This is a genomic window from Micromonospora sp. NPDC049645, assembly GCF_040675155.1.
Taxonomy (GTDB): domain Bacteria; phylum Actinomycetota; class Actinomycetes; order Mycobacteriales; family Micromonosporaceae; genus Micromonospora.
In genome coordinates, this window is record NZ_JBFAOI010000007.1 from 227,441 (window position 1) to 284,725 (window position 57,285).

The following is a 57,285-nucleotide window of genomic DNA, read 5'->3' on the forward strand; positions in this document are numbered from 1 at the left end:
ACGCCCGCGGGGTGATCGCCGGCCTGACCGGCTACATCACCAAGGGGCACCTGGCGCGGGCGGTGCTGGAGGCGTCGGCGTGGCAGACCCGCGAGGTGGTCGACGCGATGAACGCCGACTCCGATGTGGCGCTGCGCCGACTCCGGGTCGACGGCGGGATGACCGCGAACGGCCTGCTCATGCAGTTCCTCGCCGACGTGCTCGACGTGCCGGTGGTCCGCTCCCGGATCGCCGAGACCACCTGCCTGGGCGCCGCGTACGCGGCCGGGCTGGCGGTCGGGTTCTGGCCGGATCTGGCCACCCTGCGGGCCCAGTGGCGCTCCGACGCGCAGTGGGAGCCGAGCATGGCACCGGGCCTGCGCGACCGGGAGCTGCACAACTGGCGCAAGGCCGTGCAGCGGACCCTCGACTGGGTGGAGTGACGCCGCCTGGGCGTCACTCCCAGCGGTTGCCGGTGAGCTTCTCGTAGACGTCGACGTAGCGTGCCCGGGTCGCCTCGACCACCTCGGCCGGCATGTCCGGGACCGGGCCCCGCTTGTCCCAACCGCTGCCGGTGGCCCAGTCCCGCACGTACTGCTTGTCGTAGGAGAACTGCACGCGCCCCGGCTGGTACGACTCGGCCGGCCAGAACCGTGACGAGTCGGAGGTGAGCAGCTCGTCGGCGAGGACCAGGGTGCCGTCCGGCGCCCAACCCAGCTCGATCTTGGTGTCGGCGACCAGGATGCCCCGGTCGGCGGCCAGTTCGGCGCCGCGCCGGTACACGTCGAGGGTGATCTGCCGGAGCCGCTCGGCGGTGGCCTGGCCCACCTTGTCCACCACGTCGTCGTACGTGATGGGCTCGTCGTGCTCGCCCATCGGGGCCTTGCTCGACGGCGTGAAGATCGGTTCGGGCAGGATCGACGCCTCGCCGAGCCCCCGGGGCAGTGGTACGCCGGAGACCGCGCCGGTCTGCTCGTACTCCCGCAGGCCGCCGCCGGTCAGGTAACCGCGAGCGACGCACTCGACCGGGACCATGTCCAGCCGCTGGCAGCGGATGGCCCGCCCGGCGAACTCGGCGGGCACGTCGGTGGACGAGATGACGTGGTTCGGCACCAGGTCGGAGAGCTGCTCGAACCACCAGAGCGAGAGCGCGGTGAGCAGGCGACCCTTGTCCGGGATCGGCGTCGGCAGGGCCACGTCGTAGATCGAGATCCGGTCCGAGGCCACCAGGATCAGGTCGCCGCCGTCGGCGTAGACGTCCCGAACCTTGCCCGAGTGCAGAAGTTCCACGCGCCCTAGTACACCACGCGACATCGGAGGGGCCGGATTCGACCACCGCGCCGAGGGTGACCGGACGGACGTTGACACCTTCGTGCGCTGCCTGCGTGAATGGTCCGACCGCCACTCCCGCAGGTCCAGGAGACCCCCGTGCCCGTTGTTCCACCCCCGATCGACCGCCTCGGCGCCGACCCGGGCCGGCGCCGACTGCTCACCGCGCTGCTCGGCGCGCCTCTGCTCGCGTCCAGCGGGCTGGCGGGGTGCAGCGACGGCGCCGCCAGCTCGCCCGAGGACGGGCCGGTCGAGCTGTCGGTCTTCTGGTGGGGCGGCACCAGGCGGGCCGAGCTGACCGAGAAGGTGCTGCGGCTCTACTCGGATCGCAACCCCCGGGTCACCTTCCGGGTCACCTGGCAGGGCGCCGACGGCTACTACGACCGGCTGGCCACCCAGGCGGCCGGTGGAAACGTACCGGACCTGATCCAGATCGACGACGCCATGCTGACCGAGTACACCCAGCGCCAGGTCATCCTCGACCTCACCGACCGGGTCGCCGACCACCAGGTGGATCTGCGGGGCCTGTCGGAGGGTCTGATCCGCTACGGCACGGTGGAGGGGCGGACGATGGCGGTGGCCGCCGGGCAGACCCACGCCGGCGTGGTCTTCAACCGGGACCTGCTGCGGGAGCTGAAGATGCCCGAGCCGCGCGCCGGGATGAGCTGGGCCGATTACCTCTCCTGGGCCGAGCAGGTCACCGAGGCCAGCGATGGCAGGGTGGCCGGCACGATGGACGGGTCCGGCGACTACCGGGCGCTCTGGCTCTGGCTGCGGTCGCAGGGCGGTGAGTTCTACCGGGGCAACCAGCTCGGTTTCGGCGCGGACGAACTGATCGCGTGGTTCGAGCTGTGGCAGCGGGCCCGCCGGGGGCGGGCCACCCCGGGCGCGGCGCTGGTCGAGCAGGCCGACAGCGGCGAGCCGGCCCGGCAACTTGTGGTGACCGGGCTGGCCGCCGCGTCCTTCGCCTGGTCGCACCAACTACCGGAGCTGCAACGACTCACCGGGTCCGAGTTGGGCATCGTCGGCCTTCCCGGCCCGCCCGGCGCCCAGTGGGCGCGGGCGTCGATGTACTGGGCGGCGTTCCGGGGCACCCGTCACCCGGACGCCGTCGCCGACGTGATCAACTTCTTGACCACAAACGGTGAGGCCGGCACGGTCCTGGGCCACGAGCGTGGGCTGAACGCCAGCTCCGCGGTCCGCCGCTACGCGGAGGGCAGCATCACCGACCCGGCCCAGAAGCGTGCCGCCGCGTTCGGCGCCAGCATCGCCGACCTGCTGGGGCCGGCGCCGGCGCCGCCACCCAGGGGGCACGCCAAGGTGCGTACCCTGCTGGTCACCGCCGCCGAACGCATCCGCGTCAAGCGGGACGGCACCCGAGAGGCCACCGCGCGCTTCCTGTCCCAGGCCATCGCGGCGCTGGCGGTGTGAGCACCGGCGGCCGGCCCGGGGCCGGCCGCTGGTGACCCCGCGATCGGCCTCGGCCGTCAGCGCGGCGGGCCACCCCGACGGTTGCGCATCAGACGCAGCACCAGGAACACCACGATCGCGACCACCACCAGGCAGCAGAGCAGCGGCAGCACCCCGAAGCCACCCCGGCTCCGCCGCCGGGCAGCCTCCACCACGAGTTCGCCGGTACCCGTGGACGCCCAGGCCGCGACGGGCACGAAGACCGCCAGTACGACCGCACCGAAGACCGCGCTCAGGCGGCCCCACCACTTACCGAATGAAGACATGCGTCCATCCTCGCCGAAGGGCGCAACCTCGGCACCTCGGTCCACGCCGAATCACGGAACCGAGATCGTTGCGGAGCACTCCGGCCGCCACGCAACGACCTCGCAACGTCCCCGCAAAGATGATGATCTTTACATGAATCTGCGGAGGTGATCGGATTCGCCTCATGGGCAACTCTGTAGACAGTGGGCGGATCTCTCGCATCCGAAGATCTGCGGCGGCAGCGGTCGGCATCACCCTCGTCGCCGCTCTCCTCACCCCCACGGCGGCGCACGGCGCACCACCACCGACACCACCGCCGACGACACCCGTCCCGACCGGCACCGCGGACCGCACGCCCGTCACGGTCACGCTGATCACCGGAGACCGGGTGACGGTGACCCCGGGCGTCCACGGCGCGACCCCCACCGTGGACGTCAAGCGCGCACCCGGCGCGACCGGCTCGGTACGCATCTCCACCGAGGGCGGGGATACCTACGTGTATCCCGCCGAGGCGGTGCCCTACCTCGCGACCGGCCGCCTCGACAAGCAACTGTTCGACGTCACCCGACTGGTCGCCGAGGGCTACGGCGACGCGCAGACCAGCGAACTCCCCCTGATCGTCACCCGCACGACGGGTTCGGCGAAGCTCCGGACCGGTACCACGCTGCCGGGCGCGCGGACCACGCTGGAGCTTCCCTCCGTCCGGGGTGAGGCGGTCCGCACCCGCCGGTCGCAGTCCGCCGACTTCTGGTCGGCGCTCACCGGCGGCGGCCGGTCCGCGAAGGCCCGCACCGGCGTCACGTCGGCGCCCTCCTTCGCGGCCGGCGTCGACAAGGTGTGGCTCGACGGCAAGGCCAGGGCCGCCCTCGCCGACACCACCGCCCAGATCGGCGCGCCCGCCGCCTGGGCGGCGGGCGGCACCGGCAGCGGCGTCCGGGTCGCCGTCCTGGACAGCGGGGTGGACACCACCCACCCGGACCTCGCGGACCGGGTGGTGGCGTCCCGGAGTTTCATCCCCGGCCAGGACGTGATCGACCGGAACGGGCACGGCACCCACACCGCCTCCACCGTCGCCGGGACCGGCGCCGCCTCCGGCGGCAGGGAACGGGGCGTCGCCCCCGACGCCGACCTGGTGGTGGGCAAGGTCCTCGACGAGAACGGCAGTGGGTCGATCTCGGGGATCATCGCCGGCATGGAGTGGGCGGCGCGGGCCGAGCACGCCAAGGTGATCAACATGAGCCTTGGCGTGAGCGCGTGGCACACCCAGGACGACCCGCTGAGCCAGGCCGTCAACCAGCTGACCGCCGAGACCGGTGCGCTCTTCGTCGTGGCCGCCGGCAACAGCGGACCCGATCCGTACACCCTTGGTGCGCCGGGCACCGCGGACGCCGCGCTGACCATCGGCGCGGTGGACACCTCCGACCACCTGGCGGACTTCTCCAGCGTCGGCCCTCGGATGAACGACGAGGCGCTCAAGCCCGACATGACCGCCCCCGGCGTCGACGTGCTGGCGGCACGCTCGCAGCACATCCCCTGGGGCGAGGGCTTCTACTACGTCGACAGCGGCACCTCGATGGCGGCGCCGCACGTCGCCGGGGCCGCCGCCCTGCTGGTGCAGAAGCACCCGACCTGGAGCGCGCGGCAGATCAAGGACGCGCTGATGAGCACCAGCGTCCGCACCCCCGGCTACAACGCCTACCAGGCCGGCAGCGGTCGGCTGAACGTCGCCGCCGCCTACCACCAGGACCAGGTCGTCGCCACCGGGTCGGTGGACGCCGGACTCGTCAAGTGGTCACCGGGCAGCACACCGCAGCCGACCAGGCGGACCATCACCTACACCAACACCACGGCCGACCCGATCACCGTGGAGTTGTCCGTCGACCGTGGCACCTCCCCCGCACAGACGTTCACGGCAACCACCGACCGCGTCACCGTGCCCGCTCGGGGGACCGCGACGGCCGACGTCGTGGTGGCCCCGGCGGGCCTCGCCCCCGGCCGGTACTCCGCCCAGATCACGGCCCGTTTCCCGACCGGCGAGGTGCACACGGCCGTCGGAGTCGCCGTCGAGTCCAAGAAGTACGAACTCACCGTCCACCTGAAGGACCGCGCCGGCCGGCCGATGAGCGGCGAGGTCGAGGTCGTCAGCGCCGAGACGGGTTCCGCCTTCATGTGGGTCCCGGACGGAAAGCTCACCAGCCGCCTGGCCCCCGGCTCCTACACGGTCGTCACCGCGGCGGACGTCGAGGGTCTGCACGGGCCCCGCTCCCTCGGGCTCGCGATGCTGACCGCTCCTGAGGTCGACCTGACGACCGACCGGGTCGTGGAACTCGACGCCGCGCGGGCCCGCCAGGTGAAGGTGGCGACGCCCCAACCGACCGCCGTCGTCAACAGCAGAATCGACGTCTACCGCTCCTTCACCTCGCCCGAGCCGACACCCACCGACTGGAGCGCCCTACGCGAGACCTTCTGGCCCGGCGCCGCCTACGACAGCCTGTGGGCCCTCCCGACCAGGGACAAGGTGCGGAAGGGCAGCTTCGTCTTCACCACCCGGATCCGGGCCGAGCAGACCCCACTGGCGATCAGCTACGGCGGACGGCACCTCAGCGAACCCCTCGCGCAACCCGGTTCCCCGCCGCTGCCCGACGGCGCCTCCCGCCTGGACGCCGTGTTCGCGGGCGCTGGCACGACAGGTGACTACAGCGGCCTGTCCGCCCGCGGCAAGGCCGTGGTCGTACGCGCCGACGACTCGGTGCCCCCCACCGACCAGGCAGCGGCGGCACACACCGCCGGTGCGGCGATGCTCGTCGTGGTCAACGACCGGGCGGGTCGCAAGAGCGACTGGTACGGCAACCCCGACGCGGTGACGACCGGGCCGATTCCGGTCGCCTCGGTGAGCATTGACGAGGGCGAAGCGTTGATCCAGAAGATCGCCGCTGCGGGACGCAACGGGGTACGGCTGCTCGTCGTGGCCCACCCCCGGGCGAAGTACCTGTACGACCTGGTGGACTACCACCGTGGCGGGGTGCCCGACGACCCGTCCGCCAAGACCGACCCGCGCCACCTCGCCCGGATCGATCTCACCTTCTCCCCGCCCCCGGGGAAGCAGTCGAGCGAGACCCGGATGGACTTCCCGCCGTACGAGTACGCGGCGGCCCGCCCGTTCCCGTTCGAGCCGGTCGCGCCGGGGCCGCGTACCGACTGGGTCTCCGCAGGCGGTGGCGTCGAGTGGATGCAGTACGCCGACGTCGTCGACTGGGCGCGGTCCAACACCGAGGCCATCGCCTACCGGCCGGGCAGTGTCCAGAAGGACCGCTGGTTCGGGCCGATCACCCGGCCCCGCCTGCTCAGCACCGAGATCCCGTTCCGCGGCGAGTTCGGCATGAGCGCCTACATCCAGGGGTTCGGTGACGCGGGAGCCGCACACAGCGGTGGCGCGAGCATGCCGCAGGTCGTCACGTTCTACCAGGGCGACAAGCAGCTGACCCAGTTCGACGGTTGGCCGGAGGTCGGCGCCGGTGACCTGTCGCCGGAGAAACTGCCGTACCGGCTGGTGGTCGAGACCACGGGCAAGCCCGAGTTCAGCCCGTACTCGACCGCCACGCACACCGAGTGGAGCTTCGTCTCCGGTGGCGGCCCGGAGGTGCAGGCCATCCCGCTGGTCCAGCTGGACTACGGCACCGACGTGGACCTCGCGGGTCGGGCGAAGCGCCGGACCGACTTCTCGATCACGCCCGTGGTGGTGGGCAGCACCGCGGCTCGGGACGCCGTCTCCGCGCTCGGCCTGGAGGTCTCCTACGACGACGGGGCGACCTGGCAACGGCAGGACCTGAAGGAGAAGCAGGGCACCTGGCAGGCGTCGCTGAACGCGCCGCACCGGGCCGACTTCGTGTCGATCCGGGTCACCGCCACGCAGCGCAACGGTGCCGCCGTCACGCAGACCGTCACCCGGGCCTTCGGCTTCCGGTAGGACCCACCAGGGGCCGGCGCCTCGTCGGCGTCGGCCCCTCGCTGCAAGCAGGCGGACCAAAACAAGTCCGGCCCCCACACTGTGGGGGCCGGACTCATATCACTTTCCGTGGTAGCGGGGACAGGATTTGAACCTGCGACCTCTGGGTTATGAGCCCAGCGAGCTACCGAGCTGCTCCACCCCGCGTCGACTGGTTAAGACTAACCCACCCGATCGGACGATGATCAGCGGGGTCACCTCACCGACGCGGACGCCCGGACCCGGCAACGCGGAGCAGGCCAAAAAAGTCGAAAGCCCGCCCCGGTGCTCCCGGGACGGGCTTCGAGCTGGTGTCTCTCTCGTAGCGGGGACAGGATTTGAACCTGCGACCTCTGGGTTATGAGCCCAGCGAGCTACCGAGCTGCTCCACCCCGCGTCGGTTCGCTAACCGTAGCGCACCGACCCGGGGCACCGCAAAGTGACTCCGATACCGCCCCCGCCGACACCTCTGACCTGGCACGCGCTCAGTTCAGCCAGTCTTCGATCGCCGCCACCGCCCGTCGACTGTCGGCATCGACCTGGGACCGTTCGGCCGCCGTGTGCTCCCAACCCTGCTCCCAGAGCACCGTCACCACGTCGCCGAGGCGGATCGCCCGGACCAGCCGCACCTCCTCGGTACCCGGTTCGCCCATCCCGTCCGGCATCGGTGCCCGCATCTCGAACAGCACCGACTCGTCCCCGTACGTGCCCGAGGTCAGCAGCCGCTGCCGCCACGTCCTGCCGTCGTCCGGGAGCCTCTGGTCGGGGCAGTCGCGCACGGCCCGCCGCAACTCCCGCACCGCGTCGTTGGCGCGGCCGGCCCGGTAGATGGTGATGGTGTGCCGGTAGCTGCCGTCCGGCACGTTCCCCGTCGGCGTCTGCGCCAACTTGTAGGCCAGATACCGGCCCCGACGCTGCACCATCGCCGAGTCGCTGGCGAGCCGCGTCCCGCAGAGCACCGGCAGCGCCGGGCCGTCCCCCCGGGACTCCATGCCGGTCCGGTTCGCCGCCGCCAGCACGAAGAAGGCGCGATCCGGAATGGCCGTCGGCGACCGGGGCGCCGCCGTGCCGGTGGCCGGCTGCGACGACGTACCGGGAGTGGTCCGCGACGGCGGCGGGGACGGTGGTGTGGACGCCGGCGGTGTCGACGGGGCCGGCGGCGTCGACGGCCGGGGGGTCGCCGCGGTCGGCACCGGGCCGGCCGTGTCGGCGGGTGGCGGCAGCGGCGCGGCGCCGTCCGCCGGGTACGCCAGCCGAGCACCGACGGCCACCCCGCCCACGAGCAGCGCCACCGCGAGCGTCGAGCCGGCGATCCGGGCTCGTGCCCGCCGGTCGGCGAACCGCCGGAGCGACTCGGGCCGCGTCAGCTCGTGGCCGTCCGCGACGGTGCTGAGCGACCGGTACAGGTCGGAGAGTTCAACTGACATCGTTCGCCTCCAACTCCACGGTGCAGAGGTCGGGCAGCAGGGCGGCCAGCCGGGACCGGCCTCGGGACAGCCAGGACTTCACGGTGCCGACCGGGACGTCGGTCTCCCGGGCGATCTCGTCGACCGACATGTCGAAGAGGTAGTGCAGCGCGAGCGCCTGCCGGTGCACGGCAGGCAACTGCCGGAGCGCGCCGACCAGCAGCACCCCGTCCTCACTCGGCGGGGGCGCGACCGCCGGTGGCCCGGTCTGACTCAGCACCGCCCGCCAGCGGTGCAGACGCCGCCAGCGGTCGGTCGCCAGCCGGGCCACCACGAGCCGCAGCCACGCCTCGGGCGCGGGGTGCGACGACAGTCGCCCCCACTGCCGCCAGGCCCGGGTGTACGCCTCCTGCACCAGGTCCTGCGCCTCGCTGTGGTCGCCAGCGACCGCATAGCCGTACCGCACCATCCGCCTTGCGGTGCTGCGGTAGAAGTCATCGAAGCTTTGCGCGTCCCGCACGACTGACCCCCTCGTTCCCACCCCGTTGCATTGAGGACGGCGGACCGGCGTCGCAGGTTGCGGGCTGGACGGTGCTGTCGGTGACGTGACAGACACGCACAGATCAGGACAACGCCGAGCCCCCGCCGTTCGGACCTGATGCGGTCCGCGCGACGGGGGCTCGGGGAGGAACTACGTGCGGTGGCGGTCAGCCTCCCGCACTCGGGCTGGCACCCGGCCCACCGGCGGCCTGCTGCGCCTGCTGGAACGCGGTCAGCGCCTCGTCGAGGGCCTTCAGCGCACGCCCGTACCGCTCGAAGTCGCCGGACGTCTGCGCGGCCCGGACCTCGGTGATCGCGGTCTGCACCCGGTCCGCGGCGGCGGCCAGGTCACCGGCCGGCGGTGGGGTGCCGGCGCTCGGGGTCGGCGTCGGCGTCGGCGCCGCCGTGCCCGAAGGCGTCGGCGTCGGGGTCGTCGGGTTGCCCCCGGTCGTCGGCGGCGGCGACGTGCCCTGCCCGGCCTTCTTACCCTGCTCGACCAACTGCTTGATGCCGTCGTTGATGTTGTCGGCGAGCGCCACGAAGGAGCCACCGTCACCGTACGAGAGCAGCACCTTCTGCAACAGCGGGTAGGCGTCCTGCTGGTTGCTCTTCACGTAGACCGGCTCGACGTAGAGCATCCCGTCGGCGAAGGGCAACGAGAGCAGGTTGCCGTACTGCACCTGCGCCTGGTTGCTGGAGAGCAGGTTGAGCTGCTGACGGATGTTCGCGTTGTTGGTCATCTGCTGGTGCACCTGCACCGGGCCGGAGATCCGGGTCTGGTCCGGCAACTCCAGCACCTCCAGCCGGGGCTTTCCGTCGACGTACGACCCGGAGATCAGCGCGGCGAGGTTCTGCCGGCCGTTCGGGGTGACCGCCGAGGTGAGCTGGAACCGGGGGGTCTCCTGCCCCGGGAACTGGGTGAACAGGTAGTACGGGGGCTGCTTCTGGCCGCTGTCCGGAGCGTCCGGGACGTTGGGCACCTGCCAGAAGTCCTGCGCGGAGTAGAAGTCGCCCGGGTTGGTCACGTGGAACTTGGTGAGCAGGTTGCGCTGCACCTTGAACATGTCCGCCGGGTAGCGCAGGTGCTCGTTCAGCTCGACCGGGATCTCCGCCTTCGGCAGGATCAGGTCACCGCCGAACGCCTTGTTCCACGCCTTGAGCACCGGGTCGGTGTCGTCGTACTCGTAGAGCTTCACCGTGCCGTCGTACGCGTCGACGGTGGCCTTCACCGAGTTGCGCATGTAGTTGACGTCTTCCCGGGCCAGCTGGAAGGTGCCCCGGTTGGTCAACTCGTCGGTGGTCTCGGTCTGGAGGTTGACCTTCTCGGCGTACGGGTAGGTGGCCGCCGTGGTGTAGCCGTCGACGATCCACTGCACCCGACCGTCGACCACCGCCGGGTACGGGTCGCCGTCGAGCGTGAGGAACGGCGCGACCTTCTCCACCCGGTCCCGCGGGTTACGCACGTAGAGCAGCTTGGAGTCCTTGTTGACCGCCTCGGAGAGCAGGAAGTTCGACTCCTGCTCCTTGATGGCGTACAGCAGCCGCCGGGTGAAGGAACCGATCTCCACGCCGCCCTCACCGGTGTAGGTGTAGGACTCGCCGCCGCCCTCGCCGACCGGCCGGTCGAACTCGGCCTTCTTGTTCGGGTCGGACTGCCCGACGATGGCGTAGTCGTCGGCCGCCATCCGCTCGCCGTAGTAGATGCGCGGCTGCTTGGCCGGGATCTGCTCGGTCTGCGAGGAGCACGCCTCCTGGGTCTTCTCGCCGAGGAAACCGGAGACGAAGAACGGCTGACCGCCGCAGACCACCTGGTTGGCCGGGGCGGCCACCAACCCGTACCCGTGGGTGTAGACGGTGTGCCGGTTGATCCAGGTGTTCTGCTGATCGGTCAGCTCGCCGTAGTTGATCTCCCGGACGCCGACCACGTAGTCGGAGACCTTCCCGTTCACCCCGTACCGGTCGATGTCCAGCTTCGGGCCGAAGTCGTAGAAGCCCCGCACCTGCTGAAGCTGGGTGTACGTCTCGCTGACCAGTTGCGGGTCGAGCAGCCGCACGTTCGACACCACCGACGTGTCGGTGGCCAGGTTCCCCGGTGGGGTGAGGTTGCTCGCCGCGTACGGGGTGGTCTCGGTGGCCCCCAACCCGAACGCCGCCCGCGTCGCGTCGATGCTGCGCTGGATGTACGGCGCTTCCTTGTCCTTGGCGCTCGGCTTGACCTCGAAGGTCTGCACCGCCCACGGGTAGATGCCGCCGATGGCCACCGCGGACACGCCGAGCAGCGCCAGCGAGATCCCCGGCCAGACTAGGTTGCGCATCCAGGCGTTGGAGAACACGATGATCGCGATCGCGACCACGATCGAGATGTAGGCCAGGATCTCCTTCGCCGGCAGCAACGCGTTGACGTCGGCGTAGCCGGCGCCGTACAACTTGGCGCCCTCGTTGTACTCCAGCAGCATCGCCCGCCGGTCCAACACGTACGCGAGTGCCTTCAACAGCACGAAGACCGCGACCAGGGTGCTCAGGTGCGCACGCGCGGCGTTGCTCATCCGGTCCCCGACACCCTGGAGGCGGACCCCACCGAAGAGGTAATGCACCGCCAACGCGCCGATCACGGCCAGCACCACCGCGGTGAAGGCGACTCCGAGCAGGTAACGCCAGAACGGCAACTGGAAGACGTAGAAGCCGATGTCGACGCCGAACTCCGGGTCCTTGATCCCGAAGTCACCGCCGTTGCGGAAGAGCAGCCACTGGTTCCACCGGTTCTGGGCGGAGAGGCCGGCGAAGAGCCCGACCACCCCTGCGGTCAGCGAGATCCAGGTGCCCAGACGTGGACTGAGCGCCATCCGGTAGCGCTCCAGCGTCGCCTGCTCCACCGAGTGCGGACGCAGCCGTGGGCGCAGCCGGTAGGCCAACCACAGGTTGCCGCCGACGACCACCGCCATGCCGAGACCAATGGCGAGGAAGAGCACCAGCCGGGTGAGCAGGACACCGGTGAACACCTCGGTGTAGCGGACCTCGTCGAACCAGAGCCAGTCGGTCCACGCCTGCACACCCCAGCCGAGCAGGGTGAAGAGCACGAACACCCCGACCAGGACCGCGATGGTGACGCGCCCGCGCCGGCTCATCCTCGGAAGGGGGCTGCTGCTACGCATGACCACTGTTGGCTCCGCACGCTCGATATGATCGGCTCCGACCAGGCACCCAGAGTACGGGGTGTTCCTGAGCGTGTCGGGGCACGGTCACACCGGTCAGCAACGCGTCGGCTGACCTCCCGCGCGCAACGTCTCCAGAGCGGTCATCGCCTCGTCCAACGAGCCCACCCGCAACAGCGGCAGATCGGGCTGCGGATTGCGGACCGCCTCAGCACAGTTGTCCGCCGGCACCAGGAAGACCTTGGCCCCGGCGCGCTTCGCGCCGACCAACTTCTGGGCGATCCCGCCGATCGGGCCGACGGCGCCCTCGTCGTCGATGGTGCCGGTGCCAGCGATGATCTTGCCGCCGGTGAGGTCGGCCGGGGTCAGCTTGTCCACGATCCCCAGGGCGAACATCAGACCGGCGCTCGGGCCGCCGATGTCCCCCAGGTCGATGCCGAGCGTGAACGGGTGCGGCTGCTGCTGGTCGATCTCGACACCGATCCGCGGCCGGCCGTCCTGCTCCCGGCTGGTCACCGTGGCGGTGGCCGGCACGCCGTCCCGGGTGTAGCCGATCGTCAACGCGGTGCCCGCCGGCTTGGCCCGAACCAGGTCGGTGACCTTCGAGGCCACCGGCACCGGCTGGCCGTCGACCGAGGTGATCACGTCGCCGGCCTTCAGTGCCCCGGCGGCCGGACCGTCCCCGGCCACCGTCTTGATCACCACCTGCACCGGAAAGCCCAGCTCCCGCAGCGCGGCGGTCTCCGCGCTGGTCTGCGACGCCTTGAAGTCCTCGGCGTTGCGCTGCTCGACCTGCTCCGTCGACTCCCCCGGCGGGTAGACCAACTCGCGCGGCACCACCGCCTCGTCGTCGGAGAACCAGCCGGCGATCGCGCCCCGCAACCGCACCGTGGGCTGCACCCCCACCGTGGTCAGCCGCAGCTGGCCGGCCGAGGTCGAGGTCTCCCGCCCGGAGACCTGGATGACCTCCTTGCCGTCGGACGTACCGAGGGTGTTGACCGTCGGGCCCGGGCCCAGCACCACGTACGGGATCGGCACCCGGAGCACCCCGATGCTCAGCAGGGCGGTGAACAGGGCACCGAGCAGGACCGTCAGGCCACGACGTCTCATGCCGCAGAGCGTACCGACCGGGTCCGGGCCACCCGGCGGATGCGCCGCGCGACTTCGCCCTCAGCGCAACGCCAGCGGCGGCGACCTGGGGCGCGGTCCGCGTACCGTAGGTGTCGTGCCTGATATTCCGTTCGGTTTCGCGCTCCCGGGTGGGCAGCCACCAGACCCCAACGATCCCGCGCAGATGCAGCAGTTCATGTCGCAGTTGCAGCACCTGCTCTCCGCGCCGGGCAGCGGGCCGGTCAACTGGGACCTGGCCCGGCAGGTAGCGGCCAGCCAGCTCGCGGCCGCCGGTGACCCGGCGGTGTCGATGTACGAGCGCCACGCGGTCGAGGAGGCCCTGCGCCTGGCCGACCTGTGGCTGGAGCCCGCCTCGGCGTGGCCCACCGGCATCCAGAACCCGATTGCCTGGAACCGCAACGAGTGGATCTTCAAGACGCTGGACGTGTGGCGCAAGCTGTGCGACCCGGTCGCCAGCCGGATGGTCGGCGCGATGGGCGACCTGGTGCCACCGGAGGCGCGCGCCCAGCTCGGCCCGATGCAGTCGATGGTGGCCACCCTCGGTGGCGCGCTCTTCGGCGGTCAGTTGGGCCAGGCCCTCGGTTCGCTCGCCGCGGAGGTGCTCTCCGCCGGCGACATCGGGCTGCCGCTCGGCCCCGCCGGCACGGCCGCGCTGATCCCGGCCAACATCCGGGCGTACGGCGAGGGCCTGGAGCTTCCCGAGGACGAGGTCCGCCTCTACGTGGCGCTGCGCGAGGCCGCCCACCAGCGGCTGTTCCAGCACGTTCCGTGGTTGCGTGGGCACGTGCTCAGCGCTGTCGAGATGTACGCCTCGGGCATCCGGGTCAACCGGGAGGCGATCGAGGAGGCGATGGGCCGGGTCGACCCGACCGACCCGGAGTCCATGCAGGCGATCGCACTGGAGGGCATCTTCACCCCGGAGGACACGCCGGCGCAGAAGGCGTCACTGGCCCGACTGGAGACCGCGCTGGCCCTCGTCGAGGGTTGGGTGTGCCACGTCGTGGACAGCGCCGCCAGCGAGCGGCTGCCCAACGTCGTCCGGTTGGGTGAGGCGTTCCGCCGTCGCCGGGCCGCCGGCGGCCCCGCCGAGCAGACCTTCGCGGCGCTCGTCGGCCTGGAGCTGCGCCCGCGCCGGCTGCGCGAGGCCGCGGCGCTCTGGGCCGCGCTCACCCAGCACCGCGGCATCGAGGGCCGCGACGCCGTCTGGGGCCACCCGGACCTGCTCCCGTCGGACGACGACTTCGCCGACCCGGTCGCCTTCGCCATGAACGACATGGACCTCAGCGAGCTGGACAGCTTCGACTTCACCGCCCCCGGCGGGGTGGAGGAAAAAGCCCCCGGCCAGTCCGGTCAGTCCGGTCAGTCCGGTCAGTCGGACGAGACCGACGGCGACGGCGACGCCAAGTCCTGACGTCCGCGCAACGACTGCCTACGCCCGGTTGCCCGCACGATCGAAGCGGGCAACCGGGCGCGGCGGTCGGCAAAGCCGACAGGCAGGCAGGCTGACGGGTTCAGGCGGGGCGGCCCGACCCGGAGAGAAGGGCGCGGGTCGCTTCCCAACCTTCGAAGGCCGGGTCGAGCGTGGCCAGGTCAGCCGGGCCGCGCAGCCGTCGCCAGCCCGTGGTGACCGCCACGTCACCCGGGCGTGGGGCATTGGCCCGCGCCTCAGCCGCCGTGGCCGAGTCCAGTTCCAGCGTCGGTAACCAGTCCGGCGCGGGCAGTCGTACCGCGACCCCGAGCAGACCTGGGCCACCGCCCTCGACCGGCGCCACCGCGACCGGCCGGGTGGTGAGTGGGCGGAGCAGCTTGCCGACCGTCAGTGCGGGCAGGTCCGGAACGTCACTGACCAGCACGGCCGCCTGGTCGTACCCCTCCAGCGCGGCGAACACGGCGTTCGGCGTCGGCTCGGCCACCTCGTACACGGCCGTGCCGGGCCACACCAGCGCATCGGCCAGCGCCCGGTCGGCCGGGGTCACCGCGACCGCGACCTCCACCTCGTTGAGCGTGGCGAGCAGGTCGATGACGTCTTCCGCGAGCGCCGACCGCCACTCCGCCAGGTCGACGCCGGGCGGCGACCAGTGCACCGGCCCGAGCAACGCCACCACCACCCGTCGTGCCATCCCCCGACCCTAGCGCCCCAGCCCGAACGGCCACCCCGCCCGGCCCGCCCCATCCCGGCGAGGCTCAACGCCATGATCGACTCGACATCCTTGAAGTCGCGGTGTCCCGAGGCCATCGATAGCGCGATATTCAAGAAACCGAGTGGATCTCGGGATGCGGCGGCGAGGCATGCCCCCGAAGACCCACCCACCCCATCAGGGCCCCGCCCATCACCCAGCCCCGGCTCGACGCTGACCCGACCCGGCCCGGCCCGCCCTGGCCCGGCCCGGCCCCTGACCCAACCAAACCGAGCCCGACCTGCCCTGACCCAACCCGACCCGACCCAGCCCGACCCGACCCGACCTGACCCAACCGGCCCTGGCCCGACCCGGTCCTGGGCCGACCCGCCCGACCTGCCCTGACCCGGCCCCGCCCGGCCCGGCCCGGCCCGGTCCCTGCACCGACGCGGCCCGACCTGCCCTGATCCAACCCAACCCGACCTGCCCTGGCTGAACCCGACCCGACCCTGACTCAACCCGACCCGACGCGGCCCGACCTGCCCTAGCCAAATTCGGCCCTGGCCCGACCCGGCCTGGCCCGACCCAGCCCGGCCTGACCCGACCCGACCCTGGCTCAACCCGACCCGACCTGCCCTGACCCGGCCCGGCCCGGCCCGGCCCGGCCCGACCTGCCCTGGCCCGACCGCCCCGCCCGACCTGACCCGGCCCGGCCGCCCCGCCCGACCTGACCCGGCCCGGCCGCCCAGCCCACCGGCCCACCGGCCCACCCTGGCAGGTTCGGCGGCATGATCGACTCGGCTTCCTTGAAGTCGCGGTGTCCTGGGGCCGTCGATGGCACGGTTTTCAGGAAAGCGAGTGGATCTAGGCTGATCACGCCTCAGACGGCGTCCGGGGCGACACCCGACGGGGCCTGACGCGCCGGCACCCAGGAGCCCCGGCCCGGCCGGGTGTGGATCAGGTGGGAACTGGTGCGCAGGAGGCGGCGGCGACCCCTTCGAGGTAGCCGCGGGCGCGTTCCGCCTTGGGGTAGCGACCGACCAACGCCCAGAACCGGGCGTTGTGGCTGGGCACGATGAGGTGCGCCAGCTCGTGCAGCAACACGTAGTCGATCACCCATTCGGGCATCTCCTGGACGCGGTGCGAGATCCGGATGCTGCGGTCGGCCGGCGTGCAGGAGCCCCACCGGCCGTTCTGGTTGGTGACCCAGCGCACACTGGCCGGCACCGCCTTCGTGGCGTACCCGGCGAGGTAGAGGTCGATGAGCCGGTTGGCGCGGGCCAGCAGTTCGTCGTCGGAGCGGGCGAGTCGCCCCTCCCGGGCGGCGAGCCGGGCGAGCATCCGGTCGACCCACTCGCTCTCCTCGGCTCGGGAGAACTGGTCGGGGATGAGGACGACCACTCGCTCACCGTCACGGTACGCGGACACCGTGCGTCGTCGGCGCTGGCTGCGCCGCACCTCGACGACCGGCTTGCGCGTCCCCGCCATCACGAGCCCGCGCAGCCTCGACTACGTGTCACGAAGGAAAGCTAATGCGTACTGACCAGGGGTCCGCAAGAGTCAACCGCACGACACGCGCCCAGAAAATGGTGATTGGTCGCCAGGCGTCCCGAAAATTTCTTGACGGCGACACCACCGCGCGATCTCGTCACCCTTCGTGAACGCCGACGGCGCCGGTACGCGGCACCTCCCCACCGTAGGTGATCACCGCCCCGGATGCCGTCGCGGGGGCACTCGCACGGGTGGCTGTCAGGGTTTGGTCGGCGTGTCCCCGCCAAACTGACTTATCCGACCTATTTCGCCATGCACACTCTCGACGTCGACTTGCTCACAGTGTCGATGCACAGCTGACATGGAACTGCCCAGACCTGGGTAGGGTCCGCGGACCAGCGGTCACGAAGGTGGCCATGGAGTGAGACCCAGCGTCGGCGCCCCATGTGGCCCGCCGCCGGGCACCCCGCCGGGACGGCATTGACCGGCGGACGAGACGAGGAGGGCACCGTGGCCGACCAGGCCCAGACGACCTACAACGGTTACTGCGTGAAGTGCAAGGAGAAGCGGGACTTCGAGGGGCACGTCGAGGTCTCGAAGACCGGGATGAACATGGCCAAGGGCAAGTGTCCGGTATGCGGCACAACAGTGAACCGCATCCTGGGTAAGGCCAAGGTCTGACCGATACGGGTGGACGGGGGCGGGGTGGCCGGCGGTCACCCCGCCCCCGTCGCCGTTCGGGGTACCGGTTTCGTCGGGCTCGGTGGCCTGTCGGGTGACCGACAACGGGACGAACAGGCTGTGGAAAACCCGGCGAATCCTGTGGATAGCGCTGGACAGCGGCCTGGCCGCCTGTGGACAACGATCGACCGAGCGCGAAGGTGCGGTCACGATTGGTGACCATGAGTCGTACCGCACTGCCTCGCCCCACACTGCTGCCCGGCCTGCACCGGCTCTGGCGGGACCGGCACACCCTGCAGCTCGGCGTCGGGCCCGGCCCGGCCGTCCTGCTGGAGTTGGCCAACCCCCGGGCCGCCCGCCTGCTCGACCTGCTCGACGGCACCCGCAGCGAGCGCGTCGTGCTGGCCCAGGCGGTGACCGCACGGGTCAGCGCCGACGACGCGCGTACCCTGCTCGACAGCCTGCGGGCGGCCGGCCTGTTGGTGCCCGCGCACAGCCTGCTCCCCCGCGAACTGGCCGGTCCGGTCCGGGCCCGGCTCACGGCGGAGGCCGGCGCGCTGGCCCTGACGGCCGCGCGACTGCCCGGCACCCCCGCGCAGGTCCTGCGTCGGCGGCGGGCAGCCCGGGTCCTGCTCACCGGCGCAGGAGCGCTCGGCGGGCCGCTGGCGGTGGCGCTGGCCCAATCCGGCGTCGGGCAGGTGATTCCCCAGCTCACCGGCTCGGTACGCGCCGTCGACCTGGTGGGCACGGGCATTCCCGCGAGCGAACTGGGGCGTCCGCTGGCACCGGCGGTGCGGGCCGCGGTCAACCGGGTCGCACCGGGCACCGGCACCCACCCGAGCAATTCCGGACGGACGGACCTGGTGATCCAGCTCGGCACGGACCGGCCACCCGCGCTGCTCGCCGCCGGTCTCGCCCAGCGCAGGCAGCCGCACCTGCTGGTCACGCTGCGCGAGGGCGTACCGGTCATCGGGCCGCTGGTCCGCCCACCCGCCGGGCCCTGCCTGCACTGCGTCGAGTTGCACCGGGCCGATCGCGACCCGGACTGGCCGCGGCTCGCCGCCCAACTCGCCGCGGCCGACCCGGAGGCCGCCGGTGCGACCGGCACGCTGCTCGCCGCCTGCGGGTACGCGCTGGCCGAGGCGCTGACCCAGCTCGACGGAGGTCAGCCGGAAACGCTGGGTGGGGCCATGGAGATCACCAACGCCGGCCGTTTCCGTCGTCGAGGTTGGCCGCCGCACCCGGCCTGCGAGTGCTCGCAGGGGCGAGTGTCCGCACCAGCCCAGCCGCAGAGCAGCAGCGGGGCCCTCCGGTCGGTAACAATGACCGGGTGACCGACATCCCGCGCCGCGCCGTGTCCCGCACCGCCAAGCTCGCCGCCCTGCCACTCGGCTTCGCCGGCCGGACCGTTCTCGGGATGGGAAAGCGCGTCACCGGGCTCGCCTCCGACGTGATCTCCGCGGAGATCCAGCAGCGCACCGCCGAGCAACTGTTCAGCGTGCTGGGGCAGCTCAAGGGCGGGGCGATGAAGTTCGGCCAGGCGCTGTCGGTCTTCGAGGCGGCGTTGCCGGAGGAGATCGCGGCGCCCTACCGGCAGGCGCTCACGAAGCTTCAGGAGGCGGCGCCGCCGCTGCCGGCCGCCAGTGTGCACAAGGTGCTGGCCGAGCAGCTCGGCCCCGACTGGCGGGACCTGTTCGTCGAGTTCAACGACACCCCGGCCGCCGCCGCCAGCATCGGTCAGGTGCACCGGGCGCGGTGGCGCGAGCCGGGGTTCGACGAGTCGGGCGCGCCGAACAGCCGCGACGTGGCGGTCAAGATCCAATATCCGGGGGCCGGCGACGCCCTGCTCGCCGACCTCAAGCAGCTCTCCCGACTGGGTGGGATGTTCCGCGCCATCCAGCCCGGCCTCGACGTCAAGCCGCTCCTGGTCGAGCTGCGCGAACGGATCACCGAGGAGTTGGACTACGAGCTGGAGGCCGAGTCGCAGCGCGCCTTCGCCGCCGCGTACGCCGACGACCCGGAGATCTACATTCCGGCGGTGGTCAACGCCTCGCCCCGGGTGCTGGTCACCGAGTGGGTGACGGGCACCCCGCTGGCCGACATCATCCGCGAGGGCACCGAGGAGGACCGGGACGAGGCGGGCAGGTTGATGGCCACCCTGCACCTCTCCGCGCCGCAGCGGGCCGGGCTGCTGCACGCCGACCCGCATCCGGGGAATTTCCGGCTGCTGCCCGACGGTCGGCTCGGGGTGATCGACTTCGGTGCGGTGGCCCGGATGCCGGAGGGCACGCCCGAGCCGATCGGCCGCATAGCCGCGATGGCCCTGCGCGGCGACGCCGACGAGGTGGTGGCGGGGCTGCGGTCGGAGGGCTTCATCGGGGCTACCGACGAGATCGACGCCGAGGGGGTGCTCGACTTCATCCGTCCTATGCTGGAGCCCATCGCGGCGGACGGCTTCCGGTTCACCCGGGCCTGGCTGCGGGGCGAGGCAGGCCGACTGGCCAGCCCGCGCTCCCCCACGTACCAGCTGAGCCGGCAGCTCAACCTGCCTCCGTCGTACCTGCTGATCCACCGGGTGACGCTCGGGTCGATCGGGGTGCTCTGCCAGTTGGAGGCGAAGGCCCCCTACCGGAGCATCCTGGAGCGCTGGCTGCCCGGCTTCGCGCCGGTCGCCTGACGACAGGGGGAAGGGCGGGTGCCGGTCGGCACCCGCCCTTCTGCGTGGGGTGGTACTACAGAACGCCCAGGTCGCGAGCCGCCTGGTTGCGGCTGGTCAGTGCGACGGTACGGGCGGATCGGGTTGCCTCAGTGCTCGTGGTGGTACGACCGGCCTGAGGCCGGCGCATTCGAGCCCGGGTCAACGCTTCGTGGAGTAGTTGCATCTCGAAGGCTCCACTCGGAATGTTCAACATCGTCTTCTCACTCACTGCCGGTGTGGCACCGGCGTAGTTGGTACGGGTCGGGAACATGTCAGGCTGCCAGCCGGACCGCGCCGCGCACCTCGGACAGCCCACTGGCTGCCAGGCGCGCCTCGGCCTCGACCCGAAGCGCGGCGTCACGGGCGACGTCCTCCTTACGCGGACGGCCACGGGGCCGCTTACGCGGGACGACCGCGCCACGCTCGAAGATCTCGCCGCCCCAGACGCCCCAGGGCTCCGCTCGCTCAACGGCTCCGGCCAGGCACTCGACGCGCAGCGGGCAGTCCCCGCAGAGCGACTTGGCCAGCTCGAGCTCGGTGGGCGAGTCGGAGAACCACAGGTCGGGGTCGAACTTCCGGCAGGGCAGGTTCGCCTCCAGCTCGACGCTCACGTCGAGGGGGGCCAACGCCAGACTCATCTCCCGGTCACCTCTCTCTCACTTCGATCTCGTGGATCGCATTCCGACGTACTTACGGCGGGCAAAAAACTGAGGCCGCGGATCCCGGTAAGCGGGTTCCGCGGCCTCGAGGTGAGCCGGAGTCTGATGGTCAGACCGGTTTACCTCGAGGTGGAACGCCGCGGACATCCATGCGCTTCTTGGCGACCTGGATGCCATTGCCCGTGGAGCCACTGGTCCCCTCGACTCCGGTTGGCGCGACGGCCAGGATCAGCTCGGCCTGAACCTGGTGCACCTGCGGAACCGACGGTCGTGCGGCCGTGAGGGCCACCCGGCAAGCCGACAGCGGAGCGTGGACAGACGGCATCGCCGTCAGACGCTCATAGGTGAAGATCTTCACGGGTGCCACCTCCCTCACGTTCCTCGGATCGACTGGACCAACCCCCGTGAGCAGCCGGAATGGCGCCGCTCGCGTGGTGTGTCCTGAGGCTATTCCTCGCGCCGGGGCGAGGGCAAACGAATTTACGACGAGATTTCGAAAGTTTTCTCCGGGCAGACATCGTCCACCCCGGCACCAGCCACGAGGGCCAGCACCGACTCCCCGTAGAGGCCCAACTTGCGGGGGCCGATCCCGGCGATGGCGATCAACTCCTCGGACCGGCCCGGTCGGCGCTCGGCCAGCGCGATCAGCGTCGCGTCGGTGAAGACCACGTACGCCGGGACCTTCTGGGCAGCGGCCACCCGCTGCCGCCACTCGCGCAGCCGTTCGTGCAGCTCGTCGTCGATGTCGGACGGGCAGGTGGGGCAGCGGCCGAGCTTGCGGTCCGGGCCGGCGAGCAGGGTGGCGCCGCAGATCCGGCAGGAGACGATCTGGGTGCGTCGCCGCTCGGGACGGCGGGCCGGACCGGTGCCGCCGCTCGCCCGTTCGGTGCCGCCGGAGCGGTCCAGCTGGGGCAGGAACCGCGACGGCCGCCGGGCCCGTCCGCCCGGCGAACGCGCGGCCGCGTACGACAGCCAGAGCCACTCGCGTGCGCGGGTGATCCCGACGTAGAGCAGCCGGCGCTCCTCCTCGACCTGTTCGACGGTCTTGGCGTACGTGGTGGGCAGGGTGCCCTCGGCGAGGCCGACCAGGAAGACCGCGTCCCACTCCAGCCCCTTGGCCGAGTGCAGGGACGCCAACGTCACCCCGTCCACCGTCGGTACGTGCTGCTGGGCGGCCCGGCGGGCCAACTCCTCGGTGAAGTCGGAGAGGGTGACCGGGCGCTCCACCGCGGCGGCCTCGCCGATCGGTACGACCTCGGGGGTCGCCGCGTACTCCTCGGAGAGCTGGACCAGCGCGGACAGCGCCTCCCACCGCTCGCGGGCGGCGCCACCGGCCGGGGGCGCGTCCGGTGCCCAGCCGACGGCGGTGAGCGCCTCGACGACGGCGGACGGCAGCGGTGTCTCCCCGGGGATCGAGCGGGTGGCGGCACGCAGCGCCACCATCGCCTGCCGCACCTCGGCCCGTTCGAAGAACCGCTCCGCGCCCTGCACGACGTATGGCACCGCGGCCTCGGTGAGCGCCTTCTCGTACGCCTCGGACTGCGCGTTGACGCGGAACAGCACGGCGATCTCCCTCGCCGGAGTGCCCGCGTCGATCAGTGACCGGCAGCGCGCGGCCACCGCGTTCGCCTCGGACGGCTCGTCGGTGAAGATCCGCAGGTCCGGCTCGGGGCCGGGTGGGCGCTGCCCGCTCAGCTCCAGCCGCAGGCGCGCCTCGACGCCCCGGGCCTGGGAGATCACCGCGTTGGCCAGCCCGACCACCTGCGGAGTGGAACGGTAGTCGCGGACCAGCCGGACCACGGTGGCGCGGCGGTGCCGGCGCGGGAAGTCGACCAGGTACGCCGAGGTGGCCCCGGTGAACGAGTAGATGGTCTGGCTGGCGTCACCGACCACGGTCAGGTCGTCCCGGCCGCCCAGCCAGGCGTCCAGCAACCGCTGCTGGAGCGGGTTGACGTCCTGGTACTCGTCGACCACGAAGTGCCGGTACTGGCCACGGACCTGCTCGCCGACGTCCGGGTGCTCCTCGATGCCCCACACCGCGGCCCGCAGCATGTCCTCGAAGTCGATCACCCCGTTCGAGCGTTTGAGCTGCTCGTACGCGGTGAACACGTCGGCCACCTTCGCCGGCTCGTGCGGTGTGTCGCGCAGCGCCCGGGCGGCGGCCACCACGTACTCCGTCGGCTCGACCAGCGACGACTTCGCCCACTCGATCTCGCCGGCCAGGTCGCGGGCGGCGGCCCGGTCGGTACGCAGGCCGACCCGGGCGGCGGCGAGGGTGACCAGTCGTACCTTGCTGTCCAGCAGCTCGGGCATGGCCCGGCCGGCCAGCAGCCGGGGCGCGAAGTACCGCACCTGTCGCAGCGCGGCGGCGTGGAACGTTCGCGCCTGCACGCCGCCCACCCCGAGGACGGTGAGCCGACTCCGCATCTCGGCGGCGGCGCGGGCGGTGAAGGTGACCGCCAGCACATGCCGGGGGGAGATCTCTCCGGAGAGCGCCCGGTGGGCGATCCGGGAGGTGATCGCGCGGGTCTTGCCGGTGCCGGCGCCGGCCAGGATGCAGACCGGCCCGGCGGGTGCGGTCACGGCGGAGCGTTGCTCCGGGTCCAGCCCGGCGAGCACCTGTTCCGACGCTGAGTGAACCACCACAACCAGGAATCATCTCAGCTACCCCGAGCGTTGCAGCGAACAGCCTCGGCTTGATCCGCAAGCCGCGGCCGGAGGAGTTGGAGGATCCGACCATGCTGACGATGTATTCAACCCCCTGGTGCGGCTACTGCCACCGGCTGAAGTCGCAGCTCGACCGGGAGGGCATCGGGTACGAGGTGGTCGACATCGAGCAGGACCCGAAGGCCGCGGAGTTCGTGATGAGCGTCAACGGCGGTAACCAGACGGTGCCGACGCTGCGCTTCGCCGACGGCAGTGCGCTGACGAACCCCTCGATCACCCAGGTCAAGCAGCACCTGGAAACCCTCACCGCCTGATCTACCGGTTCATTCTCGGCGAGCGGCCGCCCCAGCTGGGGCGGCCGCTCGCCGTGTCCGGCAACGGCTCACCGCGGCGGCGGTCGTCGGGCGTCGGCAGCCCGGGACGATCGGTGTCCTCGACCGGGCGCCGGGGTGCGGGGAGGGTGGGGCGGGTGGGCGGCGTCGGCGGGCGGGCGCCGGGCGGCGCGCTGAGGTGCCGGCCCCGCCAGAGGTAGCTGCCGGCGGCCAGGGTGGCCACCCCGACCAGCACGAACAGCACCCGGTAGTCCAGGAAACCGACCAGCAGAGCGCCCGCCCCGATGGAGAACGCCTGCGGCCCGCTGACCACCGCCTGGGTCGCGGCGGCGACCCGGCCGACCAGTGGGGGCGGGGTGCGGCGCTGGATCAGCGTGTGCAACCCCACCATCGTCAGCGGGAGCGAGACCCCGGCCAGCAGCACCGCCGCGAACCCGAGCCGCAGATCGGGGTACGCGAGCGCGAGCGCGGCCGGCGAGAAGAAGGCGACCCCGGCGGCGAGTGTGCCGACCTCGCCGAGCCGGCGGACCAGCGTCGGTGAGCAGAGCCCGCCGAGCAGCCCACCCACACCCTGCACGGTGACCAGCACGCCCACGAACGCGGCATCCCGGTTCAGCCCCTGGTCGACGTAGGCGAAGATGAGCGACTCGCTGAAGCCCATCACCAGCGACCCGAGCCCGTAGCCGAGCAGGGCCCGCCGCAGGGCCGGCTCGCCGGCCAGATGCCGCAGGCCGGCGCCCAGTTCGGCCGGCCACCGCAGCCGTACCGCCGGCGGCAGCTGTCGCGGGGTGGGCAGCGCGGTCACCACCGCCGCCGCGGTCAGAAATCCGACCATGCCGATCCCGGCCAGCGCCCACCCGCCGAGCGCCGCGTAGAGCGCGGCGCCCACCAGCGGGCCGACCAGTCGTATCCCCTGGCGGACGGTCTGTAGCACGCCGTTCGCCTCGGCGAGCAGCTCGACCGGCACCATCTCGCGGATGAGCCCGCTGAGCGCCGCGCCGAGCGTGATGGACGACAGCCCGTACAGGGCGGCCACCAGGTAGACGATCCAGACGTCGCCCGCGTCGTGGACGGTGAACAACGGTGCGAGCAGGGCGGCGGTCACCACGTTCGCGGCCACGAAGAACGGCCGGCGTGGGTAGCGGTCGACGACCCACCCGACCAGCGGTGCCAGCGTCATCGGCGCGATGACCGCGAAGATGGTGGCACCGGCCAACCCGTTCGAGCCAGTCAGATCCTTGACCCAGATGGCGAGCGCGAGCAGCAGGATCGACTCGGCGGTCATGCTGGCCAGCAGACCGCCGAACAGCAGGCGGAAGTCGGGTCGGCGCAGGATCGTGCGCATGGGGTCCCTCCGGCGGGATGGCTGCCCAGGTGGGCGAGGTCGACGGTCGCGACCGCGGGTCCGTCGTCGTCCGGCATTCCCGTGGTCCGATTTTCGCAAGACACGCCCCCGCCGGAACCTCCGACACCGGTCGCGCCGTCCATACTGACCGTGGGGGGCGAATTTCATACAGTTACCGTCGCGTCTGCGGCGGTCGACGGGAAAGAGGACACTGTGCCTCCTGCCGCACCCAGCCCGATCCTGCGTCGTCGCCGGTTGGGCATCGAGCTGCGCCGCCTGCGTGAGGCCGCGGGCCTCACGGGCGACCAGGTCATCGAGCGTATCGGTTGGGCCTCCGCGTCCAAACTGTCCCGCTTGGAGAACGGCCGCAGCCGACCGGACCCGCAGGACGTCGGGGCCCTGCTCGATCTGTACGGCGCGGACCAGGCGCTGCACGACGAGCTTCTCGGCATCACCAACGAGGCCGGCGACATGCGCGGCTGGTTGAAGAACTTCCCGGTGATGACGCAGCAGCAGCGCGGCTGGGCCGAGCTGGAGGCGGGCTGCGCGGAGATCTCCGAGTACAACCCGGTGCTGGTGCCGGGCCTGTTGCAGACCCCCGGGTACGCCCAGCTCCGCATCGTGTCGGCCAGTCAGGTGGACGAGGGCGCGCGCGAGCCGGAGCCCGGCGACGAGCCGGAGACCGAGGTGCAGGCACGGCTGGCCCGCCAGTCGCTGCTGACCCGGGAGCCGTACGCGCCCCGCTACACGGCCGTGTTGGAGGAGGCGGCTCTCGGCCGTCGGGCCGGGCCGCCCGAGGTGCTGCACGAGCAACTGCTCCAGCTTTGTGAGCTGGCCCTGCTGCCCAACGTGACTCTGCACGTGCTGCTTCGGGACACCCAGATCGGCAACTGGTATCTTCCGCCGACCGCTTTCTCGGTCTATCGGTTCGCCGATCCTCTCGATCCGGAGACGTTGGCCATCGAAGGTGGCTTCACCGACGTCATGTCGACCGAGGCAATCACGCTAAATCGCTATAAAGTGGTGTTCGAGTGGCTATGCACGGCGGCACTTAACGCCTCGGACACCCTCTCCTGGCTGATCGAGGCGACGGGACGGCTGACCGAGGCGACGCCCCCATCCACAGTGGCGTTCGGGCCGGCAACGGCGCCGACCCAACGTCGCCGGGATTCGGGGCGGCTGACGGACCGGTAATCCACGGGGGACCCTCCGTCGGGACGTGCGGCACCACTCGTCCCATCGGATCGCTTCACATCAGGAGCAGAACCATGAACGACATCCGCAACACGCCGTCCGTCTCCGTCCACTCGTTGGCGGACGCCCCGTGGCGTACCAGCACGCGCAGCCAGACCTCCAACTGCGTGGAGGTCGCCCCACTCGCCACCGGCCCGTCGGCGGTCGCCCTACGCGACAGCAAGGACCGCGGCGGCCCGGTGCTGCTGTTCAACCGCGCCGGATGGCTCGGTTTCATCACCGGAGCAAAGAAGGGCCAGTTCGATCTGAACTGATTCGGTGACTGGTACGGGGCCGTCGGCGCACTGCCGGCGGCCCCGTCGCGTTGCGCCCCGCTGACCCCGCTGAGCAGCCATCCGCCGATCGGACGAGGCTCGAAACCGATAGGCGCGTTTCAGTTGCTGGGACGAACACGGGGCGTAACATGGCCTTCGGATACGTGGAACTTCCACACTGGCTCATCCGTCGCGGTTCATCCGGAGACCCTCATGCGGTTCCTGATCGTTCGCACCGACATCCGCGCCGTCGCCGACGGGGACATCGCCGCCGCCTGGGCGGACGGCCACCGACTCCGCGACGAGACCACCCTGCCCGAGCCGCGACGACAGATCGTGCACGCCGAGGACCGGGACGCCGCGCTGCTGCTGGCCCGCGCTCTGGCGACCGTCGGTGCGGTCCGCGCCGGCAAGCAGCGGGTCAAGGTTCTGCCGCTGGTCGAGCCGCGGCCCGCATTCCGACACCGACCGGGCCGCACCGGGCCCTGATTTCCAGGTCGTCCGTCGTGGTCGGACCGGCTCCCCCGCCGCGTTTTCACGCACCCACCGACCACGACGGCCCGTGTTCCCGGCCCGTGACCGCCGCGGCAACGGCGGCCACGGGCCGGGACCGTGTTCAGCGGTCGGCGTCCACCCAACCGTCCAGCCAGCGGTGGATGAGGAACAGCGCGATCGACGACGGGGGCGGCAGGATCAACCGGGCACCGTCGCCCACGTCCACCGTCTGCCCGGCCAACGCCGCCCCGATCTCCCGGCGAGAGAACCACCTGGCGTACGCGATCTCGGACGGGTCGACCCGCACCGGGTCGGTCGGGCTCGCGGTGGCCAGGAAGCCCAACATCAGCGAGCCGGGGAACGGCCACGCCTGGCTGCCCACGTACCCGATGCGCTCGACTCCGATGCCCACCTCCTCGCGGACCTCGCGCAGCACGGCCGCCTCCGCCGACTCGCCCGGCTCGACGTAGCCGGCCAGGCAGGAGTAGCGCCGACCATCCGGAGTGCCCTGCCAGCTGGCATTGTTGCCGAGCAGACAGCGACCGTCCGAACCTTCCACGCCGTCGTGCACGAGCACGATCATCGCCGGGTCGGTACGCGGCCAGATCCGCCCACCGTTGCGGTCCACCCGGGACCAACCGGCCTCATCCATCACGGTCGGCGCGCCGGTGCTCGTCGAGTAGCCGTGGCGGGTGTGCCAGTTGACCAGGGCCAGCGCGGTGGTGAAGATGCCCGCCTCCCGATCAGCGAGCAGGTGGCCCACCTCGCGAAGGTGGACCGCCCGGGTACCCGGGACCACCGGCAGCGGCGTGTCGACCGCGAAGACCGGCACCCCGTCCGGCTCGACACCCAGGAACATCGCCACCGACTCGGACCCGGCGGGCACGTCGCCCGCCCCGAACAGCACCAACGTCGGAGGCGACGTCTCGGTGCGGGCCAGCGTCCGACCCTCGTCGGTCGAATCGAGCAGCAGCACCCGCGCTCGCAACCACGCCTCGGTCAACCACTGCGCGTCACCCCGCCGGTGCGCCGCCCGATCCAGCGTGGACCGCGCCAACGGCGGCGCCGCCTCCCCGCTCACGCCGTTTGCTCGGTCTGGACCGTGGTCAACGCGGCCAGCCCCGGGGTGACCCGTTCCGCGTCGCCGAGCACCACGATCGCCGCCCGAGCCGGCGCCAGGTACCGGGCCGCCGCCTGCGCGACGTCGTCGATGCTCGCCTTCGCCAACCTCGCCGCGTACTCGGCGAGAAAGTCCAGGCGCAGACCGTTGCCCACGTACGCGCTGGTCAACGCCGCCAGACCGGCCTGGGTGGACATGCCGAGCTGAAGGGTGCCCAGGGCGTACTGCCGGGCCTGCTCCAACTCCTCCGGCTTCGGTGGCAGCGACGCCAACCGACCCAACTCGTACGTCGTCTCCAGCAGCGCCGGACCGGTGACCTCGGTGGCCACGTCGGCGGCGGCGACCAGCACCGACCCGGCGACGGAGTGCTCGATCACCGAGTGCGGGCCGTACGTGTAGCCCTTGTCCTCGCGGATGTTCTCCACCCAGCGGGAGGAGAAGTAGCCGCCGAAGATCAGGTTGGCCAGTTGCAGCGGCGCGTGGTCGGGATCGGTGCGCGGCACCGCCGGAAGCGCGATCCGCAGCGACGACTGCACCGAGCCCGGCCGGTCGACAAGCAGCAGCGGCCCCGGCTCCAGCGGCGGGGTCGCCGGCAGCGTGGCCGTACGCCCGGCACCCGACCAGCCGGCGAGCGCCCGCTCGGCGGCGTCCAACGCCTTCCCCGGCTGCACGTCACCCACCAGCACCAACTGCGCGCCGGCCGGATGGACCCGCTCCGAGTGCAGGGTGCGCAGCGCCGCCGGCCGGACCGCGCGGATCTGACCGGGCTCCGGCGTCTGCGTCGCGTACGGGTGCCGGCCGTAGATCCGCTTCAGCAGCGCCTCCCGGGCCAGGTGCGCCGGCTGGCTCTGCGCCACCTGGATCCGGTCGACCAGCCGGTCCCGTTCGGTGGCCACCTCGTCGCCGGGGTAGCTGGCACCGGTCAGCACCTCGGCCAACAGTTCGAGCATCCGGTCCAGACCGGTGACCAGGCCGGCACCGGAGACCATCAGCCGGTCCGGGTCGACGCCCGCGGAGAGCCCGCCGCCCACCTTCTGCAACTCGGCGGCGATCTGCACGCTGGTCATCGACTCGGTGCCGGAGAGCATGGTCTGCGAGAGCATCGCCCCGCGGGCCAGGTGCACCCGACCGAACGGCACCCACAGCCGCAGTTCGACCAGGGGCACGGCGGGCCGGCGTACGGCGATCACGGTGAGACCGTTGGGCAGCGTGCGCTCGGCCTGCGTGGGCACCTTGAGTTTGCGGGTGGGCCCGAGCGGCGGCAGCGTCCGCGGCCCGGCCGCAGCGGTGGTGGTGGCGGCGGGAGTCATCGGGAACCTCCGGCGATGACCTCGATGGCGGCCCGACGCTCCGGGCGCAGGGTGGCCGCGGCGGCCCGGACCTGCTCCTCGGTGACCTCGCCGACCAACCGGGGCAGCTCGTTGAGCAGGCCCGGCTCGCCCCGTTGCTGTTCCAGCACGGCCATCCGCAGCGCCCGACCGAGTACCGCGTCGGTGTCCCGCAGCAGGTGTGTCGCCATCCGGGCCTGGGTACGGGCCAGCTCACCGTCGGTCAACCCGTCGGTGGCCAACCGGTCCAACTCCTCGTCGATGGTGCGCAACACCTTGTCCACATCGCCCCCGGGCGGCAGGTGCGCCTGCAACAGCAGCGCGGTGGGGTCGCGCACGTCGAACGGGTCGCCCATGAAACCGAGGTATCCGCCGAGGCTGGTCACCGTGCGGTCCCGCTGCACCAGTCGCTCGACCAGTCGGGACGCGTCGCCGTCGGTGAGCACCTCGGCCAGTACCACGTACGGCAGGTAGCCGGCGAAATCGGTGACCGGGTCCGGTACGCGCCAGGCGCCGGCCACCGCCGGCAACGGCGCCAGGGCGTCGGTGTACGAGGTGCGCCGCTCGGCGCTCAGGTCGGGCTCGGTGAAGTCGGGTCGTTGCGGTGCCGGCCGGGCCGGCACGTCGCCGAAGTGCCGGGTGACCAGCTCGGTCGCCTCGGCCACGTCGATGTCGCCGCTGACCGCCAACACGGCGTTGCCGCTGGCGTAGTAGCGGCGGAAGAAGTCCGCGGCGTCGGCGACGGTCGCCGACTCCAGGTCGTCGAAGGAGCCGTAGCCGTCGTGGGCGTTCGGGAAGGTGTCGAACATGACCGGCGGCAGGGTCAGCCAGGGAAAGCCGCCGTACGGACGGTTGAGGACGTTGACCCGGATCTCCTCCTTGACCACGTCGACCTGGTTGCGCAGGTTCTCCTCGGTCAGCCGGGGGCCGCGCATCCGGTCCGCCTCCAGGAACAGCGCGCGTTCCAGCGCGTTGCTCGGCAGCGTCTCGAAGTAGTCGGTGTAGTCCAGGTGGGTGGAGCCGTTGAAGGTGCCACCCGCGCCCTGCACGTGCCGGAAGTGAGCCAGCTTCTCCAGGTTCTCCGAGCCCTGGAACATCAGGTGCTCGAAGAGGTGGGCGAAGCCGGTGCGCCCCTCCGGCTCCGAGCGGATGCCGACGTCGTAGACCACCGCCACCCCGATCACCGGGGCACTGCGGTCGGGGGTGAGCACCACCCGCAGGCCGTTGTCGAGGGTGAACCGCTCGACCGGATACTTCGTCGCTGGAATTCTGGATCTCCGCGCCGCCACGGAGTCGACCCTAGCGCGTCGGCCCCTCCGCCACCCGCGACCTTCCCGGAGCCGCCGCGACCGGGGCCGTCACCAGCGGGGCGTACGCGTCGATTGACGTCGCGACCCCGGCACTGGCGGGCGGGAACGAGCGGAGGGTCGTCGTCGCGGATCCGCCCTCGCGGCGGCCAACGAACGCGGGTTGCCCTAGCAATCTGGTAGGAAATACCGACATAACTGAGGCGCGCCATCCCGCCATGTGGATGGGTCTTGACGCTGACCACGGCCTGGCCCACTCTTCCTACCAACTAAGTAGGAATACTGCGGATTGGATGGACGATGAGACGGCTCCCCCTGCGCCGGTTGGTCACCCTGGCCACCCTCGCCGTGGTCGGCGCGGCGACCCTGGGCAGCACCGCCGCGTGCGGCGACGACAGCGAGGGCGCGGGCGGCGGCTCCGGCCCGGTGACGCTGCGCCTCGGCTACTTCCCCAACATCACTCACGCGCCGGCGGTGGTCGGTGTGGAGAAGGGAATCTTCGCGGAGAAGCTCGGCAGCGACGTCAAGCTGGACCCGAAGACCTTCAACGCCGGTCCGGCCGCCATCGAGGCGGTCTTCTCCGGCGCACTGGACGCCACCTACATCGGCCCCAACCCGACGGTGAACGCCTTCTCCAAGTCCAAGGGCGAGGCCGTCCGGGTCGTCTCCGGCGCCGCCTCCGGCGGCGTGGCGCTGGTGGTGAAGCCGGGCATCAGCGGGGCGCAGGACCTGAAGGGCAAGAAGATCGCCACCCCGCAACTGGGCAACACGCAGGACGTGGCGATCCGGTACTGGCTCAAGCAGCAGGGCCTCACCACCACCAAGGAGGGTGGCGGCGACGTCAAGATCGTGCCGCAGGAGAACGCGCAGACGGTCGAGACGTTCAACAGCGGCACGATCGACGGCGCCTGGGTGCCCGAGCCGTTCGTGTCCCGCCTGGTCAACGCCGGCGGCAAGGTGCTGGTCGACGAGCGCGACCTGTGGCCGGACAAGAAGTTCGTCATCACCAACCTGCTGGTGAGCACCAAGTTCCTCAAGGCACACCCGGACGTGGTGCAGAAGCTGGTCGACGGCCAGGTGGCCGCCAACGAGTTCGTCAACACCAAGCCGGACGAGGCGCAGCAGGCCATCTCCGACGCGATCGGCAAGATCACCGGCAAGCCGCTCGACCTGAAGCTGATCAAGCAGGCGTGGCCGACGTTGGAGTTCACCAACGACCCGATCGCCACCTCGCTCAAGGCCGGGCTCGACCACGCCGTCGACGTCGGTCTGACCGAACCGGTCGACCTCAAGGGCCTGTACGACCTGACCTACCTCAACAAGGCCCTCAAGGCCGCCGGCAAGCCCGAGGTCGTTCAGCCATGACGTCGACCACGACGACGCCGCAGAGCGCGACCACCGCGGTCGCGCTCTCCGGCGTGACCAAGGTGTACGGGCGGGGGGCGAGCGCCGTCCTGGCCCTCGACGGCGTGTCGCTGGACGTCGCGCCCGGCGAGTTCGTCTGCCTGGTCGGCGCGTCCGGCTGCGGCAAGAGCACGCTGCTCAACCTGGTGGCCGGGCTGGACCGGGTCAGCGGCGGGCAGATCACCCTGGCCGGCGACGCCAACCCGGGCCTGATGTTCCAGGAGCCGGCGCTCTTTCCCTGGCTGACCGTCGACGCCAACGTGGAGGTGCCCCTCAAGCTGCGCCGCCTCCCCCGGGCGCAACGCCGCGAACGGGTGGCCGAGCTGCTGCGCACGGTCCACCTGGCCGACTTCGGCCGCAAGCGCCCGCACGAGCTGTCCGGCGGGATGCGGCAGCGCGTCGCGCTGGCCCGCACGCTGGCGCTTGACACTCCGGTGCTGCTGATGGACGAGCCCTTCGGCGCGCTGGACGCGATGACCCGGGACATCCTGCACGACGAGCTGGAACGGATCTGGTCCGAGCGCAACCTCTCGGTGCTCTTCGTGACGCACAACGTCCGCGAGGCGGCCCGGCTGGCCGACCGGATCATCCTGCTCTCCAGCCGACCCGGTCGGATCATCTACTCCACCAGGGTGGACATCCCGCGCCCGCGCCGGATCGACTCCCCCGAGGTCGCCGCCATCGCCGCCGAGGTCACCGAGCGGCTCCGTACGGAGGTGGGCCGCCATGGCCAGTGACACCCTCACCAGTTCGGCGCGTACCGACGCGGAGATCACCGGCCTCGACGCGTTGGAGATCGCCGGCCGGGACAAGGAGGCCACCCGGGGCGCCCGGATCTGGGCGTCCACCTGGCCCAAGCTCGCCGCGCTGGTCATCGCCATCGCCGCCTGGCAGCTCGTGGTCCTCTCCGGCTGGAAGCCGCCGTACTCGCTGCCGGGCCCGCTGGAGGTCGGTCGCGAGTTGATGGCCCAGGCCCAGGGCCCGCAGCTCTGGGACGGCCTGGCCACCACCCTGCGCCGGGCCGCCCTCGGGTACGTCTTCTCGGTCGCCGTCGGTCTGCTGCTCGGCCTCGCGGTGGCCCGGTCCACCGTGCTGCGGGCCGCCATCGGCTCGATGATCACCGCGTTGCAGACCATGCCGTCGATCGCCTGGTTCCCGCTGGCCATCCTGCTCTTCGAGCTGAGCGAGAAGGCGATCTTCTTCGTGGTGGTGCTCGGCGCGGCGCCGTCCATCGCCAACGGGGTGATCTCCGGCGTGGACTACGTGCCGCCGTTGCTGCTGCGCGCCGGTCGCAACCTGGGCGCACGCGGCCTCAACCTCTACCGGTACGTCATCGCGCCGGCCGCCCTGCCGGCCATCGTCGCGGGGCTCAAGCAGGGCTGGGCGTTCTCCTGGCGCAGCCTGATGGCCGGTGAGCTGCTCGTGGTCGGCATCTCGCAGACCTCGCTCGGCGCCCAGCTGACCTACTCCCGCGAGTTGTCCGACGCGCCCTGGCTACTCTCCACGATGATCGTCATCCTGGTCGTCGGCCTCGTCGTGGACGCCGCGTTCGGTGCGGCGGACAAGGCGATCCGGCGCCGCTGGGGCGTACTGGACCAGGCTGGTCAGTGAGGTGTTCGTCTCCGCGCGCAGCGACTATGCGCTCCGGGCCATGCTCGCCGTCGCCGCCGCCGCAGGTGGCGGCGACGGCGGCAGAGTCGCTGAGTTGGTGAAGGCGGCCAGCCTGGCCGAGACGCAGGACATCCCGCTCAGTTTCCTGCAGGGCATCCTGCTCGACCTGCGGCGGGCCGGTCTGCTGCACAGCCATCGCGGCGCCGACGGCGGGTACGCGCTGACCCGTCCACCCGACGAGATCACCGTCGGGGACGTGCTACGCGCGGTCGGCGGCTCGCTGACCACGGTGCGCGGCCTGCCGGCCGAGCGGGCCGGCTACCACGGGGTGGCCGCGGGGTTGACCGACGTCTGGCTGGCGGTGCACGGGGCGATCGCCACCGTGGTCGACAGCACCACCCTGGCCGACCTGCTCACCCACGCCCCCACCACTCCCTGAGTCGACGAGGCGGCGTGGTCGGGCCGGTGCCCCGCCGAGGCGATGTGGTCGGGCCGGTGCCCCGCCGACCCGACCACATCTCGCACCGATCCTGACCGCGCCTGCCCCTCCGCCGGCGCCGGTAGGCCGGTCGTCGCTCAACCCACGTGCGCGACCCCCGGGCCGGGGCCCGGGTCGCCGGGACTGTGCAGCTCCACCAGACCGGCGGGAGCGTTGCCCGCCGAGGTGGCGTGCCAGGGTGCGAAGGCCGCAACCATGGCGAGCAACAACCCGGCGAGCGCGACCGCGACGACCAGGATCAGCTCGCGCAGTGCGCCCGAGCCGGTTTCGCCCGCCATGGTCACCCCTCCCGTGCCGGGCCCCCCGCCCGACTTCCCCCGTCGGTCAGCCTCGACCACCACCGTGCGGGGCGCAGTCGGCCAGCCGACCCAGCGGAGGCTGATTACCGACTCAGAAGGGTGCTCCGCACGGCGCGGCCGGCTGACCGGTCGGTCCGCCAAGACAGCCGACCGGCCCGGAACACCACGCAGACAAAACCGACCCGCCCCGCCGAAGCGGAACGGGTCGGTCGACGCGCAGAAGATCAGACGGTACGCGGGCGACGCGGACGACGGGACCGGCCCGACGCGCGGTGCGCCGGCCGGGCGCCGCCCTCGGTGGCCGAACCGCCGGCGGTACGAGGCCGAGCGGCAGGCACCTGCGGAGCGACGATGGTCACCGGCACACCGGACGGTTCGCGGGCGCCGGTCACCCGGGCCAGCGCCCCGTCACCCGGGCGCACCTGGACCGACTCGGGCCGGATGCCCGCCGTGGCCATCAGCCGGGACACGTCCCGGCGCTGCTCCGGCAGGACCAGCGTGACCACGGAGCCGGACTCACCGGCACGGGCGGTACGGCCGCCCCGGTGCAGGTAGTCCTTCGCCTCGGTCGGCGGGTCCACGTTGACCACCATGTCCAGGCCGTCCACGTGGATGCCACGCGCCGCCACGTCGGTGGCGACAAGCGCGGTCACCTGGCCGTTGCGGAACTGCTCCAGGATCCGGGTGCGCTGCGGCTGGGACTTGCCGCCGTGCAGCGCGGCAGCCCGTACGCCCTTGGCGAGCAGTTGGCGGGCGAGCCGGTCGGCGCGGTGCTTGGTGCCCATGAACAGGATGGTGCGGCCCTCACGGGCAGCGATCCGGGTCAGCGCGTCGGGCTTGTCCGCGGCGTCGACGTGCAGTACGTGGTGGGTCATGGCGGTGACCGTCGCGGTGCCCGGGTCCACCGAGTGGGTGACCGGGTTGCTCAGGAAGCGGCGGACCAGCCGGTCCACGCCGCCGTCCAGGGTCGCGGAGAAGAGCATCCGCTGCCCCTGCGGCGCGACCTGCTCCAGCAGCTTGGTGACCTGCGGCAGGAAGCCCATGTCGGCCATCTGGTCGGCCTCGTCGAGCACGGTGATCTCGACCTGGTCGAGCCGGGCGTCGCCACGGTTGATCAGGTCGTGCAGCCGGCCGGGGGTGGCGACGACGACCTCGGTGCCGGCGCGCAGGGCGTCCGCCTGCCGCTGCAACGACAGGCCGCCGACGACGGTGGCGCAGCGCAGCCCGACGGCGCGGGCGTACGGAGCCAGGGCGGTGGTGACCTGCTGGGCCAGCTCACGGGTCGGCACCAGCACCAGGGCCAGCGGGCGACCCGGCCGGGCCTTGCGGCCGGCGGTGCGGGACAGCAGCGGAAGCCCGAAGGCGAGGGTCTTGCCGGAACCGGTACGGCCCCGGCCCAGCACGTCCCGGCCGGCGAGCGAGTCGGGCAGCGTCGCCGACTGGATCGGGAACGGCTCGGTGATGCCCTGCGCGGTCAGCGCGGTGAGCAGCGCCGGCGCCAGACCGGACTGAGCGAAAGAAGGAATAACTGTGGTCATGCGGAAGCCTTCCTCGACGCGGCACGTGTCGAGGGAGGGCGCCGAAGTCGGCGCTGTCACCGGCGGAAAAGGCCGCCAGGACTCACAAGCACGAACCGAAGGGAGTACAGGCCGGCCCGCCGCCGGGCCGCCGCCTGCGGAGGCAGGCGGCAGCGGGGCGGGCCGGTCCCGTCACCGTCACACCCGGAGGGCGCGACAGGTAATGCTGACCGATCCGAAGATCAGAGCGGGCGGATGTTCTCCGCCTGCGGGCCCTTCTGGCCCTGGGTCACCTCGAACTCGACCCGCTGGTTCTCGTCCAGGCTCCGGTAGCCGGAGGACTGGATCGCCGAGAAGTGGGCGAAGACGTCGGCGCCGCCGCCGTCCGGGGTGATGAAGCCGAAGCCCTTGTCAGCGTTGAACCACTTCACGGTGCCAATAGCCATGTGTTTCGTCTCCTTGACGGAACGTCGGACACGCACGTGTTGCGTGCCCGAAGAGGAGCGCTCCGCGCGGGGATGCGCGAATCGCCTGTCGCTTCTGGTCGCCCCGCCCGGAGAACTCCGGACACAACAAAGAGCGCCTGGGGCCACAATCCCGCCAGGCGCACACAGAGTCTCTGGTAACCAAAACTGCAACCCGGTCAACCTACCACGGTTTTCCCCGCAGCGGTCAACTTTGGGCGGAATCCTCGGGCAACTGGGCGATCATGGCGGTGAGCCCCGTCACGTCCAGCAGGTCGGCGGGCCGGACCGTCACCCCGTGCCGGACGTAGTGGAACGCCGCACCCACCCGGTCGACCGGCACGCCGGCCAGCTCCGCCCAGGCCAGCCGGTACACGGCCAGCTGCACGGCGGCCACCTCCGCCGCCGGCCCGCTGGGTTGCGCCCCGGTCTTCCAGTCCACCACGTCGAACCGACCACCCGGCCGGGCGAAGACCGCGTCCATCCGGCCCCGCACCACCACACCGGCGATCACCGTGGCGAACGGCACCTCCACCTCCACCGGTGACCGGTCGGCCCACTCGCTGGCCAGGAACCGCTCCTGAAGCTCGACCAGCGCCTCGTCGGGCGCGGCGTCGGCGTCGGCCGCGCCGGGCAGCTCGTCCAGGTCCAGCAGGCGGTCGGCGCCGAAGCGCTGCTCCAACCAGGCATGGAAGGCGGTGCCCCGACGGGCGTACGGGTTGGGTTCGGCCGGCACCGGGCGACGCAGCGTACGGGCCAGAGCCGCCGGATCGCGTCGCAACGCGACCAGCTGGGTGACGCTCATCGCCCCGGGCAGAGCCACCTCGACCGCCCCGGAGAGCCGGGTCAGCTCGGCGCGTTCGGCCAACAGCAGGTCCGCCTCGCGCCGCCAGCGCGCCACCTCCGGATCCGGCTCCGGCTCGACCGGCTCGGCCTCCGACCCGGTCGCCGCCAGCGACCCGGACAGCACCGGCCCCACCGGGCCGGGGAGCGCCGCCGCCGGGCCGTCGGCCATCAGGCGACGCACCAGCCCGGCCGCCTCGGCCAACGCCGGCCGGCGACCACCCAGCGGGTCGGCCGGCCACTCCGCGCGCAGCACCACCTCCGCCGTGGGGTTCGTCGCGTCCGGCGTCGGCTCCGGCGCCCACGCGTCGATCAGGTGCCCCGGCCCGCCGTCGAGGCAGGCGTCGTACACCTCCCGCAGGAAGACCGACGGACCGCGCGGTCGCTTCGTGCCCTCCCCCCACCAGTAACCGGAGCAGAGCAGCAGCCGGCGCGGCCGGGTGACCGCCACGTACGTCAGGCGGCGCTCCTCCCGCTCGTCGTGGGCCCGCCACGCGTCGGTGAAGTCGGTCACCGCCCGCGCCACGGCCCGTTGGTCCCCCGCCTCGTCGAGCGCCAACTCGGGCAGCCCGTCGGCGTCGCCGCGCAACGGGAACGGCAACACGCCCAACCCGCCCAACCAGTGGTCGGAGTTGCGGACCGGCCCCGGCCACAACCCGCGACTGAGCCCGGCCACCGCCACCACGTCCCACTCCAGGCCCTTGGCGGCGTGCGCGGTCACCACCTGCACCGCGCCCTCCACCACCTCGACCTCGCCCGGCGCCAGGCCACGCTCCTCGTCCTCGGCGGCGGCCAGGTAGGACAGGAAGCCGGACAGGGTCGCGCCGGGCGTCTCGCCACTGAACCGGGCCGCCACGTCGCCGAGCGCGTCCAGGTGCCCCCGGGCCAGGCCCGCGTCGCCGGCGCCGTCCCGGCCGGCCCGCACCGCGACCTCCACGTCCAGGCCGATGGTCCGCTCGATGTCCGCGATCAGGTCCGGTAGGGCCTGGTCCAGCCGGTAACGCAGCAGCGCCAACTCCCGGCCGTACGCGCGCAGCCGCGCGAAGCCCTCCGCCGAGTACGCCTGCGCCGGCCCGAGATCGGCCAACGCCTCCACCAGGGTCGCCTCGTCCAACAGGTCGGGACTGATCTCCGCGGTCTCGTCGGCGGCCACCTGACGCCGAGCGTTCGCGATCGCCCGAGCCCGTCGGTGCAACGCCACCAGGTCACGCGGCCCGATCCGCCAACGCGCGCCGGTGAGCAACCGCAGCAGCGCGGCGCCGTCGGTCGGATCGGCCAACACCCGCAGCGTGCAGACCACGTCGCGTACCTCGGGGGTGTCCAGCAGACCACCCAGCCCGACCACCTCGACCGGAAGGCCACGCTCGCGCAGCGCCGACTCGATCGCCGGGATCTGGCTGCGCACCCGGACCAGCACGGCGGTCGTCGGGCGCCGGGCCACCGGGATGTGCTCCGGGGCCGCGCCCGGCATCCCGGCCGCCCCGCGCCAGGCGGCGAGCACGCTGTCGGCGATCCAGTCGGCCTCGTCGGCGTACGTGGGCAGCAGCGCGCAGTGCACCGTGCCGCCGGCCGCGCCGCCCGGGCTGCGGTGCGGGATCGGATCCCGGACGGTCAGCGCGGAGCGCAGCTCCGGCACCCGGGCGCCCGCCGCCCGCAGCGGAGTGGACAGCGCGTTCGCCACCCGGAGGATCTCCGGGCGGTTGCGCCAGCTCGTGGTGAGCCCCAGCGCCTGGGCCGGCTGACCGTCGGCGCGGGCGAACTCGGTGGGGAACCGGTCCAATGTGCCCGCGCTGGCCCCCCGCCAGCCGTAGATCGACTGACACGGGTCACCCACCGCGGTCACCGGGTGACCGCCACCGAACAACGCGTTGAGCAACACCACCTGGGCGTGGCTGGTGTCCTGGTACTCGTCGAGCAGTACCGCCCGGAAACGGTCCCGCTCGATCTCGCCGACCCCCGGGTGATCCCGGGCCACCCGGGCCGCCCGCGCCAACTGGTCGGCGAAGTCCATCGCCTCGAAGTCCTCCTTGCGCCGGGTGTACGCCCGCACCAACGGCAGCAACCGCAACCGGGTCTGCTGGAGGGTGAGCGCCTTGCGCACGTCGGCGTACACCCGACCCGGCCGGGACTGCACCTCCGCGAAGAACCGACCGGTCCACGCCGCCAGCTGGTCCGGCGCGACCAGATGCTCGTCCAACTCCCCGGCGAGCGCCAACACCGCGTCGGTGATGGTGCTCGGCATCCGGTCCACCTCGGACATGTCGCCGTCGTAGTTGCGCACCAACAGGTCGACCAACTGCCAGCGGGACGCCTCGGTGAGCAGCCGGGTGGACGGCTCGTAGCCGGCCCGCAGCCCGTGCTCGGTGACGATCCGCCCCGCGTACGAGTGGTAGGTGGAGACGGTGGGTTCACCGGCGAGCGGATCGTCCAGCGGGTCCCTCCCCTGCCGGCCGACCCGGCGGATCAGCTGGTCCAGCCTGGTCCGGACCCGGTGCGCCAGTTCGCCGGCCGCCTTGCGGGTGAAGGTCAACCCGAGGATCTGCTCCGGCCGCACGTACGAGTTGGCCACCAGCCAGACCACCCGCGCGGCCATCGTCTCGGTCTTGCCCGACCCGGCGCCCGCGACCACCAGCAGCGGCTCCACCGGGGCGGCGATGATCGCGGCCTGCTCCCGGGTGGGCGCCGGCAACCGCAGCAGCTTGGCCAGCTCCACCGGCGTGTACCGGGGGCCGGAGTCCGCGATCCGGGGCGTCGGCGCGGGACCCGCGCCGAACAGGGTGGGCTGACTCACGGTGCCCTCTCAGTTCCTGCCTGCGGGGCTCGCAAGCTCACTCCTCGCACTCACGGATGCCCTCTCAGTTCCTGCCTGCGGGGCTCGCAAGCTCACTCCTCGCACTCACGGATGCCCTCTCAGTTCCTGCCTGCGGGGCTCGCAACCTCACTCCTCGCCCTCACGGGTGTGTCGGACGGTGGGCGGCTCGACGACCTGGCGCCCCTGCCCGGAGACCGGGCAGCTGGTGCGCACCGGGCAGACCCGGCACTTCGAGTTGGCCACCGCGGCGAACGTGGCGGCAGCCATCGTATCGGCGGTGCGCCGGACCAGCGCGGTCGCCCAGCCGGCCGCCGGCCCCTCGCTGGCCGCCGGCTGAGTCTGCTCCCGGGCGTCCTTGGCGGAGGTCCCGAGCTGCACCAGCGCGGCCCCCCCGGACTCGTCACCGAACTCGGCGAACGCCCCCGCCTCCACCGCCGCCTGGTAGGCGCCGAGCTGTGGGTGCTCGGCCAGGTCCGTCCCGGTGACAGCGGTGGACTTGCCGGTCTTCAGGTCGATCACCACGAGCCGACCGGCCTCGTCGACCTCCAGCCGGTCGACCCGACCGGTCAGGTCGACGGGCCGGTTCGGGTCGTCCAGCCGGACCGCGAACTCGTGCTCGATGGCGAGCAACCGACGCGGGTTGGTGGCCAGCCAGCGCAGCAGCTTGTCGACCATCGCCTCGGCCCGCTCCCGCTCCGGACCGGCCATCCACCGCGCCGCCAGCTCGATCGCGTCGAACCGGGCGGCCACGTAGTCGAGCAACGCGCCCCGGTCGGCGCTGGCGTCCTCGGCGAGCATCGCGGCGGCGTGCACCAGGTTGCCCACCCCCTGCGCCGTGCTGGTCGGGCCGCTGCCGCCGTGCCGTTCCAGCAGCCACCGCAGGCTGCACCGCAGTGCGCTCTCCATGGCCGACGGGGTGACCCGGACCGGGTCTCCGTCGTCGACGAGCGGCCGGTCGTCGGAGAGCGCCCGCAACCCCCACCAGTCGTCCGGGTGCGCACCTGGGACTCCGGCGGCGGCGAGCCGCGCCAGCTCGGCCGCCGCCGCGCGCCGCCGGGCCACCGGGGCAGCCGGGTCGGTGACGGCGGTACGCAACTCCGCGACCAGCGCCGGCAGGGTGAGCGCCCGGGGTGGACGGGTCACCGGCAACGCCCCTGGACGGTCCGGCTCCTCGTCACCGGTGTCACCGGCACCAGCGCCCCCGGTGTCACCCGACGACGGATCGGTGCGCGGACCGGGCGGCGGCGTGGTCGGCGGGCCGAGGGGCGGCGTGCTCGGCGGGCGGGGCGGCGCGCTCCGGCCCAGCTCGTGCAGGAACCGGCTGGGCTGCTCTTCGTGATCGTCACCGCCGACCGCGGCCGAAGCCACGGCGCTGACCAACAGCCGGTGCCGGGCCCGACTGATGGCGACGTGGAAGAGCCGGCGTTCCTCATCCAGCAACGCCGAGGTCTGACCCACCACGTTCGCCGCGGTCGCGCCGTCGACCGACCGGCCGGCCAGCACGTCGACCAGCCGCTCGGAGCCGAGCAGGCTGCCGCGCAACCGCAGGTCCGGCCAGATGCCCTCCTGCACGCCGGCCACCGCGACCAGGTCCCATTCGAGGCCCTTCGCGGCGTGCGCGGTGAGCAGGCGTACCGCCGCGCCCCGGTCGGCGGTCGGGGCGATGGTGTCGGCCGGCAGGTCCTGGGCGAGCACGTGGTCGAGGAAGACCTCGGTGCGGGCACCGGGCAGCCGGTCGGTGAAGCGGGCCGCCGCGTCGAAGAGCACCAGCACCGCGTCCAGGTCACGGTCGGCCGCCTCGGCCCGCCGTCGCCGGGACAGGTCACCCTCGCCGGCCTCCGGCCGCCCCTGGTTGATCGCTCCGGCCCAACGCTCGGCGAGACCACTGGCGTGCCAGACGGCCCAGAGCACGTCCTCGGCGGTCGCACCCGGCCGGGCGGCGGCGTCCCGAGCGGTGGCCAGCAGCCCGGCCACCGCCTGCGCCGGCTCCGCCCAGTGCCGCTCGATGCCGGCCAACTCCTCCGGATCCTGCAACGCCTCGACGATCAGCTCCCCCGAGGGACGTCGGTCACCGCCGGCCAGGGCGAGCGCGCGCAGGCCCTGCCGCAACCGCCGCTCGGCCAGCGGGTCGGCGCCGCCCAACGGCGAGTGCAGCAGCGCGACCGCCGCCTCCTCGTCGAGCCGCTCCGGCTCCAGCGCGCAGCGCAGCAGGAGCAGGAGCGGCGCGACCGCCGGTTGCAGGTGCAGCGGCAGATCCTCACCGTGCACCACGGTGGGTACGCCGGCCGCGTGCAGCGCTCGGCGCAGGGTGGGCAGTTGCAACGCGGTGGACCGCACCAGCACCGCCATCCGCGACCAGGGCACGCCGTCGAGCAGGTGGGCCGAGCGCAGCGCGTGGGCCAGCCAGGCAGCCTCGCTGGTCGCCGAGCGGAACGTGTGCACCTCGACCACGCCGGGCGGCGCGTCCGGCAGTGGGTGCAGCCGACGGTGTGCGGCCGGGCCGCGCAGCCGGCGACCCAGCCGGGCGATCGCCGCGAGCAGGCCCGGTCCGGCCCGGTACGACGTGGTCAGCAGCACCTGCGCGGCCGGCGCGCCGGAAGCCGTCCGGAAGCGGTGCGGGAACGTCGTCACTCCGGCCGGATCGGCGCCCCGGAAGGCGTACGTGGACGAATCGGGGTCGGCGAACGCGACGAGCGACGTGCCGCCGCCCGCGATGACCGAGAGCAGCTCCAGCTGGGCGGGGTCGGTGTCGGCCAACTCGTCGAGGTAGACGTGGGCGAGCCGGCGACGCTCGGCGGCAAGCAACTCCTCGTCGTCGCGCAGCAGCCCGGTGGCCGCCCGGACCAGCTCCGCCGGGTCGTACGCGATGGAGCCCCGGTTGCTGACGTCGCGCAGCGCGAGCACGGCGACGTACTCCCGGAGGAAGCGTGCGGCGGCCGGCCAGTCGGCCCGGCCGAGTCTCTCGCCCAGCCGGGCCAGGTCGACCGGGCCCACACCGCGCTCGGCGGCGCGCATCAGCAGGTCGCGCAGCTGGCTGGCGAACGCCCTGGTGCGCAGGGCGGGGCGCAGGTCGGTCGGCCAGCCGACCGGGTCGTCCTCGGGATCGTCGGGTTGCTCGCCCACCACGTCGAGCAACTCGCGGATGATCAGATCCTGCTCGGGACCGGTGAGCAGCCGGGGCGACGGTTCGCCCCGCTCGGCGGCGGCCCGGCGGAGCAACCCGAAGGCGTACGCCGGGAAGGTGCGCACCAGCGGCTCGCGCAGCACCCGGTGACCGTCCTGCGCGACCCGGGCCTCGATGCGCTGACGCAGCGCGGTGGCGCCTCGACGGCCGAAGGTCAGCACCAGGATCCGTTCGGGGTCGACCCCCTCGGCCACCCGGGCGGCGACCGCCTCGACCAACGTGGTGGTCTTGCCGGTGCCCGGGCCACCGAGCACGAGCATCGGCCCGTCGGTGTGCCCGACCACCTCGGCCTGCACCGGGTCGGCTCGCCAACCGCCGCCACCGATCGGCTCGGGTGCGGCCCCCCGCTCGGGCGCGGCCGGCCCGTCGACACCGGCCGCGGAGGCGCCGCGCCCGGCGGGCACGGAAGCGCTGGCCGGCGTCGCCCCGTCCCCCCGCGCCGGCCCACCGGGCCGCCGCACCAACCGGTACGCCTGCATCAGCTCATCCCATCAGACCCATACGACACCCACCCACCCAAACCCCACCCACACCGCTCCCCACCCAACCCCTCCCGCCCCCATCCACCCTCATCGATCATGAAGTTAGCGACGCGACACGCCGACAGCAACGTCGCTAACTTCATGATCACCGCGGCGCGGCGCGGCGGGGTGGGGTGGGGTGGGTGGGGGCGGGGTCGGGGGTTAGGTCAGGCGGGATTCCAGGGCGTTGAGGGCCTCGGGGACGGTGCTGGTCACCGTCAGGAGGTCGCGGCCGGCGGGCTTGAGGAAGGTCTGGTCGGCCAGCGCGTCGAGCCAGTCCAGCAGTGGACGGTAGAACCCGTCGGCGTCGATCAGCACCATCGGCTTGGCGTGCAGGGCGAGAGTGGCCGTGGTCCACACCTCGAACAACTCGTCCAGGGTGCCCAGCCCACCGGGCAGGGTGAGGAACGCGTCCGACTTGTCGATCATCAGGGTCTTGCGGCTGGCCATCGAGTCGGTCACCAGCAACTCGTCCGAAGCGAGGTCGGCGACCTCCAGATCGACAAGCGACTGCGGGATCACGCCCAGGGTGCGCCCGCCGGCGGATCGGGCGCCGTCCGCCACCGCGCCCATCATGCCGACGCAACCGCCACCGCTGACCAGGGTGTGGCCGCGCCGGGCCAACTCCGCGCCGGTCTCGGCGGCCAGGTCCAACCAGCGCTGATCGAGGGTACGAGAGGACGCGCAGAACACGCAGATGGCCGCCATCAGTCGCGGTCCCGAGGCTGCTCGGCGGCTCGCTCGGCGGCGGCCTGCTGATCCGCGCCGGTACGGGCGACGGCCTCCTCGCGGACCGCCTCCTGCTCGGCGGAGAGCGCGGCCTCCGCCGCGACGATGTACCGGACGGCCTCGTTGACGTCGTCGGTGAGGCAGATCAGGTCCAGGTCGACCGGCCCGATCTTGCCGGTGGCGGCCATCGTGTCGCGCAACCAGTCGAGCAGGCCCCGCCAGTAGGCGACCCCCATGAGCACCACCGGAAACCGGGTGACCTTGCCGGTCTGCACGAGGGTGAGCGCCTCGAACAACTCGTCCATGGTGCCGAACCCGCCGGGCAGCACCACGAACGCCTGGGCGTACTTGACGAACATCGTCTTACGGGCGAAGAAGTAGCGGAAGTTGATGGCGAGGTCGACCCAGTCGTTGATGCCCTGCTCGAACGGAAGCTCGATGCCGAGCCCCACGGAGATCCCACCGGCCTCGCTGGCGCCGCGGTTGGCGGCCTCCATCACCCCGGGCCCGCCTCCGGTGATCACCGCGTAGCCGGCGCGGGCCAGCGCACCGCCCAACTGCTCGGCCAGCTGACACTCGGCGCTCTCCGGTCCGCTGCGCGCGGAGCCGAAGACGCTGACCGCCGGCGGCAGGTCGGCGAGGGTGTCGAAACCCTCGACGAACTCGGCGAGGATGCGCAGCGCGCGCCAGGCGTCCTTGGTCTTCCAGTCGCCCCGCCCCCGTGAATCCAGCAGGCGCTGGTCGGCGGTGCTGCTCGGAATGGCACCTCTACGCAGCGTGACCGCACCGCGGTGCCGCTCCTGTCCGGGACTGCGACCGGCCTCCCGCCCGTTGCTGTGGCTCATGGGGCAACCGTAATGGAGCAGCACCGGCCGGGTGCGCGGGGAGCGAACGCCGAGAAATAGTTCGGGATCATGGGCAACTATTCGGCTCTCCCGTACGTCTTACTATTCACATACCGGGTATGCCCCGGCGCGCGCCTTCGGGGGAGGAGACAGCGTGATCAGCAACAGCGAGATGATCCGGATCCGTCGACAGATGCAGCGACGGATCCAAGACGTGGTGGCCGAACGCCGCCGCACCCGCCAGCAGAACCCAACGCCCGCCTCCCCCACCCCGTCCGGAGCTGATCAAGAGGTTTGCGCCGCCGACAACGGGCCCGGCTGACGCAAACCTCTTGATCACCGGAGCGGGACGCCCGGGGGCAGCGCCGGTCAGGCCGGGGCCAACCAGCGGTGCAGGGTCGCCGCGCCATCGCGGATCTTGCTGATCTCGACGTGCTCGTCGGGGTGGTGGGCGAGGTTCGGGTCCCCGGGTCCGAAGTTCAGCGCGGGGATGCCCATCGCCGCGAACCGGGCCACGTCCGTCCAGCCCAGCTTGCCGATCGGCGCGGCGCCGACCGCCGCCAGGAACTCCTTCGCCGGGGCGGCTTCCAACCCGGGGGCGGCGCCCGCCGCGGTGTCGGTCACCGTGAGTTCGAAGCCGGCGAACACCTCACGCAGGTGCGCCTCCGCCTCGGCGGGGGTGCGATCCGGGGCGAACCGATAGTTGACCTCGATCTCACAGCGGTCGGGGACCACGTTGCCGGCCACCCCGCCACTGATCCGCACCGCGTTCATGCCCTCGCGGTAGTCGCAGCCGTCGATGGTGACCCGGCGCGCCTCGTACGTCTGGAGGCGGCGCAGCACCTCGCCGGCGGCGTGGATGGCGTTCACCCCGTGCCAGGAGCGCGCCGAGTGGGCACGTACGCCGGTCGTGGTGACCACCGAACGCATGGTGCCCTGGCAGCCCGCCTCGACGATGCCGTACGTCGGCTCCAGCAGCACCGCGAAGTCCGCCTCCAACCACTCCGGGAACGCCTGGGCGACGAGGTTGAGCCCGTTGTACCGGGACTCGATCTCCTCGGCCTCGTAGAAGAAGTACGTCACGTCGTAGCGCGGCTCGGGCAGCGTCACCGCCAGGTGCAGCGCGTACGCGGTGCCGGACTTCATGTCGGAGGTGCCGCAGCCGTACATCAGGTCGCCGCGCATGGTCGACGGGAAGTTGTTGTTCAACGGCACCGTGTCGAGGTGCCCGGCCAGCACGACACGCTGCGACCGACCAAGGTCGGTGCGGGCCATCACCGTGTTGCCGTGCCGGTGGGTGGTCAGGTGCGGCACACCCCGCAGCACCTCCTCGACACAGTCGGCGATCGCCTTCTCGTTGAGGGACACGGACTCTATGTCTACCAGCGCGCGGGTCAGCTGCACCGGATCGGCGAGGACCTCGGGGGTCAGCGGGTTCTCCATGGTTCGCACGGTACCTTCAGGTCTGTCAGCGCGAGGAGCGAGCCGAGGCCAGTCCGGCCGCGACCGAGAGGTGTAACAGTGACGTCCGCAGATTCCGCCTGGGGCATCGGCCTGGCCACGGTCACCGCAGACGAGCAGGTGCTCGACACCTGGTACCCGACCGGCAAGCTGGGCCTGGGCGAGTTGCCGCTGGTCGCCGGCGAGGACAAGGCGGACGTGCTCGACCTGCCGCCGGCCGCGCTGGGTGACCGGTCCCTGCCTGGTCTGCGTACCGTGCAGGTGGTGACCGTGATCGGCTCGCTGGACGACCCGATCAAGGACGCCTCCGACGCGTACCTCCGGTTGCACCTGCTGTCGCACCGCCTGGTGCGACCCAACCAGCTCAACCTGGACGGCATCTTCGGCAAGCTGGCCAACGTGGCCTGGACCTCCGCCGGGCCGTGCCCCCCGGAACGGGTGGACGAGCTGCGGGTGATCGAGCGGGCCGCCGGCCGGCACCTGGCGGTGTACGGGGTGGACAAGTTCCCCCGGATGACCGACTACGTGGTGCCCTCCGGGGTGCGGATCGCCGACGCCGACCGGGTGCGCCTCGGCGCCCACCTGGCGGCCGGCACCACAGTGATGCACGAGGGCTTCGTGAACTTCAACGCCGGCACCGTCGGCACCTCGATGGTCGAGGGGCGGATCGTGCAGGGCGTGCTGGTCGGTGACGGCTCCGACATCGGCGGTGGGGCCTCCATCATGGGCACCCTCTCCGGCGGCGGCACCGACAAGATCAGCATCGGCGAGCGGAGCCTGGTCGGCGCGAACGCCGGCGTCGGCATCTCGCTCGGCGACGACTGCGTGGTCGAGGCCGGCTGCTACATCACCGCCGCGTCGAAGATCACCCTTCCGGACGGCCGGGTGGTCAAGGCCCGGGAGCTGTCCGGCGTCGACGGCCTGCTGTTCTGGCGCAACTCGGTCACCGGCGGGCTGGAGGCCCGCCCGCGCACCGGCCGGGGCATCGAACTGAACGCCGCCCTGCACGCCAACGACTGACGCACCCGCCGGGTCCGCGGCGCTCGGCCGCGGACCCGACGGGGGTACGCCTCAGCGCAACCGGTACGCCTGGATGATCCGTTGGGTCACCGTGTTGCCGGCGGCGTCCCAGGCGGTGGCCCGCAGGGACGCGTGACCGGGCCCGGCGGGATGCCGGACGGTGGCCGTCCAACCGTGCCCGCCGTGCCGCACCCGGGCGGGTTGCCAGCTGCGGCCTCCGTCGTAGGAGACGTCCACGGTCAGTTTGGTCACCCGTGACTCGGCCGCCCCGGGTTGCCGTCGCACCTGCACGGGGATGACCAGGCTCCGGCCGGCGGCAGCGGCGTTGTCCCCGTTCACCGCAGGGGTGAACCGGATGGCCGACACCGGCAGCGCGTGGTAGTCGTCGCCGGCCACGCGGCGGGACCGGAACGTCCACGCCGTGCTGACCTCGGTGCTGAGGTCGGTGAAGCTCCGCTTCGACGACACCTCAAGTCGGTAGCCGGCGTTGCCGGGCGGCACCGTGAACTGCCCGAAGCCCGCCTCCGACGACTCGCCGACCAGCTTGCCCTCGCGGTAGAGGGCGGTCCGGGCCGAGTCGTGGACCGAACCGCCGGCGTGCCCCTGGGCGTCTCCGTGGAGCGGAACGTCCACCTGGATGTCGTCACCCAATCGGGTGACTCCCTGGCCGGGCCAGCGCGGCGTCGGGAACGACGGACCGTACGGGGCGCTGTTCCAGCTTTCCCGGGTGTGCCGGCCGGGCCGGTACGCCGTGGGGTCGGCGCTCAGCGCCGCCTTCCCGTCGAGCCATCCCTCCTCGGTGGGGACCCCGAACATCGTTTCCGAGGACCACCGCACGCCGCGGGTGTTGTAGTGCTCGACCCGCTGCCCGGGCACTGTGGTGGGCAGATTGACCGCCCAGCCACCCAGGTCGGGTTCGAGGTGCGGGAAGACCACCCGGTCCGCGACCAGGCCCGGGTAGCCGCCCCGGAACTGGTGCGTGACGCTCGCCAACTCCCGGCTCCGGTAGGTCTTCTCGAAGCCGGTCGGCATCCGGCCGGGGAAGCTTTCGGCCAGCGCGTACAGGTAGGGGCTGACGGCCACCTCCGGTTGGGCCCACTGACTGGCGACCGTCGCGACGAACCGTTCGGTGGACACCGCCCGGCCGAGGTGCCCGGTGGCCAACCCGGAGAAGTCGGGCGAGACGACCCCGAACCCGTAGTACCTACCCTCGTCACCGAGGAAGATCGCGCCGACGTCCACCACCGCCGGTACGGCCGAGCGTTCCGGGACGGCCACCCGCAGCGGCCGGGCCTTCCGGGCGTCGACGGTGACCGCCGTGTCGGCGTCGACGACCAGCTCCGGTTGGGCCAGCTGGGCGAGCCCGTCCTCGGCGAAGACGAGGCTGACCAGCCCGTAGCGGCCCTTCGGCACCCGGATGTCGTCGGTGCCGTCCGGGTCGTACAGCTCGTAGCTGGCGAAGGTCTCCAGATCGACCAGCACCGTGATGTGTTCGGCGGCGGCCGTCCCGGCGGCGTCCAGGTGGCGCACCGCGACCTGGTAGCTCTCCACCTCCCGGTCGACCGCCAGCGGGGTGACCGCCACGGTCGCCCCGGAACGGGCCACGATGCGTCCGGTCCAGTAACCGTCGGTGCCGAGTCGGGTGTCCGCGCTGACCGTGGTGCCGGCGGTACCGCCGGCCGGCACGGTGACCTGGGCCGCCGCCAGGGTGAACAGGCCGGCGGGGGCCGGCTGGCCGGCCGGTCCGGTCGCCTCCAGGGTCAGGTTCAGGGTGATCGGGTCGGGGCCGTCGTTGCGCCAGCCGACCGCCCGGGTGACCGGGGTGTCGTCCCCGTGTGGCCAGGCCGGCTGTCCGAAGGAGACGCTGACCGGGTCGCTGACCACCCGCTGTGTGATCGCCCGGGCCACGTCGACCCGGCCGGCGCCCTGCTGGAAGGAGGTCTGCTCGGGGTGCGGCTTCGCCGAGGCCATCAGGGTCGCCTTGAGCTGGGCCGCCGCCCAGCCGGTGTGCTGCTGGGCGATCAGCGCGACCGCGCCGGTGACGTGCGGCGCGGCCATCGACGTGCCGGAGAGCGCGACGTACTTCTCCCCCACCGGTTCGCCGAGCAGCGTGCCGTCCCCTCGGGCCGCCACGATGTCCACTCCCGGCGCGGTGATGTCCGGCTTCAGTCCGCCGTCGCCCACCCGGGGACCTCGGCTGGAGAACTCGGCCAGCGCGTCGTCGCGGTCCACCGCGCCCACCGACAGCGCGGCGTCCGCCGTGCTCGGCGAGCCGACCGACCCGTCGACGCCGTCGTTGCCGGCGGAGATCACGAAGAGCGCGCCGGTCTGCGCGGTCAGCGACTCGACGGCCGCCTCCAGCGGGTCGACCTCCGCGGTGTCCCTACCAGTCAGGCTCATGTTGATCACGTCGGCGTGCTGGTCGGCGGCGGCCCACTGCATGCCGGCCAGGATCGCGGACTCCGTGCAGCCCTGGCTCTCACAGACCTTGCCGTTGAGCAGAGTGGCGTCCGGGGCGACGCCCCGGAACCTGCCACCCGAGGCGGCGCCGCTGCCGGCGATGATCGAGGCGACGTGGGTGCCGTGACCGACCGTGTCACCGCCGTCGGCGTCCTCGGTGAAGTTGTGCGACGCGGCGACCCGGCCGGCCAGGTCGGGGTGGCCGGTGTCGATGCCGGTGTCCAGCACCGCGACACGGACGCCCCGGCCGGTGAACCCGGCCTGATGCGCGGCCGGCGCGCCGATCTGCGGCACACTGTGCTCCAGGGTGACCTGGCGGCGGCCGTCGAGCCAGATCCGGTGGGCGCCGCCCGCCGCGCCGGCCCGGGCGCTCGCGCCGGTGAGCGCCGCCCAGACCGTTGCGGCCCGCTGCTTGTCCGCGGTGGCGGCCACTGCGCCGATCGCGGGCAACTGGGCGGTGACGGTCAGCCCCGCAGCCACCGTGGCACGACGACGAGCACCCGCATCGCCGGCCACCAGCACCGGCAGGTTGTCCCGGTGGGCGTCGTCGTAACCGGCGTTGATCAGCCCGGTCACGTCGAACAGTCGCCGGTCGACCCGTCCGGAGCGGACCAGCGGTAGCGCGTCCTGCGGCAGCACGGTGAGCTGACCACGGTCGCGGGTGGTGACGAACCGCAGCCGGGCGCGACCGGGGCCGGGTCGAACCGAGGCGGACCCGGACGCGGTGAGGGTGACCCGGTCACCGGTGAGCAGGGTGACCGTCTTCGTGAGGGCGGTCCGGGCCGTCGACGTGCCGGCACCGGACTTCGTGGTGGCGGCGGGGACGGCGTCGCCGGGTCTGCTGGCCAGGGCGACGGTCGGCGCGCCCAGTACGAGGGCTGCTATCGCGATGGCGGCGGTGGACATGCGGCTGCGTCGATGCAACGGAACCTCCTGCGTGGAGCGTCGACAGCTACGAGAGGTGCATTGACCTCCGTCAGTGTTGCATACTCGGTATGCAAAAAAGGGGTCGAGAATATGACGGACCTGCCAACCCCGGACGGAATCGGCGGGCATCATCGACCGGGTGACCTCCATGAAGGACCGGATGCTCGCCGGCGAGCCGTACCTCGCCGACGATCCGGAGATCATCAGCGACCTGGACCGCGCCGCCCGGCTGATGGAACGCTTCAACACCAGCGCCGCGGCCGACCCGCAGGCCCGCCTCGCGGCGCTGCGCGACCTCCTCGGCGAACTGGGTGAGGGCACCTGGGTTCGCCCACCGTTCTACTGCGACTACGGCTGGCAGATCCGCATCGGGCCACGCAGCTTCGTCAACTACCACGCCGTCTTTCTCGACGTCGCCACCATCACCATCGGTGCCGACGTCCAGATCGGACCGAACGTGCAGCTGCTCACGCCGACCCATCCGGTGGAGCCCGGCCCGCGCCGCGACAAGTGGGAGGCGGCCAAACCGATCACCATCGGCGACAACGTGTGGCTCGGCGGCGGCGCCATCGTGCTGGCCGGCGTGACGATCGGCCCGAACACCGTCGTCGGCGCCGGCGCGGTGGTCACCCGGGACCTGCCCGCCAACGTGGTGGCGGTCGGCAACCCGGCCCGGCCGGTCCGGGAACTCGACTAGCTAACAGGGAGCCGGCGGCTCCGGCAGTCGGACCACCAAATCGGCCCGGTCGGCGGTGGGGGTGATCAGGGCGGCATTCGCTTCGTCGCTGCCCAACGCCCACGCCCGCGCCTGCTCCGGCGACCGACCGTACGCCTCGTGCCGGGCGGTCAGCCGGCGCTGCCGTACCTCGGCGTCCAGGTCGAGAAACCACGCCTCGTGCAGCAGCGACCGGATCTCCTGCCAGGGCGGATCCGGCAACAGCAGATAGTTGCCCTCGGTCACCACCAGCCGGACCGACGGCAGCACCTCGATCGCCCCGGCCACCGGCTCCTCCAGCTCCCGGCGGAACTCCGGCGCGTAGACCGCCGTCGGCTCCAACCGGTGCAACCGGCGCAGCAGCGACACGTACCCGTTGGCGTCGAAGGTGTCCGACGCACCCTTACGGTCGGCGCGGCCCAGGCGGACCAGCTGCGACTGCGCCAGGTGGAAACCGTCCATCGGCACCAGCCGGGCGACCGACCCGACCTCGGCCACGATCCGCTCCGCCAGACTGGACTTCCCGGCGCCCGGCGCACCGGCGATGCCGAGCAGTTGTCGCGGACCAGCCTCGGCCAGCACCAACGCTCGCGAGATCAGCTCGTCGACGGAGAGCACCTGGGCCGGCGGCATCAGCCCAGAACCGGGTCGCTGATGGTGAACCGCGCCTGCACCGCCGCCTGCACCGTCTGCGGCTGTGGGTCCAGCTCCAGCTCCGGCGGGCCACCACCCGCGCCGCCGCCCCCGGCGAACGCCGCACGGGCGAACATCGGCCGGTCGGCGGGCCCCGCGTCGGCCAGCTCGATCAACGAGGTGACCTGGGCGCCAAGCGCCTCCGCGTACTCCCGGGCCCGCAGCAACGCGTCACTGATCGCGGCGTGCCGGGCCGCGCGATGGGCCGGGCTGTCCGGACGAAGCTCCCACCACGGGCCGGACACCTCGACCTGATCCTGGTCGGCCAGCCGGAGCATCAGCTCACCCAGGGCGGTGAAGTCGGTGACGGTGACGGTGGTGGTGACACTGCCGTGCCAGGCGACCACCCGTTCACCCGAACGGCGGGTCTCCGGCCGCACCCGCAGGTCGCCGGTCTCCCGCCGCGCCACCGTCGACCCGGCGCCGTCGAGCAGCACCCGGATCGCGGCGGCCCGCTCGGCCAACCGGGTCAGCGTCGCCTCCCGGTCCCGGTCGCGGGCTGTCGCGGTGACCGCGAACCGGGCCAGCTCGGGCGGCACCTCCCGGTACGCCTCGCCGCGCACCTGCACCACCGGACTGTCCACCGCCATGCCCCTCAGCCTAGTCAGCCGCGGGAAACCACGCGGCATAGGAAACCGCGTCCGGGTCGATCCGACACCCCGTCAGGTGCCCACCGGCGCCGCCCAACCCGCGCAGCCAGGTCACCTCGGCGTCCTGGTCGCCGTCGGCCGCGAACCGTCGGGTCTGACCGGTGAATCGCCGGTCCAGCAGCGCCGACCGGGCCGCCCCGGCCTCCGCGTACCGGGCGATGAGCGCCGGCGCGTCGTCGGCCCGCAGGGCGGCGGCCAACCCGTCGAGGAACGCACGGACCTCGGCCAACTCGTGCAGCACCCGGTCCCGGTTGCCGAGCAGCATGTTCGCGGTCCGTTCCGCCGGCGTGCCGGCGACCCGCGTACCGTCGGCGAAGCTGCCCGCGGCCAGCGCCAGCACCGCGTCCCGCAGTGGCGCCCGCTGCGTCGCCCCGGCCAGCGCACCCGCCAGCAGGTGCGGCACGTGCGAGGAGAGCGCGGCCACCGAGTCGTGGACCGGCGCGGACATCGGCACGACCCGGGCGTCGAACACCTCCACCAGCAGCCCGGTCAACCAGCGGAAGGCCTCCAGCGCGGCACCGGGCGCCGGGCAGAGCACCCAGGCCGCGCCGACCAGCAGGCTCGACGAGGCCGCGGTCAGGCCGGCGGACTCCGCACCGGCCATCGGATGCCCCGGGACGAACCGTTGGGCGAGCCCGAGCCGGTCGGCCGTCTCGGTCACCGCCACCTTGGTGCTGCCGACATCGGTGAGCACGCAGCCGGGCCCGGTCAGCTCGGCCAGCCGGGCCAGGGTGTGCGGCAGAGTGGGCAGCGGCCCGCAGAGGAAGACCACGTCCCGGTCGACCACGGCCTGCTCGATGGTGGCCGGGGCGACCACACCCCGGCGCTGGGCGCGCTCCCGGGTGGCCGGGTCCGGGTCCCATCCCACGACGTCCAGGCCGGCGTCGGCCAGGCGCAGCAGCACCGAGCCGCCGATCAGCCCGGTGCCGATCACGGCGGCGCGCACCCTGGCGTACCGCTCGGTCATGCCGTCGGTCATCGCCGGGCCGCCCGGGGTCAGGCCCGGAGCCGGCCGGCGACCGCCGCGACGTGCTCGTCGGACTCGGTCAGCGCGACCCGGACGTACTGCCCGGCGGTCGGGCCGTAGAAGACACCGGCGGCGACCAGGATGCCCCGGCGGGCCAGCCAGTCGACCGTCTGCCAGCAGTCCTCACCTCTGGTCAGCCAGAGGTAGAGGCCCGCCTCGGAGTGCTCGACGGTGAAGCCGGCATCGGTGAAGGCCGCGCGCAGCACCTCGCGCCGGGCGCGGTAACGCTCCCGCTGCTCCTCGGCGTGTCGCTCGTCCTCCAGTGCGGCCACCATGGCCGCCTGCACCGGTGCGGGGACGATCATGCCGGCGTGCTTACGGACCTTGAGCAGCTCGGCGACGAGCGCCGGGTCACCGGCCACGAAGCCGGCCCGGTAGCCGGCGAGGTTGGACCGCTTGGACAGCGAGTGCACCGCGAGCACCCCGGCATAGCTGCCCCCGCTGACCTGCGGGGACAGCACCGAGACCGGCTCCGCCGACCAGCCCAACGGCAGGTAGCACTCGTCGCTCGCGACCACCGCGCCACGTTCCCGGGCCCAGTCGACCACCTTGCGCAGGTGCGCGGCGGGCAGCACCCGGCCGGTCGGGTTACCGGGCGAGTTGACCCAGACCAACCTGACCCGTGAGGTCGGCCCGACCGATGTGAGCGAGTCGGTGCGGACGACGGTCGCGCCGGCCAGCCGGGCGCCGTCCTCGTAGGTGGGGTAGGCGATCGACGGCACCACCACCACGTCACCGGGGCCGATGCCGAGCAGCGTGGGCAACCAGGCCACCAGCTCCTTCGAGCCGATGGTCGGCAGCACACCAAGACCGTCGACGCCAGCACCACAGGCACGCGACACCCAGGCCGCGATCGCGGCCCGCAGCGCCGGGGTGCCCGCGGTCAGCGGGTAACCGGGAGCGTCGGACGCGTCGCCCAACGCCCGGCGGATCACCTCGGGCACCGGGTCGACCGGCGTACCCATGGAGAGGTTGATCAGACCCCCCGGATGCGCCGCGGCCAGTGTGGCCGCGGCGTCCAGGGTGTCCCAGGTGAACTCGGGCAGCCGCGACGAGACCGGCGCGGGCCGGTTCAGTGGCCCTCGCCGCGCGGCGCCTGCGCGGCGACGAAGGTGGCGTCCTTCTCCACCTTGCCGATCTTCGAGGCGCCACCGGGCGAGCCCAGATCCTCGAAGAACTCGTAGTTGGCGCCGGTGTAGTCCTTCCACTGCTCCGGAACGTCGTCCTCGTAGAAGATCGCCTCCACGGGGCAGACGGGCTCACAGGCACCACAGTCGACGCACTCGTCGGGGTGGATGTAGAGCATCCGGTTGCCCTCGTAAATGCAGTCGACCGGGCATTCCTCGATGCATGCCTTGTCGAGCACATCCACGCACGGCTCGGCGATGATGTAGGTCACCGGTCTTCTCCTCCGCAAGACGCGCCGCGATCTCCCGCGACGGTAAGAGCCTAGTATCTCGCCGGGGAGGGGGTCGATCGTGCTCCGACAGCAGGATGTGGGACATCGGATCGTAGTCCGCCGGATTGTGGGGATTCGCGAAGGCCGGCCGCTCTTCTCGGACGCCCTCGGCGAGCTGGTCGAGCTGAGCGAGACTCATCTCACGCTGGCCACCGCGCACGGGCAGCTACGGGTGCCGGTGGCACAGGTGCACCGTGCCAAGCGCGTACCGCCGACCCGTCGGCCGACCGCCGCCGCGGTCGTGGCCCTGGAGCGGGCCGCCAACGAGGCGTGGCCAGCACCGACCCGGGGCCGGCTCGGCGACTGGCTGCTCCGGTCGGCCGAGGGCTGGACCGGGCGGGCCAACTCGGCCCTACCGATCGGCGACCCGGACCGACCACTGGCCGCCGCGGTCGACGCGGTCGAGCGCTGGTACGCCGAGCGGGGCCAGCCCGCGTTGATCAACACGCCGCTGCCACTCGCCGCGCCGGTCGGTGCCGAACTCGACGCCCGGGGCTGGGGCAGCCGCCCACCGACGCTGGTGCAGACCGCGTCGCTGCCGCTGCTGGCGCCGACGTCCGCCAACGCACCGCTGGTCGAGGCACCTGAGCGAGCCGGCGACGCCGTCGGGTGGAGCGGTGCGGTCGTCGAGCTGGCCACCGCGCCGGGCGACGAGTGGCTGGCCATCGCCGCCGGCCGCAAGGGCGGCCTGCCGGAGGCCGCCCGGCACGTCCTCACCGCCGTGGACCAGGTCCGCTTCGCCAACGTGTACGTCGATGGCGCTCTGGTGGCGGTCGGCCGCGGCACGGTGACCGGCCAGGGGCGCTGGCTGGGCCTGAGCCTGATCGAGGTGCTGCCGGTGGCTCGCCGGCAGGGACTGGCCCGCCGTGTGATCAACGAATTGGCCGCCTGGGGCGCGTCCGGCGGCGCGACACACGCGTTCCTCCAGGTCGAGCAGCGAAACACGGCGGCGGTCACGCTCTACCAGCAGCTCGGCTTCGTCACCCACCACACCTACCTGACCCGGGTCGCCCCGCACTGACCCCTGCGTCCCCGGGCCGGGCCGGGCGGGGCCAGGGCGGGCTGGGGAGTGCCGGCCGGGGCGAGGATCAACTCAGCTTTCAGGAAGTCGCGGCATCCCGAGGAGCGGGACACCGCGAGTTCAAGGAAGCCGAGTCGA

At 72.4% G+C, this 57,285-nt stretch carries 48 protein-coding genes and 2 tRNA genes (1 of these 50 running past the window's edge); 19 read left to right on the forward strand and 31 right to left on the reverse strand.

Annotation, left to right across the window (positions count from 1 at the left end; all coding sequences use genetic code 11):
- Positions 1–422, forward strand: partial view of a glycerol kinase GlpK gene (glpK, locus tag AB0J33_RS18425; protein ID WP_363614992.1) — the 3' end only. Its footprint begins 1,063 nt before the window's first position; 422 of the gene's 1,485 nt are visible here — the last part of the coding sequence; the start codon falls outside the window, past its left edge; the stop codon is at positions 420–422.
- Positions 423–435: 13 nt separating this feature from the next.
- On the opposite strand, the gene AB0J33_RS18430 is transcribed toward glpK, so the two are convergent.
- A complete protein-coding gene (locus tag AB0J33_RS18430) occupies positions 436–1,269 on the reverse strand; it encodes a phosphoribosylaminoimidazolesuccinocarboxamide synthase (RefSeq protein ID WP_363614994.1) in 834 nt (277 codons plus the stop codon).
- A gap of 138 nt (positions 1,270–1,407) precedes the next feature.
- On the opposite strand from AB0J33_RS18430, the gene AB0J33_RS18435 reads away from it, so the two are divergent.
- Complete coding sequence (locus AB0J33_RS18435) at positions 1,408–2,739, forward strand: extracellular solute-binding protein (protein ID WP_363614996.1); 1,332 nt, start codon at positions 1,408–1,410, stop codon at positions 2,737–2,739.
- A 56-nt stretch (positions 2,740–2,795) separates the two neighbouring features.
- On the opposite strand, the gene AB0J33_RS18440 is transcribed toward AB0J33_RS18435, so the two are convergent.
- Positions 2,796–3,044 carry a hypothetical protein gene (locus AB0J33_RS18440; protein WP_355424411.1) on the reverse strand — a complete coding sequence of 83 codons (249 nt, stop codon included), beginning with the start codon at positions 3,042–3,044 and terminating at the stop codon, positions 2,796–2,798.
- 164 nt (positions 3,045–3,208) lie between these two features.
- On the opposite strand from AB0J33_RS18440, the gene AB0J33_RS18445 reads away from it, so the two are divergent.
- A complete protein-coding gene (locus tag AB0J33_RS18445; RefSeq protein WP_363614998.1) occupies positions 3,209–6,991 on the forward strand; it encodes a S8 family serine peptidase in 3,783 nt (1,260 codons plus the stop codon).
- Positions 6,992–7,100: 109 nt separating this feature from the next.
- Here AB0J33_RS18445 and AB0J33_RS18450 read toward each other — a convergent pair.
- The 6 genes from AB0J33_RS18450 to AB0J33_RS18475 all read right to left on the reverse strand — a co-directional run bounded on the left by AB0J33_RS18450 (position 7,101) and on the right by AB0J33_RS18475 (position 13,217).
- A tRNA-Met gene (locus AB0J33_RS18450) sits at positions 7,101–7,177 on the reverse strand.
- A gap of 155 nt (positions 7,178–7,332) precedes the next feature.
- Positions 7,333–7,406, reverse strand: a tRNA-Met gene (locus AB0J33_RS18455).
- Between the two features lie 88 nt (positions 7,407–7,494).
- The gene (locus AB0J33_RS18460) at positions 7,495–8,436 is read right to left on the reverse strand and encodes a hypothetical protein (RefSeq protein ID WP_363615000.1); all 942 of its coding nucleotides are present in this window, start codon (positions 8,434–8,436) and stop codon (positions 7,495–7,497) included.
- On the reverse strand, positions 8,426–8,935 hold the full coding sequence (locus AB0J33_RS18465; RefSeq protein ID WP_363615002.1) for a SigE family RNA polymerase sigma factor: 510 nt from the start codon (positions 8,933–8,935) through the stop codon (positions 8,426–8,428). The genes AB0J33_RS18460 and AB0J33_RS18465 overlap by 11 nt, the downstream gene beginning before the upstream one ends.
- A 187-nt stretch (positions 8,936–9,122) precedes the next feature.
- Positions 9,123–12,107, reverse strand: coding sequence for a UPF0182 family protein (locus AB0J33_RS18470; RefSeq protein ID WP_363615004.1), 2,985 nt, complete (start codon positions 12,105–12,107; stop codon positions 9,123–9,125).
- Positions 12,108–12,203: 96 nt separating this feature from the next.
- A complete protein-coding gene (locus AB0J33_RS18475; RefSeq protein WP_363615006.1) occupies positions 12,204–13,217 on the reverse strand; it encodes a PDZ domain-containing protein in 1,014 nt (337 codons plus the stop codon).
- 115 nt (positions 13,218–13,332) lie between these two features.
- Between AB0J33_RS18475 and AB0J33_RS18480 the strand changes: the two genes are divergently transcribed.
- Positions 13,333–14,649, forward strand: coding sequence for a zinc-dependent metalloprotease (locus AB0J33_RS18480; protein WP_363615008.1), 1,317 nt, complete (start codon positions 13,333–13,335; stop codon positions 14,647–14,649).
- A gap of 100 nt (positions 14,650–14,749) precedes the next feature.
- On the opposite strand, the gene AB0J33_RS18485 is transcribed toward AB0J33_RS18480, so the two are convergent.
- Together AB0J33_RS18485 and AB0J33_RS18490 are read right to left on the reverse strand one after the other, a co-directional pair.
- The gene (locus AB0J33_RS18485) at positions 14,750–15,358 is read right to left on the reverse strand and encodes a hypothetical protein (protein WP_363615010.1); all 609 of its coding nucleotides are present in this window, start codon (positions 15,356–15,358) and stop codon (positions 14,750–14,752) included.
- 954 nt (positions 15,359–16,312) lie between these two features.
- The gene (locus tag AB0J33_RS18490; protein ID WP_363615012.1) at positions 16,313–16,843 is read right to left on the reverse strand and encodes a M48 family metallopeptidase; all 531 of its coding nucleotides are present in this window, start codon (positions 16,841–16,843) and stop codon (positions 16,313–16,315) included.
- Between the two features lie 513 nt (positions 16,844–17,356).
- Between AB0J33_RS18490 and AB0J33_RS18495 the strand changes: the two genes are divergently transcribed.
- The 3 genes from AB0J33_RS18495 (at position 17,357) to AB0J33_RS18505 (ending at position 20,204) form a co-directional block, all read left to right on the forward strand.
- On the forward strand, positions 17,357–17,527 hold the full coding sequence (locus tag AB0J33_RS18495; RefSeq protein ID WP_167457767.1) for a DUF5679 domain-containing protein: 171 nt from the start codon (positions 17,357–17,359) through the stop codon (positions 17,525–17,527).
- Positions 17,528–17,748: 221 nt separating this feature from the next.
- Positions 17,749–18,861, forward strand: coding sequence for a TOMM precursor leader peptide-binding protein (locus AB0J33_RS18500; RefSeq protein ID WP_363615014.1), 1,113 nt, complete (start codon positions 17,749–17,751; stop codon positions 18,859–18,861).
- The gene (locus tag AB0J33_RS18505) at positions 18,858–20,204 is read left to right on the forward strand and encodes an AarF/ABC1/UbiB kinase family protein (protein WP_363615016.1); all 1,347 of its coding nucleotides are present in this window, start codon (positions 18,858–18,860) and stop codon (positions 20,202–20,204) included. The genes AB0J33_RS18500 and AB0J33_RS18505 overlap by 4 nt, the downstream gene beginning before the upstream one ends.
- Positions 20,205–20,497: 293 nt before the next feature.
- Here the strand turns inward: AB0J33_RS18505 and AB0J33_RS18510 are convergent, their stop codons facing one another.
- The 3 genes from AB0J33_RS18510 to AB0J33_RS18520 all read right to left on the reverse strand — a co-directional run bounded on the left by AB0J33_RS18510 (position 20,498) and on the right by AB0J33_RS18520 (position 23,530).
- Entirely contained in the window at positions 20,498–20,863 is a 366-nt protein-coding gene (locus tag AB0J33_RS18510; RefSeq protein WP_363615018.1) for a WhiB family transcriptional regulator, read from the reverse strand.
- A 130-nt stretch (positions 20,864–20,993) separates the two neighbouring features.
- The gene (locus tag AB0J33_RS18515; protein WP_363615020.1) at positions 20,994–21,242 is read right to left on the reverse strand and encodes a hypothetical protein; all 249 of its coding nucleotides are present in this window, start codon (positions 21,240–21,242) and stop codon (positions 20,994–20,996) included.
- A 122-nt stretch (positions 21,243–21,364) separates the two neighbouring features.
- On the reverse strand, positions 21,365–23,530 hold the full coding sequence (locus AB0J33_RS18520) for an ATP-dependent DNA helicase UvrD2 (protein ID WP_363615022.1): 2,166 nt from the start codon (positions 23,528–23,530) through the stop codon (positions 21,365–21,367).
- Positions 23,531–23,622: 92 nt separating this feature from the next.
- Between AB0J33_RS18520 and AB0J33_RS18525 the strand changes: the two genes are divergently transcribed.
- Entirely contained in the window at positions 23,623–23,865 is a 243-nt protein-coding gene (locus tag AB0J33_RS18525) for a mycoredoxin (protein ID WP_139582276.1), read from the forward strand.
- A 1-nt stretch (position 23,866) separates the two neighbouring features.
- Here the strand turns inward: AB0J33_RS18525 and AB0J33_RS18530 are convergent, their stop codons facing one another.
- Complete coding sequence (locus AB0J33_RS18530; RefSeq protein ID WP_363615025.1) at positions 23,867–25,228, reverse strand: MFS transporter; 1,362 nt, start codon at positions 25,226–25,228, stop codon at positions 23,867–23,869.
- A gap of 213 nt (positions 25,229–25,441) precedes the next feature.
- Between AB0J33_RS18530 and AB0J33_RS18535 the strand changes: the two genes are divergently transcribed.
- The 3 genes from AB0J33_RS18535 to AB0J33_RS18545 all read left to right on the forward strand — a co-directional run bounded on the left by AB0J33_RS18535 (position 25,442) and on the right by AB0J33_RS18545 (position 27,225).
- Positions 25,442–26,422, forward strand: a complete 981-nt coding sequence (locus tag AB0J33_RS18535; protein WP_363615027.1) for a helix-turn-helix transcriptional regulator — start codon at positions 25,442–25,444, stop codon at positions 26,420–26,422.
- Between the two features lie 74 nt (positions 26,423–26,496).
- Complete coding sequence (locus tag AB0J33_RS18540) at positions 26,497–26,736, forward strand: DUF397 domain-containing protein (protein WP_363615029.1); 240 nt, start codon at positions 26,497–26,499, stop codon at positions 26,734–26,736.
- A 213-nt stretch (positions 26,737–26,949) separates the two neighbouring features.
- A complete protein-coding gene (locus AB0J33_RS18545) occupies positions 26,950–27,225 on the forward strand; it encodes a hypothetical protein (protein WP_363615031.1) in 276 nt (91 codons plus the stop codon).
- A gap of 127 nt (positions 27,226–27,352) precedes the next feature.
- On the opposite strand, the gene nudC is transcribed toward AB0J33_RS18545, so the two are convergent.
- Genes nudC through AB0J33_RS18560 form a run of 3 tightly spaced genes read right to left on the reverse strand, consistent with a single transcriptional unit; the run spans position 27,353 to position 30,968 of the window.
- Positions 27,353–28,312, reverse strand: coding sequence for an NAD(+) diphosphatase (nudC, locus tag AB0J33_RS18550; RefSeq protein WP_363615033.1), 960 nt, complete (start codon positions 28,310–28,312; stop codon positions 27,353–27,355).
- The gene (locus AB0J33_RS18555; protein WP_363615035.1) at positions 28,309–29,661 is read right to left on the reverse strand and encodes a pitrilysin family protein; all 1,353 of its coding nucleotides are present in this window, start codon (positions 29,659–29,661) and stop codon (positions 28,309–28,311) included. Before AB0J33_RS18555 ends, nudC begins: the two co-directional genes overlap by 4 nt.
- Positions 29,658–30,968, reverse strand: a complete 1,311-nt coding sequence (locus AB0J33_RS18560; RefSeq protein ID WP_363615037.1) for a pitrilysin family protein — start codon at positions 30,966–30,968, stop codon at positions 29,658–29,660. The genes AB0J33_RS18555 and AB0J33_RS18560 overlap by 4 nt, the downstream gene beginning before the upstream one ends.
- 318 nt (positions 30,969–31,286) lie before the next feature.
- Between AB0J33_RS18560 and AB0J33_RS18565 the strand changes: the two genes are divergently transcribed.
- The 4 genes from AB0J33_RS18565 to AB0J33_RS18580 are packed head-to-tail and all read left to right on the forward strand — an operon-like array spanning position 31,287 to position 34,440.
- Positions 31,287–32,351: an ABC transporter substrate-binding protein gene (locus AB0J33_RS18565; RefSeq protein ID WP_363615039.1), complete on the forward strand. Its 1,065-nt coding sequence runs from the start codon at positions 31,287–31,289 to the stop codon at positions 32,349–32,351.
- Positions 32,348–33,127 carry an ABC transporter ATP-binding protein gene (locus AB0J33_RS18570; protein WP_363615041.1) on the forward strand — a complete coding sequence of 260 codons (780 nt, stop codon included), beginning with the start codon at positions 32,348–32,350 and terminating at the stop codon, positions 33,125–33,127. Before AB0J33_RS18565 ends, AB0J33_RS18570 begins: the two co-directional genes overlap by 4 nt.
- The gene (locus tag AB0J33_RS18575; RefSeq protein WP_363615043.1) at positions 33,117–34,001 is read left to right on the forward strand and encodes an ABC transporter permease; all 885 of its coding nucleotides are present in this window, start codon (positions 33,117–33,119) and stop codon (positions 33,999–34,001) included. Before AB0J33_RS18570 ends, AB0J33_RS18575 begins: the two co-directional genes overlap by 11 nt.
- Before the next feature lies 1 nt (position 34,002).
- Positions 34,003–34,440, forward strand: a complete 438-nt coding sequence (locus AB0J33_RS18580; protein WP_363615045.1) for an Rrf2 family transcriptional regulator — start codon at positions 34,003–34,005, stop codon at positions 34,438–34,440.
- A 137-nt stretch (positions 34,441–34,577) separates the two neighbouring features.
- Here AB0J33_RS18580 and AB0J33_RS18585 read toward each other — a convergent pair whose 3' ends face one another.
- The 7 genes from AB0J33_RS18585 to AB0J33_RS18615 all read right to left on the reverse strand — a co-directional run bounded on the left by AB0J33_RS18585 (position 34,578) and on the right by AB0J33_RS18615 (position 45,714).
- On the reverse strand, positions 34,578–34,778 hold the full coding sequence (locus AB0J33_RS18585) for a hypothetical protein (RefSeq protein WP_363615047.1): 201 nt from the start codon (positions 34,776–34,778) through the stop codon (positions 34,578–34,580).
- Positions 34,779–35,023: 245 nt separating this feature from the next.
- Entirely contained in the window at positions 35,024–36,337 is a 1,314-nt protein-coding gene (locus AB0J33_RS18590; RefSeq protein ID WP_363615049.1) for a DEAD/DEAH box helicase, read from the reverse strand.
- A gap of 221 nt (positions 36,338–36,558) precedes the next feature.
- Positions 36,559–36,762: a cold-shock protein gene (locus AB0J33_RS18595; RefSeq protein WP_007464836.1), complete on the reverse strand. Its 204-nt coding sequence runs from the start codon at positions 36,760–36,762 to the stop codon at positions 36,559–36,561.
- Positions 36,763–36,988: 226 nt separating this feature from the next.
- Entirely contained in the window at positions 36,989–40,414 is a 3,426-nt protein-coding gene (locus AB0J33_RS18600) for an ATP-dependent DNA helicase (RefSeq protein ID WP_363615051.1), read from the reverse strand.
- Between the two features lie 147 nt (positions 40,415–40,561).
- Positions 40,562–44,098 carry an ATP-dependent DNA helicase gene (locus tag AB0J33_RS18605; protein ID WP_363615053.1) on the reverse strand — a complete coding sequence of 1,179 codons (3,537 nt, stop codon included), beginning with the start codon at positions 44,096–44,098 and terminating at the stop codon, positions 40,562–40,564.
- Between the two features lie 204 nt (positions 44,099–44,302).
- Positions 44,303–44,848: a TIGR00730 family Rossman fold protein gene (locus AB0J33_RS18610; RefSeq protein ID WP_363615055.1), complete on the reverse strand. Its 546-nt coding sequence runs from the start codon at positions 44,846–44,848 to the stop codon at positions 44,303–44,305.
- Positions 44,848–45,714, reverse strand: coding sequence for a TIGR00730 family Rossman fold protein (locus AB0J33_RS18615; protein ID WP_363615058.1), 867 nt, complete (start codon positions 45,712–45,714; stop codon positions 44,848–44,850). Before AB0J33_RS18615 ends, AB0J33_RS18610 begins: the two co-directional genes overlap by 1 nt.
- A gap of 154 nt (positions 45,715–45,868) precedes the next feature.
- Between AB0J33_RS18615 and AB0J33_RS18620 the strand changes: the two genes are divergently transcribed.
- A complete protein-coding gene (locus tag AB0J33_RS18620) occupies positions 45,869–46,036 on the forward strand; it encodes a hypothetical protein (protein ID WP_363615060.1) in 168 nt (55 codons plus the stop codon).
- A 47-nt stretch (positions 46,037–46,083) separates the two neighbouring features.
- Here AB0J33_RS18620 and dapE read toward each other — a convergent pair whose 3' ends face one another.
- Positions 46,084–47,157, reverse strand: a complete 1,074-nt coding sequence (gene dapE, locus AB0J33_RS18625) for a succinyl-diaminopimelate desuccinylase (protein ID WP_363615062.1) — start codon at positions 47,155–47,157, stop codon at positions 46,084–46,086.
- 78 nt (positions 47,158–47,235) lie between these two features.
- Between dapE and dapD the strand changes: the two genes are divergently transcribed.
- A complete protein-coding gene (dapD, locus tag AB0J33_RS18630) occupies positions 47,236–48,195 on the forward strand; it encodes a 2,3,4,5-tetrahydropyridine-2,6-dicarboxylate N-succinyltransferase (RefSeq protein WP_091406183.1) in 960 nt (319 codons plus the stop codon).
- Positions 48,196–48,246: 51 nt separating this feature from the next.
- Here dapD and AB0J33_RS18635 read toward each other — a convergent pair whose 3' ends face one another.
- Positions 48,247–51,561, reverse strand: coding sequence for a S8 family serine peptidase (locus AB0J33_RS18635; RefSeq protein WP_363615215.1), 3,315 nt, complete (start codon positions 51,559–51,561; stop codon positions 48,247–48,249).
- 160 nt (positions 51,562–51,721) lie between these two features.
- Here AB0J33_RS18635 and AB0J33_RS18640 point away from each other — a divergent pair, with 160 nt between their 5' ends.
- Entirely contained in the window at positions 51,722–52,279 is a 558-nt protein-coding gene (locus AB0J33_RS18640; protein WP_363615065.1) for a sugar O-acetyltransferase, read from the forward strand.
- Here AB0J33_RS18640 and AB0J33_RS18645 read toward each other — a convergent pair whose 3' ends face one another.
- Genes AB0J33_RS18645 through fdxA form a run of 5 tightly spaced genes read right to left on the reverse strand, consistent with a single transcriptional unit; the run spans position 52,280 to position 56,066 of the window.
- Entirely contained in the window at positions 52,280–52,930 is a 651-nt protein-coding gene (locus AB0J33_RS18645; protein WP_363615067.1) for a nucleoside/nucleotide kinase family protein, read from the reverse strand.
- Positions 52,930–53,580: an SIMPL domain-containing protein gene (locus tag AB0J33_RS18650; protein WP_363615069.1), complete on the reverse strand. Its 651-nt coding sequence runs from the start codon at positions 53,578–53,580 to the stop codon at positions 52,930–52,932. Before AB0J33_RS18650 ends, AB0J33_RS18645 begins: the two co-directional genes overlap by 1 nt.
- Positions 53,581–53,590: 10 nt before the next feature.
- Positions 53,591–54,619 carry a prephenate dehydrogenase/arogenate dehydrogenase family protein gene (locus AB0J33_RS18655; protein ID WP_363615071.1) on the reverse strand — a complete coding sequence of 343 codons (1,029 nt, stop codon included), beginning with the start codon at positions 54,617–54,619 and terminating at the stop codon, positions 53,591–53,593.
- A 17-nt stretch (positions 54,620–54,636) separates the two neighbouring features.
- A complete protein-coding gene (gene dapC / locus AB0J33_RS18660) occupies positions 54,637–55,743 on the reverse strand; it encodes a succinyldiaminopimelate transaminase (protein WP_363615217.1) in 1,107 nt (368 codons plus the stop codon).
- Positions 55,740–56,066: a ferredoxin gene (fdxA, locus tag AB0J33_RS18665; RefSeq protein ID WP_204941938.1), complete on the reverse strand. Its 327-nt coding sequence runs from the start codon at positions 56,064–56,066 to the stop codon at positions 55,740–55,742. The genes dapC and fdxA overlap by 4 nt, the downstream gene beginning before the upstream one ends.
- 79 nt (positions 56,067–56,145) lie before the next feature.
- On the opposite strand from fdxA, the gene AB0J33_RS18670 reads away from it, so the two are divergent.
- Positions 56,146–57,147: a GNAT family N-acetyltransferase gene (locus AB0J33_RS18670; protein ID WP_363615073.1), complete on the forward strand. Its 1,002-nt coding sequence runs from the start codon at positions 56,146–56,148 to the stop codon at positions 57,145–57,147.
- Positions 57,148–57,285: the final 138 nt, after the last annotated feature.

What these genes read in the sequence shown, in the direction of transcription:
- AB0J33_RS18655 (WP_363615071.1), bottom strand. Translation starts at nt 54,619, where the DNA reads ATGACCGACGGCATGACCGAGCGGTACGCCAGGGTGCGCGCCGCCGTG.
- AB0J33_RS18575 (WP_363615043.1), top strand. Translation starts at nt 33,117, where the DNA reads ATGGCCAGTGACACCCTCACCAGTTCGGCGCGTACCGACGCGGAGATC.
- AB0J33_RS18590 (WP_363615049.1), bottom strand. Translation starts at nt 36,337, where the DNA reads ATGACCACAGTTATTCCTTCTTTCGCTCAGTCCGGTCTGGCGCCGGCG.
- AB0J33_RS18615 (WP_363615058.1), bottom strand. Translation starts at nt 45,714, where the DNA reads ATGAGCCACAGCAACGGGCGGGAGGCCGGTCGCAGTCCCGGACAGGAG.
- AB0J33_RS18635 (WP_363615215.1), bottom strand. Translation starts at nt 51,561, where the DNA reads ATGTCCACCGCCGCCATCGCGATAGCAGCCCTCGTACTGGGCGCGCCG.
- AB0J33_RS18530 (WP_363615025.1), bottom strand. Translation starts at nt 25,228, where the DNA reads ATGCGCACGATCCTGCGCCGACCCGACTTCCGCCTGCTGTTCGGCGGT.
- AB0J33_RS18510 (WP_363615018.1), bottom strand. Translation starts at nt 20,863, where the DNA reads ATGAGTCTGGCGTTGGCCCCCCTCGACGTGAGCGTCGAGCTGGAGGCG.
- dapE (WP_363615062.1), bottom strand. Translation starts at nt 47,157, where the DNA reads ATGGAGAACCCGCTGACCCCCGAGGTCCTCGCCGATCCGGTGCAGCTG.
- AB0J33_RS18470 (WP_363615004.1), bottom strand. Translation starts at nt 12,107, where the DNA reads ATGCGTAGCAGCAGCCCCCTTCCGAGGATGAGCCGGCGCGGGCGCGTC.
- AB0J33_RS18650 (WP_363615069.1), bottom strand. Translation starts at nt 53,580, where the DNA reads ATGGCGGTGGACAGTCCGGTGGTGCAGGTGCGCGGCGAGGCGTACCGG.
- AB0J33_RS18445 (WP_363614998.1), top strand. Translation starts at nt 3,209, where the DNA reads ATGGGCAACTCTGTAGACAGTGGGCGGATCTCTCGCATCCGAAGATCT.
- AB0J33_RS18645 (WP_363615067.1), bottom strand. Translation starts at nt 52,930, where the DNA reads ATGCCGCCGGCCCAGGTGCTCTCCGTCGACGAGCTGATCTCGCGAGCG.
- AB0J33_RS18610 (WP_363615055.1), bottom strand. Translation starts at nt 44,848, where the DNA reads ATGGCGGCCATCTGCGTGTTCTGCGCGTCCTCTCGTACCCTCGATCAG.
- AB0J33_RS18585 (WP_363615047.1), bottom strand. Translation starts at nt 34,778, where the DNA reads ATGGCGGGCGAAACCGGCTCGGGCGCACTGCGCGAGCTGATCCTGGTC.
- AB0J33_RS18565 (WP_363615039.1), top strand. Translation starts at nt 31,287, where the DNA reads ATGAGACGGCTCCCCCTGCGCCGGTTGGTCACCCTGGCCACCCTCGCC.
- AB0J33_RS18595 (WP_007464836.1), bottom strand. Translation starts at nt 36,762, where the DNA reads ATGGCTATTGGCACCGTGAAGTGGTTCAACGCTGACAAGGGCTTCGGC.
- AB0J33_RS18525 (WP_139582276.1), top strand. Translation starts at nt 23,623, where the DNA reads ATGCTGACGATGTATTCAACCCCCTGGTGCGGCTACTGCCACCGGCTG.
- AB0J33_RS18605 (WP_363615053.1), bottom strand. Translation starts at nt 44,098, where the DNA reads ATGCAGGCGTACCGGTTGGTGCGGCGGCCCGGTGGGCCGGCGCGGGGG.
- AB0J33_RS18490 (WP_363615012.1), bottom strand. Translation starts at nt 16,843, where the DNA reads ATGGCGGGGACGCGCAAGCCGGTCGTCGAGGTGCGGCGCAGCCAGCGC.
- AB0J33_RS18545 (WP_363615031.1), top strand. Translation starts at nt 26,950, where the DNA reads ATGCGGTTCCTGATCGTTCGCACCGACATCCGCGCCGTCGCCGACGGG.
- AB0J33_RS18540 (WP_363615029.1), top strand. Translation starts at nt 26,497, where the DNA reads ATGAACGACATCCGCAACACGCCGTCCGTCTCCGTCCACTCGTTGGCG.
- AB0J33_RS18500 (WP_363615014.1), top strand. Translation starts at nt 17,749, where the DNA reads ATGAGTCGTACCGCACTGCCTCGCCCCACACTGCTGCCCGGCCTGCAC.
- AB0J33_RS18570 (WP_363615041.1), top strand. Translation starts at nt 32,348, where the DNA reads ATGACGTCGACCACGACGACGCCGCAGAGCGCGACCACCGCGGTCGCG.
- AB0J33_RS18555 (WP_363615035.1), bottom strand. Translation starts at nt 29,661, where the DNA reads ATGACTCCCGCCGCCACCACCACCGCTGCGGCCGGGCCGCGGACGCTG.
- AB0J33_RS18440 (WP_355424411.1), bottom strand. Translation starts at nt 3,044, where the DNA reads ATGTCTTCATTCGGTAAGTGGTGGGGCCGCCTGAGCGCGGTCTTCGGT.
- AB0J33_RS18460 (WP_363615000.1), bottom strand. Translation starts at nt 8,436, where the DNA reads ATGTCAGTTGAACTCTCCGACCTGTACCGGTCGCTCAGCACCGTCGCG.
- AB0J33_RS18485 (WP_363615010.1), bottom strand. Translation starts at nt 15,358, where the DNA reads ATGGCACGACGGGTGGTGGTGGCGTTGCTCGGGCCGGTGCACTGGTCG.
- AB0J33_RS18475 (WP_363615006.1), bottom strand. Translation starts at nt 13,217, where the DNA reads ATGAGACGTCGTGGCCTGACGGTCCTGCTCGGTGCCCTGTTCACCGCC.